Here is a 57671-nt window from a genome sequence, read left to right on the forward strand (position 1 = left end):
ACGGTATGAAAGCGAAGACTGCAGCGAGTGTCCGTTGAAACCCCAATGCACCACCGCCGAGGGCAACCGGCAGGTTCGCATCAACCCGGTATATGAAGAGGGCAAGGCGATCGCCCGCCGGGCGTTAACGAGCGACGAGGGAGCGTCCACCTATGCCCGGCGCAAGATCGAAGCCGAAAGTGTTTTTGGGCACTTGAAAGCGAATCGTCGCTTTCGCCGGTTTGCCCTGCGGGGCACCGCCAAGGTGACCACGGAATTTGGATTGTTGGCCGTCGCCCATAACTTACGGAAAAAAGCGGAAAATACGAAAAAAGAAGCCGGAGAAACATCTCCAGCTTCCGCTTAAAGAGCTATCATTCGAATTTTGGGACAGCCCCGATGATAAACTCCCCATTATAGCCGGAATAAATTTCCCCACGTACAATACAAACCATAGCCAAGAAAGGAGTGCTGTGGTTTGTGAAAACGAAAGGGGAATTTTTTATGATTAAGGAAATGAAAGAACGGGGGATGTCGATCTCCGATATTGCCCGCGAGCTTCGCATGGACCGAAAAACCGTACGAAAATATCTCACGGCTCCGTCAGCACCGGTACCATCCAAACGGAAACAGAAAGCCAGTAAACTCGATCCCTACAAGCCGTATCTGGACCAGCGCATGTTGGAAGATCAGGTATGGAATAGTGTGAAATTGTTCGAAGAGATTGAGGTGAAGGGCTACGACGGAGGTCTTACCATTCTGAAGGATTATATGAAGCCCTACCGGGCTGCCGCCAAGAAAAAGTATACAATGCGGTATGAAACCCGGCCGGGCGAACAAATGCAGGTGGATTGGAAAGACGTTGGCCTGGTGGAGATCGACGGCAGCCAGCATAAACTGTCCCTATTCGTGGTGATTTTGGGGTATTCACGCATGAAGTATGCCTGGTTAACCGACAAACAGGACCTGGAGCATGTGATGGAAGGGCTCATTCGAGCATTTGAGTATTTTGGCGGAGTCCCGCAGCGCCTTTTGTTCGACAACATGAAGACAGTGGTCCATGGCAGAGATCAGGGACGGGTGTTGTGGAATGAACGATTCGCGGCCTTTGCCGATTATTACGGATTTATTCCCAAGGCCTGCCGACCCTACCGGGCCCAAACGAAAGGCAAGGTGGAGCGATCGATTCAATACCTGCAGAATCATTTTCTTCAGGGCCGACCGATTACCTCCCTGGATCAGACGAATCTGGAGCTTTTACGATGGCTGGACCAGACCGGCAATCGAAAGATTCATCAAACGACAGGCATCTCCCCTCAGGAACGTTGGGCCGACGAACAGCTGCGGCCGATACATACCGTGAAACGGTACGATACCAGTTATCATACGTACCGAAAATCGCACTGGGATGGCTCGCTGTCCTACCGGGGAGAGAAATGGATGCTTGCCTCCGCCTTTGCGGGCAAAGATATATTGATTAAAGAAACGCTTCATGGCGACCTATCGATGTTTTGTCAGGGCTCGCCGGTTTCGTTTCAGCGATTCGGCCCGTCAGCTTCTCGATGGGGAGACTACAACAAAAAGAAACAGATGGCCCCGGCTGACCACCGGCCATCTGCTTCCCTATCTTCGTTGGATGTCGACACGCGTTCGTTGACGTTTTATGATCGGTTCTCGCTGGGAGAACAATCATGAACAAGCGCCTTGAAGCCATGTGCCGCACCTTGAACCTGCCAGTCACCGCGGACCGATGGTCCGCCATGGCCCAACAGGCTTCCACCGATAATATAGCCTATTCGACGTTTTTATACAACCTTCTGGAAGAAGAAGTGGCAGCCAAGCATGCCCGGTCGGTGCAGACACTCCTCAAGTTTGCCCGCCTCCCGTTTCGAAAGACCCTGGATGATTTCGATTTCCCGGCCCAGCCCTCCGTGGATCACCGGCGTATGCAGGAATGTGCCACTTTATCCTTTATCGAGGCGAACGAAAACCTGATTTTCCTTGGCCCTCCGGGCATTGGAAAAACACATCTCGCTGTTTCGCTGGGGCTGGAAGCCATCGCTCATGGCTACAAAACGTATTTTGTGACAGCGCACGAGCTCGTGCTTCAGTGCCAAAAGGCGGACGCCGAAGGCCGGCTGGAGAAAAAGATCCGCAGCCTGGTCAAACCATCGGTGCTCATTATTGATGAAATGGGCTATATGAAGCTGGATCCAGGCAGCGCTCATTATCTGTTTCAGGTGATCGCCCGTCGGTACGAACGCGGACCGATTCTCCTCATGTCGAATAAAGCCTTTGGCGAATGGGGAGAAATCATGGGCGATTCCATCATCGCGACAGCGATGCTTGACCGGCTGCTCCACCACTCCCATATTTTCAACATGAAAGGAGAAAGCTACCGAATGAAAGAAAAACAGAAGGAAGACTAAGCTTCCTTCTGGGGAATTTTATTCCGTCGTTTTTGGGGAAAGATCGACCGGCCTTGACAATAAGACCCAATTCCATTTTGCACTAAACAATTAGCCACGCAAAAAGACAGCCTCCTGCACGGCTGCCTTTTTGCTAGATAGAATGCACATGTATTCTACTGTCCCTACAGGACATATTTAGATTATCTTATTATTCGCTTTATGTCTACAGTTCAAAGCGTATTAGTTCGATTTGTTAAAGCCGATGATAAACAGGAACATTTAAGCGGCTTGACCCCGATAAAACACCGGATTCAAGCCGCTTAAGAGTTTCACTTATTTTCATTGTCTACTTGACGGGGGTCATGAACTGACCCCCGGCTATCTGTTTCTATGCGTTCCCTGGATGTCGACACACGTTCGTTGACGTTTTATGACCAGTTCTCGTTGAGAGAACAGCCATGATTAAGCGCCTTGAAGAAATGTGCCGCACCTTGAACCTGACGGCAAAATCGAACAAAAGTTCGGTTTTGATATTATTTATTTTTCCTCTCAGTAATATTTTCATTTGGAAATTTACTCAAATCTTTATCTGACATAATCGGCACGATACCTAGAATAGGCAAACCGATTTCTTTTTCTACGTCTTGTTCAGTTTTGACTGTTTTGTCCAGAAAATCTAATAAAAATGCTAGCCCAATACCGACCATTAAACCAATCACAAAACCTAATACCAAGTTTAATGTTGGTTGAGGAGAAATAGGACTGTTACTATTTTCCATTTGTGCTTCAGATAGTATACTTACATTATCAACATCCATAATTTCAGGAATTTGCTGTTCAAATATTGTCGCTAATGTATTAGCAATTGTAACAGCAGTTTCAGGATTTGAATCTTCTACTGTTATATTAGCTACTTGTGATTCCTCTTCTGCTGAAATTGTAATTTTTTCTCTTAGTTCTCCCACAGAATCATTAAGTCCAATTTCTTGAATTACCGGTTCTAGAATAGTAGGGCTTGCCATTATGACACTGTATGTATTTATAAACTCTCTATTCGACTGTAGTTCTTGCGAAGTAATAGGTTCTTCTCCTACTTGAGACTGGTTCACTAAAACTTGTGTTGAAGCCTGGTACTGGGGAGTCATAATAAAATACGTAACTATAGCACTAATTATAATTCCTAAAAGTGTAATAGCAATAATTAAGCCTATACGCTTCTTTAGCGTTTGAAATAATTCCTGGAGACTAATTGTTTCTTCCATACAATCCTCCGATAATTTTAAATTTTTTCCCATGCTAAAATGCTAATTAATAAACTAATTTATTTTTGACTTAAAATTTCATTGATAATCTTTATCCTGTGTAAATAATAAAATTTGCCTCCAACACTGAAACACATACTTCTAAATTTACTCTTTATTATTCAAGATACCTTAATAAAGCATTTTTCCAATGTGGCATTGCTTCAAAATTATTTAGTTTTAATGATAAATTTTCTAGCACTGAATATTTAGGTCTTCTCGCTTTAGTTGGAAATTCTTGAGAAGTCACCGGTATTATATTTATTTCGATATTCTTAATTCTAAAGATTTCTTTTGCAAACTCATACCATGAGCATTCCCCGCTATTAGTTACATGATAAGTTCCATACAAATTTGAGGAACTGAATTGTTTTATACTATTAGCTAAATCAATTGCATATGTTGGAGAGCCAATTTGATCATTTACAATTCTTAATTCGTCTTTTGATTTAGATAAATTTAACATAGTATTAACAAAATTTTTCCCACCATGTCCAAAAACCCATGATGTTCTCACAATAAAAAATTTTGAATGAAAATTTTTGACAAAGTTTTCCCCTTCTAATTTTGATAGTCCATAAGAATTTAATGGATTGGTTGAAGTAAATTCATTAATTTTTTTTATGTGTTCGCCATCAAATACATAATCAGTGCTTATATAAATCAATTTAGCATTGGCGTATTCAGCTTCAATAGCTACGTTTCTAGTTCCAAAAGAATTGACTAGATATGCTAACTCTTTTTTATTTAAATCTTCTGCCCCCTCTACATCTGTATAGGCAGCAGTGTGTATAATTATATTTGGTAAATTCAATCTTATGGCTTTTTTTACTTCATTATAGTTTGAAACGTCTAACTCATCTTTACCATAACTAATTACTTCATAATCTTCTTCAAACAATTGTTTTAAAGCCCTACCCAGTTGGCCGTTTCCTCCTGTTATTAAAACTTTATTTCCCATTAATTATTCTCCTAACAACGATTCTTCTCAACATCTTCCACCCAAGAAGCATTATTTAAATACCAATTTAATGTATGATTTATACCCTTTTCAAAAGTTTGTTCAGGTTCCCATCCAAGTTCATTTTTGAGCTTTGAAGAATCGATAGCATATCTTCTATCATGACCTTTTCTATCTTTTACATATTCTATTAAATCGTAAGACTTGTTCAAATATCTAAGGATGTTTTTTATTACTTCTATATTAGCAATTTCATTATTTCCGCCTATATTATAAACTTCACCTTCATTACCATATTTTAATACTGTAAATATAGCCTTACAATGATCATCTACATGTAACCAATCGCGTATTTGCTTTCCATCTCCATATACTGGCAATTTTTCGTCACGCAAGGCTTTTTTTATTACCATAGGTATTAACTTTTCTGGGTGCTGGTAAGGTCCATAATTATTTGAACATCTAGTAATTATACCTGGAAAATCATAAGTTTTATAATAGGACCTAACCAATAAATCTGCTCCAGCTTTACTAGATGAATAAGGGCTATTAGGTTTTAAAGGAGAACTTTCGCTAAAATGATTTCCGTTCTCTATGGACCCATAAACTTCGTCAGTAGATATTTGAATAAATCTATCTATAGAGTTCTTTTTAGCTTGGTTTAACAAACTCTGTGTTCCCATTAAATTTGTTTCAAAAAAAAGTTTAGGACCTTCTATACTTCTATCCACATGTGACTCTGCAGCAAAATTTAAAATAACATTTATATTAAATTTATTAATGATCAAGTTTATTAAATCTTCATTATTTATATCTCCATATATAAACTCATATTTATGACTATTTACATCCAATAAATTATTTCTATTTCCAGCATAGGTTAATAAATCTAAATTCACTACGTTATAATCAGAATTTTTTAGCACATAACGTATAAAGTTACTTCCAATAAATCCATTTCCACCTGTAACTAAAATATTCATTTTAAGCTCCTTAATTTATATTAGTTATATTTGGATTAATTTTATCTTTTTCAGATAATATGGGAGAATCTGTTGGCCAATTTATTGCTAATTTTTCATCGTTCCAAATAATTCCATTATCATGTTCTTTTGAATAATACTCATCAACTTTATATATTACGTGGGTATTTTTAACTAATGTACAAAAACCATGTGCAAATCCTTTGGGGACTAGCATCTGGCGTTTGTTATTCTCACTTAATATAGAAGTAGCATATTTTCCATAGTTTAAAGAATCTTTTCTTAAATCTACTGCTACATCAAATACGGCTCCTTTTATAACTTTCACAAGCTTCGTTTGAGCCTTAGGATTAGCTTGGTAATGAAGTCCTCTAATTGTGTGAGGCTCAACTGAGAACGAATGATTATCTTGAATAAAATCATGATTAAATCCTAACTCTTGAAAGGTTTTTTTGTTGTAACTTTCCGTAAAAAACCCCCTGTTATCTGCAAAATATTTAGTTTCTAAAATAAAAACTTCTGGATGTTCTGTTCGTAATATTTTAATTTTAAAACCTCCACTTATTTTCTTTTAAAGGTGCGCATTATATATTAATCTAAGAATTTTGTATTGTCTCCCAATTAAATGATAACCTACTTATATCTTCACTATTTATATGAACGCCGTATTGGACTTCAATTATTTCTAAATCTGTAGTAGCTTTAACAGCATGTTTTGTATTTAAAGGAATTTTTATTATATCTCCTCTTTCAATTAGTCCAATTTTCCCATCGATAATTACTTCACCTTCACCCTTAACTACAGTCCAACTTTCCTCTCGAAAATTATGATAATGATAACTAGAATTTTTTCCCTTATTAATAGCAATTTTTTTTGTTACCATCTCATTGTTTTCATCATATTTTGAGTATTCTAATGTTTTAGACCATCCCCACCTTCTTTCTTCATACATTATAGGTTGATTAAAGTTTTTGATTAATTCTTTTATATTTTTATTACTATTTTTATCACTGACTAATATACCGTCAGGACTAATAGCTACAATAGCATTGTGGATATTGGATACTACTGCCGGTATATCTAGTTCATTAATTAAATGGGTATTAGTGCATGATTCATCTATATGACCTTGGCCAACTTGATTAGTAGCCATTTCTTCAGTAACAGTATTCCAAGTACCTAAGTCTTTCCAAAAACCATTATAATTTCTGACTATAAAATTAGAACCCCTTTCTAAAACTTCATAATCAAAACTATTTTGTGGTAAAGAATTGAAATTTCTCGATAACCATGAATAATCAAAATTCAATCCAATTTTTTCAACGATTTTTCTTAAAAATTTAATTTGGAAAGTAAATATCCCACAATTCCAAACCGCTTGTTTTTCTAAGAGTATCGCGGCTTCTTTTTCAGTTGGCTTTTCAACAAATTTTTTAACTTTTGAGACTTCCACTCCGACTCTTTCCGGTATTATATATCCATATTTTTCCGAAGCATAAGTAGGCGGCGTTCCTACCAAACCTAAGTCAAATTCACTATTGGTTAAATCCTTTTCTAAATTTTTAATGACATCAAAAAAATGATCTTCAACGTAAGAATCCACGGGTAAAACGGTGACTATTTCATCGTCTGATAGATTTTTTTCATTTTGTAAGTAAGATAGAGCAAGTACAATGGCTGGAAAAGTGTCTCTTCTTTCTGGTTCTATAACTATAGGTACTTTGGAACCCAACTGATTTTTTAAAATATCTTCTTGAGACTTTGAAGTTGCTATTATAGTACTATCCGCCATCGAATTAGCTTCAATTTGACTCCAAGTTTTTTGCACCATAGAAATATTTTCGCCTTTGAAATTATTTAACAACTTCAAAAATTGTTTAGATCTTGTTTCATTTGAGAGTGGCCATAATCTTTTTCCAGATCCGCCTGAAAGCAAAATACAGTGCATACTTACCACCTTAGGTTTTTATCATAGTGTAAAGCTCTTGTTCAAAAGTTTTTAAAATAGTATTTTGGTTAACGTATTTTTTTGAATACTCTAAAGCGCAGTCTTCCATACTTCTTTTTAAATCAGTTTCTTTAGCTAGTTTAAGCATTTCTTCAAGTAGCCGTTGAGAATTCTCCGAAGGCGTAGCTATTCCAAAACCAAATTCTTTTACAATATTATGCAATGTTGTATTTTCATCCGCAGTTATAATACTTGCTTTCCCTGAAGCAACAATATTTGTCAATTTAGAAGGCATTACCAAATCTCCAGCTTCTCTTTTTTGAATGATCAAATGAATATCGGCTGCGGCTAACAATTCTGGCAATTTTTCTACAGGTTGTACATTTAAAAAATGAATATTTTTTAAATTAAGCTCTTCTGCTTTATCTATTAATTGTTTTTTTCCTGAACCTTCTCCAACTATGGCTATTTTAATATTTTTTTCTGTAATATTTTTTCCTACATCTAGCAATATGTCTAATCCTTGCTTTTCTCCAATGTTTCCAGCATACATAAACAATACATCATCAGAGTCTAGCTTCCATAAATTTCTGTAATAATTTTTCATTCGATCATCACTAAACCTACCAACATTAGACCAATTTGGAAACAAGCTAAGTTTATTTTCTTTCAAGCCTTTTTTTGCAATTTTCTTTTTCATTGCTTCTGTAATAGTGGTAATTTTATTTGCTTCACTAAGAATTCTTTTTTCAATTAGGTATAAAAAGCGAATTAACGATTTTGATTTAAGCATATTTAGTTTTTCCGCCGCATCCACTTGCAAATCTTGTATATGAAAAACCCAAGGGACTTTCCTGAATTTCTTATAAAGAGTTGGAAAAATTCCTGTTAATAATGGGGGGGATACTGCTATAACTACATCATATTTTTTTTTATTCAATAAAATTGGCATCCAATACTTTATAGAATAAACTAAAAAAGACATTTCCATAAGTATCCTGCCTTTTGCATTTATCGTTGATTCTTTTTGAATTACAAGAGGTGTTCTATAAATTTTCACCCCATCAATTTCTTCATAATAAAATTTTTTTTCATTGTATTTATCATGAATTTTCCATTGGGGATAATGCGGTAATGAAGTAATAACTTCTACCTCATGTCCTTGATTTGTTAACCAATTAGCTAATTCTCCGTTGTATTTCCCTGTTCCCGTAGGTTCTGGAGCATAATTGATACTATAAAGCAGTATTTTCATGACTCATATACCTCCAGGTTTTTCTTTTTTATATCAAAAGCTACCATTTTTTTGATTAATTCATCAAATGAAGTTTTTTTTGAGTCCCATTTCAATAAATCTTCTGCTTTAGAAGGGTCTCCCATTAATTGCTCTACTTCAGCTGGTCTAAAATATTTTTCTTCAACTTTGATAATAGTTTTTCCGGTTTTCAAATCAATTCCTATTTCGTTAACGCCCTCCCCTTCCCATTTTATATTAATTCCTACTTCTAAAAAGGTTTTTTCTACAAACTCTCTTACTGTATGCATTTCTCCAGTAGCTATTACAAAGTCTTCCGGTGTATCGTGTTGAAGCATCAACCACATACACTCTACATAATCTTTTGCGTAACCCCAGTCACGCTTTGCATCTAAATTGCCCAAGTAGAGCTTTTCTTGCTTACCATATGCTATACGAGCGGCTGCCAAGGTAATCTTTCTAGTAACGAACTCTTCTCCGCGACGCTCGGATTCATGATTGAATAGAATACCGTTTACTGCAAACATATTATACGATTCACGGTAGTTTTTGGTAATCCAAAAACCATACATTTTTGCTACGCCATAAGGAGAACGTGGATAAAAAGGAGTTGTTTCACTTTGAGGAACTTCCTGCACTTTACCATAAAGCTCAGACGTGGAAGCTTGGTAAATTCTAGTTTTTTCACTCAACTTTAAAATACGCACTGCTTCTAAAATACGGAGAGTACCAACGCCATCTACATCCGCTGTGTATTCCGGCATATCAAAAGAAACTTTTACATGAGACTGAGCAGCAAGGTTATAAATTTCATCCGGCTGCGTTTCGCTGATTAAACGAATAACATTCATTGAATCAGTCATATCTCCGTAATGGAGATGGAAATTTTCGTTTTTCTTTACTCCTTCAATATGTATTTCGTCCAATCTATCTAGATTATAGGACGAACTCCTGCGAATGATGCCGTGGACCTGATAATCTTTTTCCAATAATAATTCGGCTAAATAAGATCCGTCTTGGCCTGTTACTCCAGTGATTAAGGCTATTTTCATTTTCTTCCTCCAATAGCTTTTTCATGATTTTCTAAAAACCAGCGATATGTTTTTTCCAAACCTTCTTTTAAATCTGTTTTAGCGCTCCAACCAAGGTCATTAATCTTAGTAGTATCTACTAGTTTCCTTGGTGTACCGTCCGGCTTAGAAGTGTCAAAGTTTAAGTCTCCTTCGAAACCAACTACTTCTTTCATTAATAACGCTGCTTCTTTAATCGAAATATCTTTCCCTACCCCAATGTTAATGATTTCACTGTCGTTATAATGTTCCATTAAAAACAGACAGCCATCAGCTAAATCATCGGAATAAAGAAATTCTCTTAATGGTGTACCGCTTCCCCACACTTCCACACTTCCTTCATTATTTTCTTTAGCTTCATGAAATTTACGCATCAAGGCCGGCAATACATGTGATTTTTCTAAATCGAAGTTATCTCCAATACCATACAAATTCGTTGGCATTACTGGAATAAAGTTCGTTCCATATTGCCTATTATAAGATTCACACATCTTCACGCCAGCGATTTTTGCTATAGCATAAGGCTCATTTGTAGGTTCTAGTTCACCTGTAAGCAAAGCCTTTTCATTTAAGGGCTGTTCCGCATGTTTTGGGTAGATACATGTACTTCCTAAAAACATCAGTTTTTTAACATCGTTTTGATAGGCAGCATCGATAACATTTGTTTGAATCAATAAATTATCTCTAATAAAGTCAGCAGGGTATTCATTATTTGCTACTATGCCTCCTACTTTAGCAGCTGCCAGGAATACATAATCAACTTCTTCTTCAGCAAAAAATTGTTCTACCTCATGCTTTTCCCGTAGATCAAGCTCTTTGCTATTTCGGGTTATCACATTCGAATACCCTTCTTCTTCTAGTTTACGATAAATAGCAGAGCCAACTAATCCCCTATGGCCGGCTACATATATCTTCGAATTTTTTTTCATTTAGCCACCTCTTAATCAATCTATAATTGAAGTTAATTTTTTTAAATACATATCATACTGGTTTTTAGGATTATTTACACTCAAAGAAAACAAGTCTTGTTTACTTATAAAACCTTCACTGTAGGCTATTTCTTCAATACAAGCTATCATTAAACTTTGTCTTTTTTCTATGGTTTCAATAAACTGAGAAGCTTCTAATAAGGTTTCATGTGTACCTGTATCTAACCATGCATAACCTCTTCCAAGTAATTCAACATTAAGCTTTCCTTGCTGTAAATATTCTTGGTTTATATCTGTAATTTCTAACTCGCCTCGATGCGAAGGTATGACATTTTTTGCTATTCTAACAACATCATTATCATAAAAGTATAAGCCTGTGACAGCGTAATTCGATTTAGGTACTTTTGGCTTTTCTTCCAAAGATACAGCTTTTAAATTTTTGTCGAAATTTACTACACCAAAACTAGTAGGGTTATTTACATAGTAACCAAAAATAGTAGCTCCATACTCAATTCCACTTGCTTTCTTTATTAAGTTAGTCAATCCATGACCATAAAATATATTATCACCTAATATTAAGGCAACGCTGCTCTTTCCAATAAATTCTTCGCCTATTATAAAAGCTTCAGCTAAACCCCTAGGTTCTTCTTGTACTTTATATTTAATATCTAAACCTAGCCAATCTCCATTTCCTAGAAGACTTCTAAATGACTCGATATCTCTTGGCAAACATATAATTAAAATTTCTTTTATGCCAGCTAGCATCAATACGGATAGTGGATAATATATCATCGGCTTATTATATACAGGTAATAACTGTTTTGAAACTACCTTTGTTATCGGTGCAAGCCTCGTCCCATTACCACCGGCTAAAATGATCCCTTTCAATTTTCTCCCTCCTCCTTATATTTAAGTTGCAGTTACTACCATTTTAAGTCTTTCTCCATTTTCAATTCTATCAATAACTCACCGGCCTGTTTTTTCATGTCTCTTTTATTTCTTTCTGAGAAATTGTTTTTCCAACTATTTTTTTCTCCTTTTCTAAATGTATGTGACTTTGCAGGATTAATATTTTCTAAAGCCTTTGTTACGTAATTTGAATCAAAATTTATATTATTCTTTTCACAGTAATAAATTAACATTTTCTCAATAGTATCATGTTTATTGCTTGATATTAAATCTTCATACCTTAAAGAAAAAGTGTTACTTCTATTAATCCATTCTTTGTACCTTTCAAATCTTGTACCAATGTCAGGATAGTAAATTCCTTTCTCATCTAGACCATTTATAGCTAAAGAAATTGCTTCATCCATTGATAAATTTTTAAAATATTTATTTAATTTATGCCATTTATTCATTTTTGATAAATAGTAAGCTTCAGAAATAACTACATCTCTTAAATCTCTATAGATAAAAAAATGAACAATATTCTTTTTTTTAATAATCTCTTCAAAACCACTATTAAACATTAAATGCGCAGGAACTACTTCATGATCAGTAATATTTTCTATTTTCTTATTAATTTTCCAGTTGTTTAGTTCTTTAAATGTTAATGATGGTTGAGAGGCTATGAAGTCATGTTGATAATTTACATTTGGGAATTTTTGGATAACTTGAAGTAATAAATGTGTTCCACTTTTGGGAAAAGAATTTACTATAACTGAACCTTCACCTTTTTTATTACCAATTATAATATTTTTTTTAAATTTCATAATTACTTTATTTGTTTTTCTAAAAAAAACTGATTTTTTAATTTTCATTTTTATCTTTTCCTTTAGACCAATTTTTTAACTCTCTATCTAATAATTTTTCTAAGGTTTGATTATATTTATAATAATGCTTTTCTAATTTTGTTTTTGTCTCTTCGTCTATATTTACAGTTTTGCTTTTTCCTCTTAAAAAAATAATTAATACTTTCTTTAATTTACTTGGCAAAACCTTGGCTATTTTTTGCACGTTCTTAGTACCAACTAATCTATATATAGGAAAAGCAGATCTAGATAACGATTCATTTTTTTTATTTACATCTATTTTCTCATTTTTATCCACGCCTAAAAATTCAAATATTTCCCTTAATTCTTTTTCAGGATCTGAAATTAAATCTTCTAATAAAATGATGTGCATTTGATTTTTTTCAAAATAATGCATGTAGTTTAGCAATTGCTCTGAATAATATCCCATATCTATATAAGTTCTATATAAAATCTTGTTTTGTTTTAAAGCCTCAAAATTATTTTTCCAATTTTCTTTTCCTTTTTCACCCACAAAAGTATTCTCTTTATTAATTCTATTAAAATTATTTTCTATCGCAGATTTAAAACTTAGATTTTCTCTGCCTTTTTGACGATGCATCCACCATGCTGAAAAAGCTCTTTGTGTTGGATTTCTTAAAATAATAATGAGTTTCATTTCAGGGTTAAATTGATGTATTTTTTTAGGTACAAATGGAACATATAAATATGATGGAGTTGCTTCCCCAACCGCTTTTTCACCATTCCAATTTTTAAAATATTTTTTTATATAGTAATCATAAGATTTTTCATCTGATTCTACCTCAAAAAAATGAGTTTCTTTTGGGTTACTCATTAATATATCTGAATGTTGACTTAAATAATGGTGTAATGAAGTTGTACCAGCTTTAGATGCTCCAACAATAATGAAATTTGGCTTCAAATAAACTCTCTCCCTCTACAATTCTATATTTGAATAATTATAATCAGTTACTATTTTATTATTACGTATTTCTTTATAATAATTCACTAACTCTTCGTCTTTCTTGAATGCAAAAGCCCTATTTTGATCTAAATTTTGACTTATAAAATTTAATTCTTTATCTTCAAAGTCAACTTTTAAAAACTGAGAAATATTTTTTAAATACATTTTAGGATTTCTTAAATATTCTTCGTAAGAGAAAGAATACACAGAACCTTTATATTTTTTTTCTACTAATTTAGCTTTTGTCATATATTTTTCCCACAAATCAATTCCTCCGTCTAAGTTCAAAACTTTGAATGAATTAATATAATCAATATCTTTATTTAAAATGTTTTTCTTTATTCTGTTTTTAAGACTACTCTCGAAATTTTTTATATTATTAATTTCTCTATTTTGTAGGCTTTTAGCTACATCTATGGGATTCCTATAAATATGAATGATTTTTGCTTTCGGGAAAATTTCTTTCCATAAGTCAACAGTAAAAGTGTTTTGAGGGTCTTTCCAACCAAATTCACCTAAGTTGGTGAACTTCAGATTTTTATGTAGATACCTTAATTTCTTATAAAATTTTATATCAAAACTCATTTTATTTATTATTTCTTTTTTTAATGAAGGGTGCTTTTCTAACTCATAATATCTTTCTACTTCATCCCATCGTGCATAGCATTGTCTTAGGATCCATTTATTCAATTCTAGAAAAAAAAGTGATTCATTATTTTTTTCTTTTTTTTCACCCATAAATATACCTGCTTTTTCTAAATGTTTGCTTAACATAGTTGTTCCAGATCGGTGCATACCAATTACTATAACTGGTGATAATTCTTCTAATCTTTTTTGTTGTTTCATGAAATACCCCTTTAAAATATTTTTTTGATTTTATTTTTTAGTACATCTAATTCATTATTGTCTAAAGCAGTAAAATATATTAACGCAGAATAAACGAAATAAATCAATAAAAATTTGAGAAGCATACTAAGTGAATTCGGTTCTATAATTACATTCACAAAAATTAAATTCACAACTCCAACTGTAATCAATATAGAAATAAATACACCAAAATAGCTTCTTGTAAAAGGATGCATTTCACTAATTTTCCATAGAGAAATTACTAACATAATATTCAAAATTGTAACACTTAAAGTTATAGACAGAGCAGCTCCAAAGAGCCCAAAATAAGGTATAGTTGAAATAGCAATAATCAATGTTAACAATACTTGGATAGAGGTATTTATTAACATTTTTTTTTGTTCCCCCATTATTAGAAGTAAATTCCCACAAGAACCGGTAGATATTTTAATCAATTGACCTATTACTAAAATTTGAAGCACATAACCATATTGGCTGAATTCTTCACCAAACAATAATAGTAATTCTCCAGGAGCTATTAACATTGGTAAACAAATAAAACCTCCTAATATCAATGTCCACTTTGTGCTTATTTTATACATTTTCTCTAATTCATTATTTCTTTCATTAGCATAGTAATTAGACATTATAGGAAAAAAAACCATACTCATTGACATAATAACCATATTAATAAGGCTTGAAGTTTGTTGGGGAGCTCTAAAAAAACCTACCTCCTCGCCTGAAACTAAAATACCTAATAGTAATACTATTGCCACGGGCCCAAATTGGTTCAATAATCTAATTGAAGTAAATGATGGGGCTAGTTTAATTATCTCGGAATCAAATTTAAAATTCACTGTTTTTTTGATTAATGTTTTTCTATTAAATAAAATTGAAAACAAGGCACCTATAGCATAACTAAGGAAAAAACCAAAAAATATATAACCGATATTATTTAAATTTAAATAATTAAAAATTAATAGTATAATAAAAAAAGCAATTGGCCTGATTATTTTTTCAGGTATTACTGATCTTATGTAAGCAAATTCACTTCTATTAAATGTTTTAAAATACAATATGATAGTCTGCGCTGGTATTATGAGAGTTAAAGGTAAAATATACATATAAACATTATCAAATTGTGTATAATTTTCCACAAAAGGAAATATCGATACTAATACTAATACAGTGAAAATAGAAGTTATAGTTAAAAAAAACTGAGTAGATTTTAATAAACTATAGTAAGAATCTAAGCCTCTTTTAATTTTTAAAGGAATTAACTTCAAAAGAGTTTGTTCTGTTCCGCCCATTGCTAATATAAATAAATATAACAAAATACTTTGAAAAAAAGTAAACATACCAAAATCATGCGAAGTAATTGCTCTTGCTATTAAAGCTAAGTTCAAAAAAGAAAAGAAAGAACTTATCAATAAAGCTGCAAAAGTTATTCCTGTATTTAAAGATATTTTTTCAGTATTCATTTTTCTCACTTCTGCTTTTTTCTCGACTTATTTCATCATAACTCACTTTAATATCTCCAGTGTTTTTCTTTATCACAAATTTCACAGAAAACAATTTAAGGAAAATCATTAATAATATAATTTTTTGTAATATTAATGGAGAGATTATAAAATTAGACCATCCGCCCATTAGTATGCTTGAAGCTAATAAAGCATATAATAGATTCTTAAACAAATCATCTTGTTTTTTATAATACAAATATAAAAAAGGGATAATTGTTAATAGTAAAGGGAGCGCTATAAACAAAGATCCAAAATCTACATAGTAATAACCAAATAAAGTAGCTATTACTTCAGCTTTATATGCCGGATTAGTTAATGAAGCAAAATAATCAGTTTGAGGATAACTTTCTATAATATTATTCAGTTGAAATATTCCTAAAGTTATTGGTCTCAGAGTGTATAAACCATATGTTAAAAAAGAATCTCCCATGTTAGTTGTATTTCTAACTAATAAATCAAAATTCTCAAAGCTTAATGGAAAATAACCGTAATAATAAGCTATTAAATTGAATGGGTCATTGGGACCTGTATACATTATACTTTCACTGTAGTCTATATTATATGAATAACCTGCTGTCGAACGATAGTTGGCAATAAAAACCAAAGAAAATAGTAAAGAAAAAACACCGCCAACCAACATCAATATCTTTTTTAAATTAAATTTAACTAAGTATGTAAATAAAACAATAACCAGTAAAGCAGTTAAAATAAAATCTATCCGACTTAATTTAAGTAAAGGCAAACTTATTAATAAAAAACTTAAAAGTAAGTCGAATTTATTTTTTTCTTTAAAATAATAAACAACTAAAAATATTCCTATGATTCCACTTGCCGTGCTTGTAAAAAAATCTAATCCAGGCACACTATCTTTGTGTAAGCTTGCAGTTGCATTCAAAAAAGGTAAAAAACTACCACTTATAATAAAATTTTCTATCAAACCAATTCCTAATACTATTAATGAAATAATACGTATAATTCCTACATACTTTAGTACATCATAGTTTATTTTCTTTTTGGGGGGAGCTTTTATTAGCAACAAAATAACTGGAAAAATAAACAAAATAACAAAAGCTTGTATAAAAATAAATATAGTATCCGTAACCCAGTAATCGTTTTGTAAACTAGAGAATCTAAAAGTAGCAATAATAAGATGGAAGAAAATACCTAAAAAAACTATATTAACAGGATTAAAAATATCCTTAGTTCTAAATGTAATAAAACCGCAAATTATAGAGAGAATTAATAAGCATAGTAATTGAGTCATTCCTACCTCCTTTGGATTTTTAATAGTAATATTTAAGAATTGCTTTTGTAGTTCCCTTCTCTAACTTATGAAAAATAATTTCCTTTAAAAAAGCATCAAAAATTCTGATTATTTTCCAAACATTAACTGTTAAATTTGAATGTGCTGTATACTCATTTAGATAATATAATTCACTTTTAATGTATTCAATATAAGAAAAAGAACCAATTTTTTGAGTCGACTGACCATGAAGATGAATAACTTCACAATCAAAAGCGATTGCACTAACTAAATTAAATTTTTCTATTCTTTTACTCAAAATATATTCTTCTTGATACAAAAAAGTATTTTCGTCAAACCCATTGATTAACCTAAAAGATTTTTCGCTAAAGAACAAAGCACTTCCTGAAATCACATCTACCAAGATTAAATTTATGTTATTGGGTTTATCTAAAAAATAATTATAATAAATTTTTCTAAATTCTTTATTAAATAAAGGAGCCTTCCTTAATAAAACTCCAAATAAGGTATTTGTCAAAAACCTGTCTTTCAACCTCCACTTTCTGCGTGCAGAAATCTTATCATATGTTCTATCTTTTAATTTTATATTTGCTCCAAGAACTCCAAAAGAATTCTCCAATCTTAGAGCATGTTTTAAAAACTTATTTAATATATGTTTATCTTCAACAATTATGTCGTTATTTATAGCCCAAATATAATCTGCACCGTTATCTATAGCTTTTCCTACACCATAATTTAATCCTTTAGCAAATCCAAGATTCTTTTCACTAGTAATTAAATAGATATCTTCAAGCTTTCTTAGAAATTCCAAAGAATTATCAGTAGAACCATTATCTAAAACCCAGATTTCTTTGTTTTCATATTTAATTTCTTTAAGATAACTTACACACTTATTAGTTAATTCACCATTGTTCCAATTTAAAATTACTATTGCTATTTTGGGATGCTTTTTATTTTCTTTCACTTTAATCTCCTTTATTTAAAAGTGTTTTTTTGTATAGATCAATGTGTTTACTTACCGAATTATCAATTGAATATTTCATAGCAAAGTTTCTCACTGTCATTGGATCTTTATTGTAGTCTCTCATGAAATTTTCTATTTTTTTTGCGATATCTTTTGCATTGGAATTTACATTTATGTAAACCCCAAAATCACCTAACACTTCTTTCATTACAGGTATGTCGTAAGCCAAAACTCTAGTTCCGCAAAGCATTGATTCTACTGAAGTTCTTCCAAATGTTTCCGCTGAGCTAAGGTTCACAAATAGATCTACCGAAGCATATATTTCACTCAATTGAACAGGGTCTTTTACATAACCATATTCTATCACTTTATAATTATTAATGATTGTTCGTAATTCATTACTTAAACCCTCTCCAACGATATGAATTTCATAATCTTCATTATTAGGGATTTCTTGTAAACTTTCTAATAGCGGTTTTATTCCTTTCCTTTCAGCTTTTAATACATTAGCCATTAATAAAATTTTATAATTGCTATTTGTGCTTTTTTTTGAATTAGTGTTATAGATAGTTGGATCAAATCCATTATTAATTGTATATATATTTGAATTCTTGAGATGTGACTTTTCTAAAGTATCTTTTACCCAATCGGTTAATGTAACAAATGTAATATTGTTTAATTCTCCTATAGACATTTCTTTTTTTCTAAACATGAAATTTGTGAAATCAAAAAAACTACTTTTAGGATACCTTTCTAAATGAGGACAATTTCCACAACCAATTTTCCACCTTTCGCAATCCAGGAAAAAAGCACATCCACCAGTAATAATCCAAAAATCTCTAACACTCCAAATCACTGGTTTGTCTTTAAATAAGTTTAAGTAGTCCATCTTCATAAAATAACCATGGAAATTATGAATATGTATTAAATCATACTGCGCAATTATTTTTTTTAATTTGTTTTTCTTACTGAAAGGATACCAAACTGAATCTAGACCCGTAAATCTAGTGATTAAAACATTAATGTTTTTCATAAATCTCTTGTATAGAAAAAACTTTTCTCCGGAATCTTCTTGGAATCCAATTAAAATATCAGAAGTTACACCAAATTCATTTAACTTTTCGCTTAACTGTTTCACACTTTTAGCCGCTCCACCGCTATCGAGACTGGTATTGATATGAAGAACCTTCATATATTTCTACCCCTATCTATATTAAAATGATTTGAATCAAACTGCTCCCTTTTTCTTTAATACAGTTATTACTGTCATAAATAAAATTTTCATATCAAATAAAAAAGATTGTTTTTTGATATATTTCAACTCAAGATTTGTTCTTTCAGGATAAGCTATCTCACTCCGCCCACTAACTTGCCATAACCCTGTCATACCAGGTTTAACAGATAAAAATTCATTTCTTCTATGTTGATATTCTTTTAATTCTTCTTCAATTATTGGCCTGGGCCCAACTAAACTCATCTCTCCCTTAATAACATTAAACAATTGAGGTAGTTCATCTAAACTAGTTTTTCTTAAGAAAAAGCCAATTTTTGTTATTCTTGGATCTCTATCTTGTTCTAATTTGTATCCGTTGCTTATGAATTCTTTATATAGATCAGTGTTTTCTTTTAATTTTTTTTCAGCATCTATTATCATAGATCGAAATTTATAAATATAAAACTCTTTCCCATTTTCCCCCACACGTTTTTGCCTAAAGAGTATCGCCCCTTTTTTCTCTTCAAATAAATACGTTAATGAAATAAGTATAAAAAAAGGCAAAAGTAAAATTAAAATTATAGTGGATAAAAAAAGATCCATAGTGCGTTTTATCGTTTGGTTATAGCGAATTTGTTTATTAGTTCTAAATTCCGACTTAGTTTCTACATTATTTTCTTGCATAAACAAAGACCCCCTATATAGTTGGTTCGAATTTTATTAACTTTTGTTTAAATTTTTCTTCAATTTTTTAAATATTTTTCTTTAAAAACGCTGTTGACTATCACTATAAATTCAAAAGCAATTTCTCAACAATTTCATTATTCCTCCTTCAAGTCCGTATCCATAAACCTATTCGTCTTCATTTAAACGTGTGATACGTTTAAATGAACTTCAATAGTCAAAATCACACAATTTTATTTTCTGAATGAGTAAATAACTTGGCAATTATATATAAAAACTGCAGAAAAATTCAGCGTTATCTTTTTTCAATAACTTTTTATAATACATTATAGTTCTAAATTTTGTCAATTTTCTTTTATATTTCACTTAACCGTTTTAACGCTAAAATTAGAGCCCAGATCAAATTCTTGAAATCACGAATGGTTCTTCATATATATGTTTCTTAATCACAAAAAAATTTCGCAATTAATAGCAATTTTGCTTATGATGTTAATAATCGTACAATAACTATTTTCTCTCTAGCTGGCAATTATTTCAACCTTTAAATTCTAATTTTTGGGAAACTACTGAGCTTCTTTTTTGCTTCTACTTAATTATTTTTCACCTGGAATTTTAATATTAAGCGGATTCTTACTTTCTTTATGGGGGAGATATGTATCCTATCATTGATTCAATTTATATTATTATTTTAAAATAGACTTTGTCAGTCCCAGATTGTAGACAAAGGCCTCCGAAAATGAATTTCGGAGGCCTTTGTCTGTGCCATCGAGGGGAAAAGAAGCCTCCAACGGCCGGTGCACGTCTGTCGCCACCGCCAGGTGGCGAGTTTTTTGAGATTCATCACCGCATAAACAAGCATCGGCTGCGCGTTGTTTTTTGCCCTCCGGCCAGGAGTGTCCAGCGCAAGCCATGCTTTTGTTTGAGATCCGCGAAAATCCGTTCGAGGGTTTCTTTTCGTTTCGCATAGGTCCTCCGGTTCCACAGGGCATGCCGAAGGTGTTCGGCTTCGTCCAGATAGGTATCATACACAAAGTCCTTTTTGCGCAAGCGTTCCGGTGGGCCCTTGGAACGGGTATAAGGCATGACCGGACGAATGGCCTGCTCGCGAAGCAGATGAGCAATGGCCGGGTTTTATAGCAGTCACCGACGGCTATAGGGAGGAAGGGATTTTTTCCCTTGGGTTTCGTAGCCCCGATGGATTTCGGTTTCCAACTTCACGTAATAGGTACCGCAGATGAAACTGTTCAAATTTTTCTTGTTGGTATTTGCTTTCACCTAGGGGGCTCGATATAAAATATGGACAGATTAAAAAACTGGTGGCTGTAACTACCATCAGCACACGCTCAAAAATGACTTCGAACAATCTCTTTCCCGAAACCGATGCGTGAAATTTTTGTTGAAGCATGAAAAAATTATTTATCGGCCGTCTCCTTTTTATATTCTATATATGTCTTCAGCAGAAAAATCTATGATAACTGCGGCTTAACGTTAGCTGTTCCTAGATCAAAACGTTGGACCATAATCAGCGTCTGATCCATCGTTTGTACAGTATTTGGAGTCACGAAGGTGACTTTTATACTCTCCTCGAGCATCACCTGCTTGCCTGCGTCCTGGGAATCTTCTTTTACCTCGACGATATATTCCAGCCCATACGGTGGCTTTTCTTCTGATGCCATGTACATGTTCTGCCATTCTGTTTCTTCAAGCAGCTGCTGCATTGGATTCCACTGCACGTAATTGCGGATCAATCGGTTCATGTCTTCGTACATGTAATGGCCTTTGTTCACCTGGTAATAGCGACGATTCTGCACTGGGCGGCCGATAATAAGCTCCATCTCGCTTAGCCGGTTTAGTTCCACGCGTATTGCGTTGGCCGAGTCGTTGAACTCGCGAACAATTCTTCGTAAATACGTTTCTTCCTCGTATAAAAAAAACTTCACAATCAAACGTAATCTTGTTTTCGATGTTACTAATTGATGTAGCAATGATTTTCCTCCTCCAAGGGCTATAATAATAAAATGAATCTTCAAATGAGCGGAAAAATACTTGAATTCGTTTTTTAATTCCTGTTTATTGCATCGGCTGCTTTTATGGGTTTCTAAAGGTGTATCTTGAAATTTATGAAGTTTATTTACCTTTTAGAAATTTTCTACCTCTTATGTTGCAGATTTACTAACAAGTATTCCTATTATCAATAAAAAAGAGACAGAACCCCGCAGCTGCCGCACTTAAATCGGAGGCATTGAACCTCTCCTCACTCAGCGCTGTTGACGATCAACGTCTAAGGCCTCCAAAGAAGCCCTTAGCACTGCCGAGTACCTCCGCGTGACACCGGGGCAGGAGACATAACCGCAAATTTTTCAGGAAAGCTATTTAATGAACTTGGCGGCGGAGCCGTTGTGGGCGCGGAGCACATCCTCCCACGTGTCATGGATCCGGACGGTATCTTCGTCGCTGATGTCCACGCCGGTCTGCACCTCCACAATTTCCAGGTCGATGGTGGCCCGGAGTGCGTGCTTTGTGCCAGCCGGCAGGTGCACAACGTCGCCTGCTTTGATGCGGTACATATGGTTGTCGACCGCAACCTCGCCTTCCCCGCGCACGACCGTCCATACTTCATCACGGTTATGGTGGTAGTGCAGCGTCGAGTTTTTTCCTCTTTCCAGCAGGATGCGCTTTGTGATCATCATCTGGCCGTCCGGGTACTTGGCGTAGTCGAGCACCCGCGACCAACCCCACAGCCGCTCCTCGTACATTTGCGGATATCGGAAGTCCTTGATCAGCTCTTTAATCTGCGAGCTTGATTCTTTATTTGCGACGATGATGCCATCAGGACTCGACACAATCACCATATTGCTGGCATCGATGACCGCAACCGGGATGTCGAGCTCGTTCACGAGGTGTGTGTTGACCGAGCTTTCGGAAATAATACCTTTCCCGGTCTGGTTTGCGGCCATCTCCTCGGTGAGCGTGTTCCACGTGCCTAGATCCTTCCAGTCGCCTTCGTATTGTAAAACGGTGACTTTTTCCGCCTTCTCCACGACCCGGTAGTCAAAGCTGATCTCGGGGATGGTGTGGTACTGGCTTTTAAGCAGCTCGTACTCAAACGGCAGCTGCTCCTCCTTGAGAATCCGAAGCAGATAATCCATCGTAAAGCCGAACACGCCGCAGTTCCAGAGCGCCTGTTTATCGATGAGCCGCTTTGCGGTTGCTTCGTCCGGCTTTTCCGTGAAGGCTCTGACGGTAAAAGCTCCGGTCTGCTCATTCAGGCTGCCTGGAACGATATAGCCGTATTTAGTGGACGGATATACAGGCCGCACTCCCATCAGTACCATATCACTCGTGCCCTCCTGAATCAGCTGCTCCAAAAGTTCAAAATTTTCAAAAAAATTAGTATCTACGAAGGCGTCTACCGGCAGCATCACAATCACTTCCTCCGGGGACGCTTTTTCGACAGAAAACAGGTAGCTCGCTGCAAGGGCCACAGCCGCAAACGTATCGCGGCGCGATGGCTCCATCACCAGAGGCACCTCTTCCCCGAGCTGACGCCTGATCAGATCCTTCTGTGATTCCGAGGTGGCGATCACCGCCGATGAGGCAAGGCCGCATGCTTCAAGCTGTCTCCACACCCGCTGGACCATCGACTCCTTCTGGCCGTCCGGCCCGTCGAGCACTTTGAGAAACTGTTTGGCTCTCGTATCGTTGGACAATGGCCACAATCGTTTTCCCGACCCTCCGGATAATAGGACTAATCGCATCTGCCTTCCTCCTTTTTTTCTGCAATTTTGGGTATAATCCCCTTATGCTCGTTTAAGAAAAGCACGTTTTCTTCGCATGGGTTCGGGCTGGTCGACAAACGCCGGCAAACCACCCAGCAGGCGCTTGGTGTTTTCCTGCAGATCCAGAGCCTTGTTCAGGCCGAGCACTGCAGCAGTCTGCTCGTAGGCAGGTTTTAGGCGAAAAGGCACGCTGTCAGCCTGTGAGGCGATAAAATGAGCCAGGTTTTTTCGCAGAAGCTTCAGGGCGAACCGCTGCTTTTTGCGGCCGTGTTTCCCGGCAACTGCCTCAGCACTCACCTGCGACAGCGCCCCATGGGAAATGAAATAATACAAAGAATCGTCTGTCTCTGTGGATCCGAACAGCCGCTCCGGATGTGTCATGATTGGAATATACCCTTCAAGCTGCATGGAATAAAACAGCCTTTTAATCTGTCCGAAGGTATCGCCGGTCTGCATTTCCACGAGGACGTAATTGGTGTCTTCAAGCGGCAGCAGCTGCCCGGATAAAAGGTCACCTACCATCTCCTGATGCAGCGTAATTTCATGGCCGCTTTTTACATGAAGCGGAATGCTTTCGGCACGGAGCTGCGTATTAAAATCGAGCACGGCTTCCTTCACGGTCAGGCCTTCATTTTCATAGACGCCGGGCCGGTAATGCGGCGTGGCAAAAACCGTCTGGATGTTGTTTGCGACGGCTTCCTTCGCGATGGCAATGCTTTCGTGTACCGCCTCCGGCCCGTGATCGAGCTTTGGCAGAATGTGTGTGTGTATATCGATCATGCGGCGTTCCCCCAGGTATTTGTTTCGGTGCATTCCTTGCGGGGATCGCCTCTACGCCCGGCCGGCGCGGTCCCTTTCTGTCTCCCATTGATGCAGGGCCTGCAGCCCTTTGGCAAGCGATACTTCCGGGTACCAGCCGTACCGGTTGATTTTTGACGTGTCGAGCGTTTTTCTCCGCATCCCACCGGATCCCGAGCCTGTAAAAAATACGGCGCCCCTGTAGCCGGTAATCCGCTTGATCAGCATGACAAGCTCCTTCGCGCTGACTTCCCGCTCGTTTCCGATATTGATCGGCCCCTTTTCATTGTAATGGTCCATCACAAACACGCAGCCGGACGCCAGATCATCGCCGTAGATAAGCTCCTGGAAGGCAGGTTCTTTTTCCGGAATTTCCACCTTCGCCTGCCACTGATCCCGGGCCTGCATGCACCGCTGCATCGCATCGGCCACCATGCCGGTCCGTTTGTTCATATCCTCCACGGCGTACATCCGCGGCGCCACCGCAATATGGAAATTCGTGTTGGAGGTCCGGTTGTAGGCCCGGCAGAGAGCGATGCCCTCCCGGGTCACCTGCGTCTGCTCCGCATATACTTCGTCAATGATGCCCCTTTGCAGAAATGTCTCCTTCAGCGGCTGCGGGGTGTATTTCGGATACACGTGAATATCACCGATGTACAGCAGCTTTTTTACGTTGTAGCGGGCGGAGGCTTCAAGCACATTCGCCTGCTGCCAGCGCCTCGCCTGCAGCTCTGCTTTTGCTTCCGCATACTCATAGCCGTCGGTCATGAACACATACTCGATATTTTCCTTCGCAAAAAAGGTGTTCATGGCCTGAATGCTTTCCTTCCCTGTATCGATGCCGCAGCGCACGACCACGTTTTCGTATCCCTGCTTTAATAGGTAGTGATAAATGGCGCTGCCTGCCCGCTCCTGATGATTGGTTACGTAAATTTTCGCCTGTTTATCCAACCCGTCGGCCTCCTTTTATGATACTTTTTCTTTCTGCCTGCCTACGCTGATCAGCACCTGCTCAATATGATTCAGCATGGAAGTAGTTGCGAATGTTACCGTCGTTCCCTCTCCGAGATAAAACTGCTTGCCCCAGTGCGGAGAATTTTCCTCCACTTCGATCACGTATTCCACCGGCGAGCTCCGTTTCGGATCGGGCGTAATGTAGATGGTCCTCCAGTCGATGCCCTTCAGCTGCTCGTGCAGCTCGTCCCAGTATAAGTACTGTTTAATGAGCGACTCCATCTGCCCGTGCAGATAGTAATTTTTATTGATTTTATAATAGCGGCGGTTTTTGACCCAGCGGTCGGTAATTAAATTCATGTCATACAGCCGGCGCAGCTCGAGGCGGATCGCGTTCGTTGATTCCTTGCATTCGCGCACGAGCTCACGCAGGTACGTTTCTTCCTCTGTCAGATAAAACTTCATTACGAGCCGCAGTCTTGTTTTGGATGTTACTAGTTGATGCAAAACCATCTCCCCCTTCAGTCCCCTCGTCAATACGGATTATGTTCTTTGCCGGCACGATTACAGCGTCAGTGCCGGCGGTGTGACCCTTCCCCCTTCCAGCAGCAGATGCGTATTTTTCTGCATCCGCTCCCATTCATCGAGCCGGTTCATCCTGACAAACTGCCGGTGCATCTGGTCCAGGCAGAATGGCTGGTCATATGCACTGCAGGCGTTCGATGCGATAAAATGCACGAGCCGCTTTTTCAGAAAGTATTTCGCCCAGCGCCTGTCGCTTCTTCCATCGCGGCCAAGCAGCGCTCCGGCACTGACCTGTACGGCTGCTCCTTCATTCACAAGCGTCTCAATCCCCCCGTGCTTTTTCTGAAAGATCTGCAGCCGCTCCGGCGATGAAAGAATGGGAATGAACCCGTGGTTGTACAGTTTTCTGAGCATCTGCCGGACGTACAATAAGCTGTGGCTTTCATTCATATGAATGAGTACATAATTGGTATGCTCAAGCGGCAGAATCCTTTTTCTTTCCAAATCGATTTCCATTCCACCGTACAGGGTGATTTCCTGACCCGAGCGGACGCGGACCGGAATCCGGGCTTTCAGGAGCTGAAAATTCAGAAACTTTACTGCCTCTGTCACAAAAACGGCCCCAAAATCATACGACGGATACCGGTATCTAGGCGTTGCGTAAATAATGCTGACGCCGGCGGCCGCTGCCTGCCTGGCCATTTCCAGACTTTCCTTCATCGTGTTTGGTCCGTGATCAAAGCCGGGAAGAATGTGGGCGTGCATCTCAATCATGTACTCACCTCTTTTACTTTGAGTAAGGCAAATGTCCTACGTGATATTTTTTAGAATATTTTGCCTGTTGCCGTTTCTTTTATATTAATAGTCCAGTATAATTATTAATAGTAATTACCTAGTCATTAATAATCACACAAATGTTAATAGTCATATGACCTTTTCTAGGAAGATGGGACCCCGCGCGGTATTACCCCGGCGAAAGGGAGTGAACCTGAATGAACCGCCGCCAGCGAATCTTCATGTATACGATCCAATTCATAGCCATCATCGCAGCCGGACTGTTCGTATACATAGAATCGCCGGACGAGCGGTGGCTTGCTGCAGGCCTCTGCTGGGTATTTGGTATTATCCAGGTGACCCGTCTCGTGCTATTAACCATACCGCTTGCCCGCTTTTCCTCGGTGATGGTCATCAGCCTTCAGTTCCTGATTGCCTGGGCGGTCCAGGCGATTGCCGGCGGGTTTGTGCCCCAGACGCTCTTTTTCGTTTTAATTGCCGAGCTCGGGTACCGGGCACCGAGGCGCTTCAGCTTTCCGTTTATGCTTCTCTGCTTCGGTGGATTTGCAAGCGCTTCGGCGTTTCACGAAGGGGCTCTGACTGCTTCGGCACTCCTCTTTGTGCTTCCGCGTTCCATTGAATACGTACTGTTCTGGGGGTTCAGCTATCTGGCCAAGCGCTCCACCGAGCAGCGCAATGAGCTGCAGCGGGCCTATGACCGGCTCCGCCTGTATCACCGGGAGATGGAGGACAAATCCATCATGCAGGAGCGGCTGAAGCTCTCCCGGGACATTCATGACAGCGCCGGCCATTACTTAACCACCTCCATGATGGCGCTTGAAACAGCCAAACGGCTGCTTGAAAAAGGCGAAGTCGAAAAGGCCCGCACCCAGCTGCAGACGTCCAAGCACCAGGTGCAGGAGACCATGAAGGAAATCCGGAAAACGGCGCATTCCATGGCGCATACCGACGGCTTCATTGACCTTTCGGCTGCGCTCGAGGGGCTGCTTGTCTCCACCCGTGACACGTCGGATGTGCGGATTGAGTGGCAGTTTGATGAACCGCTGCCCCTGCTCCGGGCGGAGCAGGAGATGCTTTTGTACCGGATGCTTCAGGAGGGGCTCACCAACGGCCTCCGCCACGGCGGGTGCACGTATTTTTCCTATACATTGTCCACGAAGGTTCCCGGCCAGCTGATTGCCCGGCTCGAGGACAACGGACGCACAGCCGCGAAAAACGTCAGCTACGGCTTCGGCCTGCGCGGGCTGTCGGCGAGGGCCGAAGAGCTCGGAGGCCTGCTTCGTTTCGAAGCAATTGCAGAAGACAGAAACGGCATGGCACTTGAACTGCGCCTGCCGGTGAAGGACCGGAGTCCTTACACCCCGTCATAATATGAAACTGACTATTTGTACGCGTAAATCTCAGGATACGTATAAGAAGGAGGATCTGCAGATGGAAACCGTTCGGATAGGGATTGTTGATGACCACGCCATTGTCCGGGACGGACTGGCGATGATCATGGAGCTTGAAGAGGATTTGGAAGTCGTCGGTATTGCGAAAAACGGGGCAGAAGCAGAAATGATGCTTACAAACGAGCTTCCGGACGTGGTGATGCTTGATGTGTACTTAGAGGGCAATAACGGCATCGAATGGCTGCCGGACTTTCAGCTGACGTCGCCGCAGACGAAGTTTATTATGCTCAGCTCCTATGTGGATGCCGAAAACGTCATTCAGGCACTGGCCAACGGCGCGAAGGGGTTTCTCCTGAAGGACTGGGAAAGCGATGAGCTCGTCCGCTGCGTGCGCCAGGTGGCCCGCGGCCAGATGGTGCTTCCGACATCCGTCTCAGAGACGCTGAGCGACCAGCTCGCCGCCCGCAACCGCAAGGACGGCGCCCCGCATTTTCAGGAAACCGAGGACACCACCGGTCTTTCCCTGCAGGACCGGCGGATTATGGATCTGCTGCTCGCAGGCTACTCCAACCAGGAGATCGCAGATACGCTGTTTTTAACGCTCGGCACCGTCAAAAATTACCTAACCGCCATCTACCGGAAAATCGGCGTCCACAACCGTCGCGAGGCAATTGCCTATTTTCAGCGGCGGCATAAAGAAACCGGCTCCTAGAGTTTAGGAGCCGGTTCGTTTTGCAGTTAGGCGGGGCTGCTGGTCAGCCCCACACTTTAATGTAGTTTTCTCCCTTTTGCAGGTCATTCACCGGACCTACGGCCGCTTTTTCCCCTTTCATATTGCCGTAGTAGTCCTTGTCCAATATTAATTCGCTTCCGTCCGGATTCTCGAAATCGGCGTCAACGATACGGGTTCTGTGCAATGTTTCCGTTGATTGCACCTCTGTGCGCAGCTGTTCGAAATCCTCTGGCAGCTCACAGTAGAGATACACTTCGTTTTCTTTTTCAATAATTTCCAGCTTGGGATCGAACTCCTCTGCCGTTAATTTCTGTGCCTCTCTTTCAAAGGGCTCTGCTCCGTTTAAATACGCATTGTTATTAATATACACCGGCTGCTCGACGTTATTGAACGCTTTATGGTCGGCAGAAAAGTCGTTTACTGTATCAATGTACTCCTCGAGCGATGCCGTATATCCGTTATAATGAGCCGTTCCTACGCCTGTCAGGCCTTTATCCCCTATAAATAGATTATTAAAATAGCGGTCATCCCCGCCATAGGTAACAGCAAACCCAGCCATTTCCGTGCTGTGCGGCACATGATACGGCGTAGCGCGGTCCAGCATTTTCTTATGGACCATCTCCCCCCGGATCAAATTATTAACGTAAGCTCCGCCCTGGGCATGATTATCCAGCGCATAATCCGCGGTTAAGATATTATGGTCGACCACGTAAGGCCCACTGCTTACTTCCACAAACAGGTCCCGGTTGTTCCGGTAAAATAAATTACTGCTCACTCTTGTGCCCTGCGTCTGCCAGTCGAGCCATATACCAAGGGAGCAGTCGTGAATACGATTGTGATAAATTTGCACATCAATGGCAGCATGCAGCTTAATCCCTGCAATTTCATGACCGAAAAATTCGCGCTTCACGCCTATATTGTAAATGTGATTGTCGTATATTTCACTGAACACACACCCGAGGTGCCCGACGACAGCGTTTTGGCCGCAGTCATATATTTTATTATGCCGGATCGTATGTGAGCCGACTTTTTCTTTCGTCCAGCCGGCCTGCTGGGCCTGAAAGATTGATTCCACCTGGTACTGATATCCGGACTTGTCCTTTCGTGTTGTGCTGTGATTCTGTCCGGTCGATGCCTCTTTCCCTATGCTGATGGCGCTGCATTTGGAATCATGAATAATATTATTTTCAATGATCCAGCCCTTACTCCAGTGCGGTCCCACAAGCCCCGGCTGGTCAGCCGTCGGCGGCGTCCACGGAGTCGCTGCCTGCGCCATTTCAAAGCCGCTGACAGTAATGTAGTCAATACCTGTCTGTTCAGGGTAAAAGCAGCATTTGCGCACGTTTATTTCCACCAGCTCCTGCGTGGGATCCGTCCCGTGGCAATTCATATAAATCGTCGTTGTATTTTGGTCCACCTCTGCAAACCATACGTGCTTCGTCTGCTCCGGATCTTCAACGGAGACTGTTTGTTCCGTCCAATGATCCACGATCTCCGTCTCTACCGTCGGATTGTACAATTCCTCCATATGCTCCGCCTCGTAGAGCGACCTTCCGTTCACATACACATCCCCCAGGTGCCTGCCGGGATTGTATTTCACCCAGTCCCCGAAGATTTCTTCTTTGTAGGGATTATACTCTCCAAAGAAATCGTTTGGCAGCGTTGTTTTCCAGACGGTTCCTTCCACCTGCTCCCAATCTGTTATCTGCTCCGATCCCTTGATGACGACCCTTTCTCCGTCCGCCGCCTGGTACGTAATTCTTCTCGTGCTGCTCAGTCCTGCATGCTTGGGCTTTACCCATTCCCGGTACTCGCCTTCATGCACAATCACAGTATCCCCTGCTGCTGCTACAGTGGCTGCCTGGTTGATGGTCAGGAAGGGGCTCTGCCTTGTTCCCTCCTGATTATCTGATCCATCTTTTGCCACATGATATTCATTAGCCATTGTATCTGCTCCTTTTGCATCGTATCTATTATTACTTATACTACGGTGACCCTGCTTTCCGAGAAAAACTGTTCAATTGAAAATGCAGCACAGCCGAGTGCGCATGACAGCATACCGTGCTCGGAGAATTTCAGTTCAAACGAATCATGATAATAAGGAAGCAGGCGCTGCTGCAGAACACGCTGAATCGGTTTGCGAAGCCACGGCTCTAATACCGCAAACCGGTTGCCGATAATAATTTGCTCCGGATTAAAAGTGTTTACTATATTAGTCAAGACAATGCCAATATATTCACCAATCTGATCGAGGGCATTCAGCACCCCGTGGTGATTTTCCATAGCCATTTTAATAAGCATCTCCAGGCTGATTCTGGTGCCGGGCGGGAAAAGGGGTCTTACTTTATCCATTAACGCTGCCTCGGAGCTGTACATTTCCCAGCATCCCCTGTTCCCGCAGAGGCATTTCTTCCCCTGGGAGTCAATCGACACATGCCCGATTTCCCCGGAAATACCCGTCGATCCTTTGTGAAGCCTGTCGTTAATAATGATGCCTGCTCCGATACCAATGCCTATGCTTACATAAATCAAATCAGATATATTCTGCCCAGCGCCGTATATTTTTTCCCCGTGAGCTCCAGCCTTTGCTTCATTTTCAATCGTCACAGGCAGCCGGAATTCCTTTTCCAGGTAATCCTTTAAATCAACCCTGTGCCAGTTAAGGTTGGGGGCAAATAATATCAGGCCGTTGTTATCGATCATGCCGGGCACCCCGAGGCCGATACCGACGAGGCCGTATGGGCTTCCGGAAGCTTCCTTCTGCAGCAGCCTGATCAAATTTTTTACTTTCAGAAAAATAATTTCAGGCTCGGTCTCCTCCGTTTCAATTTTTTGTTTATTGATAATATTGCCCTGCAGATCTGTTATGACAGCAAGGATGTAATTAACACCAAGATCCACCCCAATGGAATAGCCTGCATTCTTATTAAAGAACAGCATTGTCGGCCTGCGCCCCCCGCTTGAAAGGCCCACTCCTATTTCCCCGACAAAATGCTCCTCCATCAGCTCACTGACCAGACTCGAAACTGTAGCCTTGTTTAATCCGGTAATTTTTGAAATTTGAGCCCGGGACACCGGACTTTCTGTCTGAATTTTATTTAATACGATCGACTTATTAATTTTTCTTACAAGACCTTGATCACCAGTTTTCATATGTGAGTCTCCATGGTTATTTATTTTTTCATAAAGTTATCCCTTCACAGAGCCTGCTGCGAGTCCTTTGATGATTTTTTCCTGGGCGACAAAGTATACGAGCAACAGCGGCACACTCGCCAGCGTCAGGGCAGCCATCAGTCCTGGAATGTTTATGGAGAATTCCCCGTAAAATTCCCGCAGCCCGATGGGGAGCGTCGCTGCGTCATCGGAGTTCGTTAATACGAGAGCGAAAATAAACTCATTCCATATATGAATAAAGTTATAAATGGCTACGGTGGCGGTCGCTGGAATTAATAGAGGGAATAAAATTCTCCAAAATAACTGCAGATGCCCGCAGCCATCGATTTTTGCCGATTCGATTAATTCCTTTGGCAGATCAGACATAAATTGAGTGTAGATCACTACTGATATTGGGAGAGCAAAGGCCACGTAAGGACCAATCAGGCCCCAAAGGGTGTTGTACAATCCCATATTCTGGGTAAGAAGGAAAATAGGAATCAGTGTTGTGTGGATAGGAATCATCATCCCTACCATAAACAGCAGCAGGATTGGTCTGTTTAATTTAAATTTCATGCGCGATAGCGGATAGCTTGCCATCGCAGAAAATATGATCGTTAAGATAACCGAGATTACTGTTACAAATAAGCTGTTGCCAAAGTATTGAAAGAAGTTTGTTTCAAACAAAAAGGTGTAGTTCTCAAAGGATAAAGCCTCCGGCAGCGCCCAGGGAGCCGTGGCGAATTCCGCCTGCCCTTTAAAGGACGTATTGATCATTACAAAGAAAGGAAGACCGGTAAATAAAAGAAGAGCAATGGCTACGATATACAATGGGGTTTGTCTTAATTTATTTATCATTTAAAAATCCGCCTTTCTTTTGTTATCCACTGTAATGATGCCGAGTGTCACTATAAATGCAATAATAAACATCATGGAGGATATGGTACTGCCGTAGCCCATGCTAAAGTTTGTAAAAGTCTGGTCATACATATACGTAGCCATTAATTCCGTTGAGTTGTTCGGCCCGCCGCCAGTCATTACATAAATTAAATCGAAATACTTTAAAGCACCAATGACGGAAAGAATGGCAGAGGTGATAATGATCGGTCGCAGTAATGGCAGGGTGATGCCTGAAAACTTCCTCCAGGCTGAAGCTCCGTCAATATCAGCGGCTTCATATAAATCCTCCGAGATTCCGACAATAGCGGCCCGGAATAAAATCATATAAAACGGGGCGAACTGCCAGCAAATGGTGATAATAACTGCCCAAATGGCGGTATCTTCATTGCCGAGCCATCCGCGCTGTAATGATTCGAGACCAACCGCGCCAAGAAACTGGTTCACGAGGCCGTAATTGGCGTCAAAGATATAGATAAATAAAATACCGATAGCCACTGTCGACATTAAGAAGGGCATAAAATAAACGGTACGGAACAGCCGCATCCCTTTGATCGGGCTGAACAGCAGCAGGGCCATAATTAAGCCGAGAGGAAGCTGCGTCAGCAGTGAAGCAGCAATCAGCAGCGCATTGTTTCCGGAGGCCTGCCAGAACACACCATCCCGGATGACTTCAAAGTAATTCTGCAGTCCAATAAACACCATATTGGAATCGATGCCGTTCCAGTCAAACAGACTGTAGTAAAATGTCATCCCAATCGCATAAACCACGTACACTCCGTAGAAGAGGAGCGCCGGAGCCATAAATCCTAATATGACAAGCCAGTTCTTGCGATTTTTTTTCTTGAAAGCTTCCCGGGATTTTGCGTTCACTTTATTTTGGACGTTGGTAGCCAACAACATTCACCTCAATTTTTAACTACATCAAGCCGGCAGCACCGGCTTGATATAGAAGTTAATTATTCCAGCTCTTCCTCGGCAGCCTGTTCCATCTCTTCTGCCGCTTCTTCTGGTGTAATGGATCCGCCAAACAATGCCTGCGTCGTGTCTAAGTGAACTTCTGCAAGCGCTGGAGGCAGGGTCTGGTCATAGTACGTTTGTACAAAATCAGCTTCGTTCAAGGTTTCGCTCAAACGCTTAATGTATTCGTCTTCGTACTCCGCCCCTTCTACTGGAGACACAGCGCCGCTTTCATTAGCAAAGTTGGTTGCCGTTTCCTGCTCGGAGATGAAGTTCAGGAAGTCAATAGCAGCTTCTTTGTTATCGCTTTGCTCTGACACGGAAAATGCCGGGCTTACTCCGCCCACAAGGTGATTTTGTGCGCCTTCTCCGCCTTCGATTTCAGGGAACATGAAGTAATCCAGATTTTCTTTAAATTCAGGCATTTCATCATCCACGTTTTTAAGCATCGCGCCGCTGGTCATAATTTCCATCGCAGCGTCCCCGGAATACATTAATTGACGGGACTGGCCTGTGTCATAGTCGCTGCCGTTGATGCCATCCGGAAATGCATTTTCGTCCACCAGCTCCTGGATTTTTTCCCCTGCTTCGATATATGCTTCATCATCAAAGCTTCCTTCGCGGCTAAAGGCATCAGCGAATAAATCTTCTCCGCCTTCTCTTTCAGCAAGGTACATCAGATAGAAAGCACCCGGCCATTGGGTCTGGTTTGCGAGAGCAAATGGAATGACGTCGTTTTCATTTAATGTATCGACAATGTCTAAAAGTTCATCATATGTTTCTGGTTCTTCAAGACCGTATTCATCGAAGATTTCTTTGTTATACCATACAGGCACTAAATCAAGGCCCATAGGCACACCGTAAATCTCTTCATCAAAGGTAACCGTACCTAAGCCTGCTTCCAGAAATCTATCTGACTCAACGTCGTCAGTGATATTTACAACCTGATCAGCATCCACGAAATTCTCCAGCCATCCGCCGCCCCAGGAATGAAAAACATCAGGAGCTGCATTACCGCCCATAGAAGTACTGATCTGTTGTTTGTAAGGATCGTTTTGATACTGCTTTAAATTTACCGCAACTCCTTCTTGCTCCTCAAAACGCTCTGCCGCATCCTGAAGTACTTCTTCTCCTGCTCCGGTTTCAATGTGCCATACTTCAATTGAATTTTCTCCTCCGCTGCCGCTGTTTTCACCCGAAGAAGCCTCTTCCCCGTCCGGACTTTCCGGGTTTGCAGGCTGACACCCTGCCGCAAAGATAAGAAATGCCGGTAAAATTGCTGCCATCGAAAATTTGTAATTCACGTTCAATCAACTCCTCTTTTTAATTGATAACGCTTACATTAAATGGATAATAAAAACTGAATATTAAGAAAAACGATGATGAATATTTAGTATATGAATCAGCTCCTTTCATGTTTATTTTCATCCAGCCGCCTGTCTATGTTTGTCGGCTGGATAAACTAATAACGGTCTGAGCCTTTAGAAAATCTTGATGTAGAGGCAGTTCACCCTCCCTTCGGAGTCTGGCAGTTCCCCATCCTCTCAAAAAAATTAATAATGTGGGAATGGTCTTTTTTCCCGTTTCCGTTAGCAATTTCGGAGTGGAAAATTTCTTTCACCAGGTTGGTGACCGGAAGCGGCACCCCGATCGCATTCGCTGAGGACTGGATGTTCTTTAAATCTTTATAATTCGTTTCAATGCGGCCACCCGGCTCAAAATTCCGTTCGATGATCTGCGGCATTTTGGCTTCCATGACAGCGCTGCCTGCCAGGCCGCCGTGAATAGCTTCAAACAGTTTGTTTAAGTCAATGCCTGCCTGGCTTGCATACACACAGGCTTCCGATAATGCGGCGAGGTTTCCGCTGACGATGATTTGATTGGCCAGCTTTGCTGCCGAACCGGTTCCATTCGCTCCGCAATGAACGATATTCTCTCCCATGGCTTCAAATACGGGCAGCACTTTATGAAAGTGGTCTTCGTCCCCGCCTGCCATGATGGAGAGTCTGCCTTCAACAGCCATCGGCTCTCCGCCGCTGACAGGAGCGTCAATAAAGTGAAGATTCAGTGCTTCCAGTTTACTGGCAAACAGTCTCGATTCTTCCGTTGATACCGAGCTCATATCAACAATAATGGTTCCCGGTTTACTGACCGCAGCGAGCCCCGGCTCTGCAAATAACACCTGGGAGACGTGTTTTCCTTCCGGGAGCATCGTGATGATGACCTCGCTCTTTTCTGCTGCCTCCTGGCCTGTTTTACACGCATGACCGCCTAAAGCTGCCAGTTCGTTGACCGCCTCCGTGTTTAAATCAAAAAGGTACGTCTCAAACCCCTGCTTGATAAGATGCCTGGCCATTGGTTTGCCCATGATCCCTAAGCCAATAAATCCAACCTTCATACGACACGCCTCCATACAACAGTATTTAAATAGATTCTGGTAACGCTAAATGCTTTCAGCTTCCCTGAATGACAGGCTGGAGGTGTTTATTGACGTAGCTGCCAAGCTCTCGAATGACTTTACCTGTATCCGGTTCTGCTGCCCCGGTTTCCTCTTCTAGCATCACCCAGCCGTCGTAGCCGCCGTCTCTCAGGACCTGCATACACCCTACAAAGTCAATATCGCCTTCGCCCATTTTCTTCCACTCGTGATTTTTTGAAGCTTCTTTAAAATGCACATGCTTAATCAACGGCAGGGCTTCCCTGAAAATGTCCACCGGATCCATGTCCCCGAACATAATATGACCGGCATCCGGGGTATATCCCATGTATCGTTCATCAAGGCCGTCGAAAAGGACTTCATAGTCCTCCCGGGATTTCCAGTAGGAGGTTTTGTAGGAAATCGGATGAAGCGAGGTCACAATGCCGTGCTCTTCGCGTGCTCGTTTGCCCAGTTCATTGGCCCCCTTAATAATCTCCTGCTGCCGCTGCCGTACATTGTCCCTGCTGGCCCCGACTCTTGAAGGCACGTTCATCACTGCCTCCGGGAAGTGCTTCAGGTAGTCAAAATAGTAATTTTCCAGCTCCCTTTCCTGATCGGAGGGCTTTCCGCCCTCAAAAGCATGCGGGATCGTCAGTGCAGCTAATTGAAGGCCTCTTCGATCCAGCTCTTCCTTGAAGCGCTCCGGCTGGTCCTTATACTTTCCAAGCAGCGAGATCTGCATATCCAGGCCGGTCAGCCCGCCGTTTTTCACATCATCCATAATCTGGTCCATCATGTCTGCCTCTACATCGTAGTCCAGCACCCATGTGGAACCCTGGCATCCGAATTTCATGACCATTTTTAATACTCCTCTTTAACAGTTTTTAAATTTAATGCTTCCGTGACAAAGGTGGAGAACAGGAGCTGCATCGATGTAGCTCCCGGGTCCTGATGACCTATGGAGCGCTCGCCCAGCCGGCTCGATCTGCCTTTTTTGGAGCTCATCTCTTTGGTGGCCTCCATTCCATTTTTCGCCGCCTCTGAGGCCTGCTGAAATTTTTCCTCCACCGTGCCCTCCTCACTCTGCAGAGCTGCCTGAACAGGGTATAAAACATCCATCATCGTTTTATCTCCCGGCTCCGCCTGGCTTCTATCCTGCACGCCATTGATAAATTCAATCCAGAACTGTCTCATATCTTCCATGGAAAGCTCTGTTTTGTTTTTAACGGCCTTTGCCCCGGCCATAAAGCCAGAAGCATAGAGCGGTCCTACCGATGAGCCCACAGCGCTTAAAAAGGAGCGTCCCACTGTCATGGCGATTTTCCCGCAATCTGTTTCGTCCGCCAGCTTTGAATGAAGGGCTTCCTGCACGGCCTTCCAGCCGATACTCATTGTTATGCCGTGATCGCCGTCTCCGAGCGCCCGGTCCAGTTCGCATAAATAGGTTTTGTTTTCTTCAAGTACAATGTGAGCGCTCTCAAAATAATTTTTCCATTCCTCTGCCTGCATGCAATATTCCCCTCCTGCTTAACTCTGTGTATACATCGGGCACTGGGCCGGAGCATCAATAAATGGCTTTAATTCCTCATCCATTTTTAACAGTGTAATCGAGCACCCGCCCATTTCGAGCGACGTACAATAATCTCCCACATAAGATGTATATATGTTTATTCCTTTTTCATTCAGGAGGCTTTCCACCTTGTCATACATGATGTAAAGCTCCATTCTGGTTGTGGAGCCGAGGCCGTTAATCAGCACCGATACCTCATTCCCTGATTCAATGTCCATTTCATCAATAATATTGTTTAAAATACGCTCAGTGACCACGTTTGATGTAGCCAGCTTGATTTTTTCCACGCCCGGCTCCCCGTGGTGGCCGAGGCCAATTTCCATTTCATCCTCCTCCAGATTAAAACTAGGCTGCCCGGTTTGCGGAAGGGAGCACGGGGAGAGACCGACGCCCATGGAGCCTACATTCTGGTTGGCCTTCTCGGTTATACGGTACACCTCGTCGAGCGAAAGACCCTCCTCCGCTGCGGCCCCGGCTACCTTCGTCACAAAGAATTCTCCGGCGATTCCTCTCCGTTTTTCCGCTTCCTCCCTTGGGGCGGACGCAATGTCATCCTTTACGATGACCTGCTTTACTTCTATGTTTTCTTCCATGTCTGCAATATCGGCTGCCATCCCGAAATTCATAATGTCTCCCTGGTAGTTGCCGTACAAGAGGAGAGCGCCCTGGTCGGTATGTGTTGCTTTTATTGCCTCCACGATTGGATCCGGGGGAGGAGAAGAAAAGATATTGCCCACCGCGACACCGTCAGCCATTCCTTTGCCTACATAACCCATGAAGGCTGGCTCGTGGCCGGATCCTCCTCCAATAATTAAACTGACCTTCTGCTTTAAGCCAGCGTCTGTGCGAACGATCGTTCTCGAATGAGCCTCTACGCCCCTTACAAGATGAGAATGCGCTTTCAAATAACCATTCAGCATTTCCTCGACAACCACATCCGGGTTATTAATTAACTTTTTCACCGTTACGCCTCCTGAAATTTATTTTTTCATAAATTCTTTTTCTTTTTCCGAAATCTTATTAACCTTCCGCTCCGAGTTGCCTCCCTGAAATTCTACACTTAAATACGTCTGCACAATTTTTTTGGCATGCTCCGGACCGATGACCTGGGCGCCCATCGTAATAATCTGGGCATTGTTGCTTAATTGGGCCCGTTCAGCAGAGTAGGCGTCATGGCACTGAGCAGCCCGAATGCCCGGGACTTTGTTAGCCGAGATGGCTACCCCAATACCGGTGCCGCAGATCAAAATCCCCCGGTCAGCTTTATTATCGTTAATATCCTCCGCCACTTCAAATGCAACATCCGGGTAATCCACTTCTGTGCAGTTATAGCAGCCGTAATCAATGACTTCATGATTCAGCTCTTCCACGTGTTTTTTTATCGTTTCTTTCAAGTCGTAGGCGACGTGATCACTTCCAATAGCTATTTTCAATATTTTCAGTCCCCGTTTCTGTTATTATTTGATTAAATTTTCGCACTTTTACTTTTGATTGTCAATTTTTATTTTTATTTACTTTCGAAATTAATCATTTATAATAAAATTAATAACAAATGTGCGACATAACAAAACTAAACGAAATACTATGAAGGAATTTAAGTTAAATATTTTGCTAAAAGTGAATTTTTCTTCTACTATGAGGAAGAGAATATGAGTCGAAGGGTGAAACGATGACTAAATTATTTGTAGCGGAACGCCGGCAGAAAATCCTCGAACACTTAAATGTTGACCGCCGCGTTACTGTTCGCGGCCTGGCTGAGAAAATGAAGGTATCAGAAGTGACGCTTCGCTCTGACTTGAAGGATATGGAAAATGAAGGACTCCTTCGCAGAACTCATGGCGGGGCTGTTCTACCAGACGCAGAAGAAAACGAAATTAATTTTTCATCAAGGGAAAAGAAAAATAAAGCCGAAAAAATAACGATTGCCCATATGGCGATAACGTTGATTGAAGACGGCCACTGTATACTTTTGGATGCCAGTTCCACGGCGCTTGAATTCGGCCGTCTGCTGAAGGAAAGCCAGATGCGTCTTACCGTAGTCACCAGCGGTATTTATACCGCGCTGGAATTAAGAGAAAATCCTAATTTAACAGTCATTCTTTTAGGAGGGGTCGTCCGGAACGGCTCCAGTTCTTTGGAGGGGATACTCGGAATTGATATGTTAGATAAAATTCATGTCGATTTCATGCTTACTTCTGCCAGTGGTTTTACAGTTAATACAGGGCTCACCGACTTTAATGTGTACGAAGTCGATTTAAAAAAACATATGGTAGCCAAGGCCAGTAAAGTCGTCGCCCTTATCGACCATTCGAAAATTAACAAAAGCTCTATTTCTTCCTTTGCCTCTTTAAATGAAATTGATTATTTTATTTCAGACGAGCCTGTCTCCGGGGATATACTTACAGAGATGGAGAAATATAATGTTCAAACGCTTTTTCCCCTTGCGGACTACAGCTGATTCATTTCGACCCAAAAACTAATCCCCTGAAGCGCAAACGAACCGGCTCCTGCAATGCAGGAGCCGGTTCGTTTTGTTTATCCGTAATAATAGTAATAGCTTTGATCCATGCCTTTTTTCTGGTTCAGGATGCAGCCGAGAATTGGCACACCGCTTACTTCCAGCAGGTCCTTCGCCTTCCGGGCAGCGTCATTTTCGGTTTCTCCGGCTTTGACGACGAGAATGCTTCCGTCGCAGTGGCGGGAGATGACCTGAACGTCCGTCACCGCAAGCACCGGCGGCGCATCAAACAAAATCACGTCGTACTGCTCGCGGGCGAGCTCCACCAGGTGCGCCATCGAACGGCTGCCGAGAATCTCGGACGGGTTCGGCGGAATCGGGCCACTCGGCAGAATATCGAGGTACGGCACTTCCGTTTCCTGCACGTACGAAGCGTACTCCCCGTGATTTGTCAGGGCGTTGATCAGCCCGTGGGTATTCATGCGGCGGAATGTGTAGTGCACGGTCGGCTTACGCAGGTCGGCGTCCACGAGGAGCACCTTTTTTTCCTGCTGGGCCATCGTTACCGCGAGGTTCGCCACCGTCGTGGACTTTCCTTCCCCCGGCCCTGGAGATGTCACCACCATCGTCTGCATGTCTTTATCCACGGAGGAATATTGAATATTAGTACGAACCGTACGATACTGCTCAGAAACCGGGGATTTACTGTTTAGCCAGGTAATGAGCTTCCGCTGATTCGTGTTCGTCTCTTGCTTCTTTTTTCGTGCCAAACGCGCACACTCCTTTTGATTTCTGTCCATTACTCCTTGTATCGGCCGGGGGCTTCATTCATTATAGACGTAGTATAGCATATTCAAACGGGCCCTGGTCCGTTTTTCCAAAAAGCAGGACCTTTTTATGACCCGTTTTCCGTCCACTGCTGCCAGATGCCATCTGCCCAGGCTGTGTGTCCCTGTTCCGTCGGCACCGGCGTGTCCTCCCCGACGTAGTCAATCAGTTCTTCATCATCCACTGCCGGCCAGGCGCTCCAGTGGTTCAAATAGGTGACCCCGGCCTCGTCGGCATACTCCTCCACAGCGTCGAGCTGTTCTAAGTAATACTGCGCTTCGTACCACGGCTGCGGCGCACTGATATAGTACGCGCTGTCGTTTTCCTGCACCGCTTCCGTAATTTCACGGGTGGCGTAAATGGTATCGTCGCTGCTGACCGTTCCGTTATCACTCACCGCAAACGGCACAAGGATAAACAAATCAGCCTCGGCTCCGGCCATTTCCTCCGGCCCGCCTTCACTCAGCACCTCAAGGGACGTGCTGTCATCATATGTAATCGTTTCTACTTCCGTGTCAATCCCGTTCCAGTTCTCCTCGATCCGATCGGCCAGCTGCTGGGGAAAGCTGTTGTCGCCCTCCGAGGTCACTGCGCTCGAGCCGGCTACAACGATCCGCAGCGCATCCCCGGACTGCTCCGCTTCCTCGAGCTGATTCTGCAGCCCGGCATTAAGCCCTTCAGCATTGACGCCGCTCTCCGAGCCGTTTCCGGAAGAATCATTGCTGCCGCCGTTCTGCTGCCCGCTGCCGCTGTCTGCTCCCCCGGCGTTATCGATGCGGTCCTGGTAGTACATCCAGCCCGCAACCAGCACCACAGCGGTGATCAGGACGAGGATAAATAACCCAATTGATCGTTTCATGAGATGTCCCCCTGCTCATTATTCCATTTTTAAGTATTACGAAAACCTTCCAAATTGTAAAGACGAAATCCGGAAATTTCCATAAAAAAGAACTGGCTCTGCTCCCGTTTCCAGTTCTTTTCCGGTACCTTTTTCAGCTCCACTTGTTCGTATTTACCCCGTATTCCCGCTTCAGCTGTTCGTTCATCAGACGGAAATGCTCCTGCAGATAGCTCCGGTCTTCGTCGCTCATTTTTTCGACTGGCTCTTTGCTCACAATGAACGCTTTCATAAGTCGCCTGCGAAGCTTCTGCGGTATCCATTTAACATTGATGAAACGGTATTTACGCAGCAGCCCGTTTAGTTTCCCTCCCGCGGCTGTCGTATTATAGCTTTCATTCATTTTTACATCCATGCTAAGCTCTATGTCGCTGTCCAGTCTCAGAAATTCCAAACAATGCCAGGCGGTGGCTTCCGGTTCTTCTTTCAGGTCTTCAAACAATAACAGAAGCAGCGATTCCCTTGGGAAAACCTCCAACCAGCGGCTGACCTGTGTGTAGTAATCGCTCGTATAAATATGATGAAACTCCTTGTTGCGAATCAGATCGCTGAAGCTCTGGGTTGTTCTGCCGTACCGTTTGCTGTGCAGATACCCGGAATACGTCCGCTCCACCGGATCCCGCATAATATAGATCAGCTTTGCGTCCGGATTCAGCTCGTACAGCCGCTCCGGTATGCTTTTATCCTCATATTCATACTTGGGGCTTGCAAGCGTGTACGATGTCGAAGCATCGAGCAGCACCTCTGCCTCCGGGTCAATAAACCGCTCCTTATACCACTCCAGCCCCTGGCCGTACTGATTGGACAAATAATCCGGCTCCTTCGGCTCTGCGAGACTGACATCCGGATGCTGACCGAGCAGATTCGCAAGTGTCGTTGTTCCTGCCTTCTGCGCACCGATCAAAAATGCAGACGGGGGAAAACCCATAGTGTACGCCTCCCTGGGTGTATTACATACATGTGTCAGCTGAACGTTCTCAACCGGTCGAGCTCTTTCTTTTGTGAAAAAGCAACCTTTTCATCGTAGTTCGGATACCCGAAGGCGATAAACATAATGACCCGCTCGGAATCCTTCAAATTGAATTGTTTCTTGACCTCTTCTTCTTTTATGGCAATATCCGGCCAGTTTAATACGCACGAGCTTACCTGCTGGCTTTCAAGCGCGAAGAGAAAGGACATAACAGCAAGAGAGGAATCAATATAAATCAGGTGTCTGTCTCTTTCAAACGGATACGCGGACAGATCCCCGATGACGATGGCCAGGTTATTGATATTATGGCTGAATCCCTTCGTCCCCATCGGTATATCCACTGCTTTTCTTAGCAGCTCCTCATTCTGAATAATTTTAAAGTAGTAAGGTTGGCGGTTGCATGCAGTAGGAGCCTGGGCAGCCACCTGCATCGCCTTATCGATTTTTTCCTGCTCTACCTTGCCCGGCCGAAACCACCGGACCGAACGGCGGTGTTGGGCAAGCACCTGCAGGTCTTCAATCGATGTGCGGAGTTCAATGTCCCCGTTCCGCTGGTACGGCTTTTTATTGGTTTCCCTTTCTTCAAGCGGCTGAAAAAGCCGTTCCGCTTTGTCACGGTCCTTCTGCGAGACCGTTACTGCAAAATATTCTGTTAATACATCATTGGCCCAGGTGATCTGCTCGTCTTTTGGATACAGGTCCTTTAAATAATTAAAGCATTTGACGGTTTCGAGAATAAAAGAAGCGCCAAAAATGTCTCTCCGGGGACTCATCAGCAGTCCCTTTTCCAGACGGTGAATATTTCGCCGGAGCAGATAATAATTCGACGTTTCCGCCTGAAAGCTTTTAAGATGCTCGAGCTTTCCTTTCATCACGCTGTGCGTTTCGCGGCGGAATTCCGGATTGAATATGTAGTAGACACTGCTTAAAAACTTCGTGCGCGAAAACACTTCAACCACTTTAATGGACAAGCTTAATTTTGCCTGGGGAACCTTTCCCGTAATTATTCGAACGGCCTTTGCCGGCATTATTTTTTTAACTGTACTTTTCATACATCTTCTCCCTGTATTTGTAATAATTCTATCGTTATTATACAGTGTTTTTGCAAAGGCGTACAACTGTCTCCGTAAAATAAGCAGAGGCACGAATAATCAGCCGTAAAACAGCAAGGGAAGGCGGATTGATTTCTCCTTTCCTTTTGGTCTATACTTTTAATTTAAGCGGTTAAATCACTATTCATCACAGGAGATGAACTTACTTATGCCAAATATTATTATTACCGGGGCGCAGCTTTACAACAAAGGCTCAGAAGCAATGATCTATACGGTCACAAGCGAGCTGAAAAACAAGTATCCCGAACACCATATTCTTCTTTTGACCAATATTGAACACGACGAAAAGGACGTCCGCGAGTTTCCGTACGAGTTAATTACGCTATCGTTCTATGACCGCCTCGTGCTTTATTTTCATTTAACTCCGCTGTACGAGCTCATGTACCGTGTAACGAAAAAACGATCGATCCGAAAGCGCATGGACAAGCTGCGCAGGGCTTTTCTTGAAGCCGATCAGATTTATGACATCAGCGGATTCGGGCTTTCCAACCAGTTTACGCTCCGGCACCAGTGGAGCTATCTGCTGAACCTTTTACTTGCCAAAAAGTATAACGTGCGTTCAGCGCTTCTGCCGCAGTCGTTTGGTCCGTTCACCTATTCCAAAACGCTGAAGCCCTTCATGCATTATCTGCTTCGAAAAGCACTCTCCTACCCGGAAAAGGTGTTTGCGAGAGAAAGCGAAAGCCGTGGGCATATTTCCGCCTTTCGTCCGGACGACGTCACGCCGGCCATGGACCTGGTCCTCACCAATAAAGCGCCGGAGTCCAAACATGAGGTGAGCCGGAATGCGGTCGCGCTAGTTCCAAACAAGAAGCTGCTCAATTACCAGCCAAAAGAGAATGTCATTGCTTACTTTTCCAGCATTATCGGCTTTCTCGAAAGCAAGCAGGAAAACATTTTTCTTTTATACCATTCCCGGGAGGACAAAGAGCTGTGCGAGGAAATTCTCGAATCTCTTTCCGACCAGAGCAGAGCTGAACAGATCCCGGTCGTCGAGGTCACGTCCGAAAACGCCGAGGAAGAGCTGCACAACAAGAAATTTATTGTCGCCTCCCGGTACCACTCCATTATTCACGCCTACCGCTCCTCCACCCCGGCGCTTGTGATCGGCTGGGCAGCCAAATATAAGGAGCTGCTGGAATACTTTCACCAGGAACGCTACCACGTAGACATCTCCAGCCTGCAGACGGAAAAAGTGATGCAGCAGCTGGACGTTTTATACAATCAGTGGGAGCAGGAATCAGCCGCCATTGAGAAAAAACTAAAAACCCTCGACCAGCAGGATTACCTGCTATAGAACATAACAGGCTCCGGGGCCATCAGCTCCGGAGCCATTTCTCTGTTTAAAAATAAAACGTATGCACGATGCCGACGGTCATCACCATCGCAATGACCGTGAGCGGCAGGCCGACTTTAATATAGTCGGAGAATTTATAACCGCCGGGACCATACACAATCAGGTTCGTCTGATACCCAATCGGCGTAACAAAGCTTGCCGAAGCAGCGATCGCAATTGTAACGGCAAACCCCATCGGATTGGCATTCAGGCTTTCAGCAATACTGAGGCCGATCGGAATCATCAGCACCGCCGCCGCACTGTTTGTGATCAGTTCGGTGAACAGGTTCGTCAGAGCGTAAATGAAAAACAGAATAACGATGATTCCAAGCGGCTCCCCGAAGGCAAGCAACCCCTTCGCTATCCAGGCAGCGAGTCCGGTTTCAGTCATCGCCGACCCCACCCCGAAAGCACTCGCAATCAGCAGAAGCACCTGAAACTGTACGTAGCGCTTCGCTTCCTCGGGTGTAATAATACGTGCCACCAAGAAAATGAGCACTGCCAGTGCCATTGCCTGAAACATGCTGAGCCACCCAATCGTGACAATCGCAATCATCGCCAGCAGCACCCCGAGCGAGAACCAGCCCTTCGCGGGCCTCTCCCTGATCGATCCCGGGGTCTCCAGGGCAGAAACGACGTAAAAATCGTTCGAGCGCTTGTACTTCTGCAGAAAATCCGAGCCGGCGAGCAACAAAAGCGAATCCCCGGGACGCAGGCGGATGTCCCCGATTTTACTCTGGATCCGTTCGTTGTTACGGTGTACCGCAACTACGCCTGCATCGTAGGACGAACGAAACTGCGCCTGTTTAATCGTCTTGGACTGAAGCGAGGACTGGTGGGAGACAACTGCCTCCACCAGCTGGTTCGATCCGTTCTGCAAATCATCGAGCGTCAGCTCGGTGCCAGTTTTCAGCGTAAGCCCCGCTGTGCGCTGCAGGTCAGCCATTTTTTCGATTACACCGGTGAAAATTAAACGGTCCCCCGCCTGCACAATCGTATTGGAGCTTACCGGCGATATCCGCTCATCCCGGCGGATAATTTCGATCAAAAACATTCCCTGCAAATCCCGGAGCCCTGCTTCCTGAACGGTTTTCCGCACGTATGGAAACGTCGGCTCGACCTTCATTTCACACAGGTACTCCTTCGCCTCATCCTCCATCCGTTTCTGCGTTCCTTCATAGGATGGCAGTACCCGGTAGCCGACAGTAAACAGGTAAATCAATCCGACGACCGTAAGCGGCAGGCCGACAATCGCCAGCTGAAACATGCCAAACCCCGCCATATCGTAATCCAGAAGCATCCCATGCACGACCAGGTTGGTCGATGTGCCGATCAGCGTAATTGTTCCGCCCATAATCGTCGCATACGACAGAGGGATTAAAAATTTGGATGGTGCATAACCGCGGTCTTCGCACCATTTTTTAATAATTGGGGTGAACGCGACCACAATCGGAGTGTTATTTAAAAACGCCGACATGCCGGATATCGGCACAAAGGTCCGTACCATTGATGATACCGGTCCACGGCTCTTTTGCAGCCAGCCGGTCATAAACCGTTCCACGATCCCGCTCTTCTGCACTGCCCCGGCGACGATGAACAAAAGCGCAACCGTAAGCATCCCCTCGTTGGAAAACCCGACCAGGGCCTGTTCTGTCGTCAGGATACCGCTGATCAGCAGAATAACCAACACGGTAAACACGATCATATCCGGCCGTGCGATTTCAAAAAACAGCGCCAGGAGCATTCCTGCGATTAATATTAATACGACACCCATTTCGATAGTCATATGTACCCCTCTATTTCCTACCATTCTTATAGGAGTGATTATACAGCAAAAGAGACCCGCTGCGGGAGCCTCTTTTCAGTTCTAGCTTTTTAAATTTTTGATAATGGATCTTACCCGGAACGGCGCTGTAAATGATTTGGTCATGATAAACGCAATCGGCCGGGTTTTTTTTGTGAAAAAGCAGACAAGATAAGTAGAAATAAAAAACGCGCTGATCGTCGCGATGGCCGCTCCAATTCCTTCATACCTCGGAATAAGCATAAAATTCAGTGCCACATTAATGATCGCTCCGCCACCCTGGCTGTACAGGGAAAAACGAAGATAATCCTCGTTGATCAGCCATCTGCTGAGCCCCTGGCGCATAAAGGCGAAAATGCCCGCCCATATATGAATAGACAATATGGCAGCAGAGGCCCTGTATTCTTCTCCAAAGGCAATATTTACGAACGGTTCACTTATAAATGTCACTACGACTGCCAGCGAAAAGGCAAGCAGAAAGAGTATATCAAATACCGCCTGGAGACGTCGGTGATAGCGGGCGGTGTCTTTGCTCCGCAGCTTGATCATCGCCGGAAAAACCGAGGTAATCACTGCTATAGGGATAAAATACCATATTTCTGACATACGGGCCGCTACTGCATACACGCCGACAGCTGTCTCATCGACCATAAACCGGAGCATAATCTGATCGACCTTCATATAGATCGCTGCTGCCATACTCGAAAAAATGAGCGGCAGGGACCGGGTCAGCAGCGGTTTAACAAGATTGGACCTGTACTTCCAGTCGAGGAGGGACATTTCATTTTTACGCAGAAAGATCACTTTCGCCAGGCTGGTCATCGCTACTTCTGCGGCATAGATAATTACGAAATAAAGCAGCTCTGCCTGCAGGAGCACAAACACTACCTTCAAAACGGAAAATACGATAAGTACCAGGCTTTCTGACAGCGCCACGTACTTGGACTTTACAATCGATTCATAGTACAGCTTAACGTTTTCAAACGGCTTAAACAAAAGCGATAACGAAAATACGACCGTAAACCAGATAAGCATTGGATCTGTCTCATAAAAGAGCGCAAATATGACGAGCCCGATACTGCTGATGAGTGCTGCCAGAAACTTCAATACAAAGCTCGTGCCGAGCAGTTCATTCTGCTGATCCGGATTGCGTACCAGATCCCGGACAAGCACCCCGGCCATGCCAAGCGCAGTAATCGGCCCTAAAATATTAATCATTGCCATTAAGTAATTAATAATGCCGAACTGGTCAGGGCCTAGAAAACGGGCAACCATAATAACGACAAGAAAGTTTGCCGCCATTCGAAAGAACTTCTCAAACATAATCCATCCGGCGTTAAAAAACATATCTTTAAAACGCGCTAAACTACCAAGCACTATTACACCTTCATTCCCCGTTCATTTTTTATGCCGTAAATAAGAAAACGACTTAAAATGACTTCACTACAAACCAGCCATTAGTCTGGTCTTTTCTATTATAGAAGAATCTTTCATTGTCTTCGTATCTGGCGACAGTACCTCCGGCTGCTTCTACAATTGCCTGCCCGGCGCCGGTGTCCCACTCCATCGTTGGCGCGTAGCGCGGATAAAAATCGGCCTTTCCTTCTGCAATCAGGCAAAACTTCAGCGAGCTGCCGGCAGATACTACATCCACCCCGCTATATGTTTCCTTCAATTCGTTAATAAACGCTTCGGTCTCCGCTGACATATGTGAGCGGCTGGCGACAACATGCACTTCCCCTTCAGGCTCGGAAGCCGACAGCTTTTCGCCATGCTGCTGGAGCAGTTCTTCACTGAGCGGCAGCCTGGAGCTGACATCGGTGACCTTGTAGGCCCCAAAGGATTGACTGCCGATGTACAGCACGTCCTGGGCCGGTACATAGATGACGCCCATGACCGGATACTGTCCTTCAATTTTTGCGATGTTAACTGTAAACTCATCGTTTTTCTTCACAAATTCCTTCGTACCATCCAACGGGTCCACCAGCCAAAACGATTTCCAGTCTTTGCGCTGCTCGTAATTCACCGTATTTCCTTCTTCACTGATAACCGGTGTTTCCGGATCCGCTTCATGGAGGCCCTTGGCGATTACATTATGGGCACGCTTGTCCGCTTCTGTCAGCGGGGAGTCATCCTCTTTATGCTCGACTGTAAAATCCCGCTTGTACACTTCCATGATTTCCTGTCCTGCTTCCACTGCAATCGAAATGACTGCGCTTGTAATAATTGCCTGCATAAGTATGCTCCTTTATAGATGGTATAGTCACTTACTCCCCGTGCACGGCGCTAATGATATAATCAATTTTCTCCGCCCAGCCGTGCTGCCCAGCGACCTGCTTCCGCTGCTCGATAAGTTCAGGAGTCTCAGCCTGAGCAAGCATTGCTTCTATCTGTTCAAAAAAAGCTTCATACGACTCGCAGTGAACGTACACGCCCGGCTGTTGGTGCCCTTTTGTTGTAGGTACGCCGTGACCGACCGTACCAAGTCCGGCGGCCAGGTATTCAAACAGCTTTAACGGGCTCACCGCTTTGTTATAATCAATATCTTTGTACGGCATTAACCCGACGTCCATATACTGCAGATAATCCGGAATAGAGGCTGACGATTTTTCCCCGAGAAAGTGTACATTGTTCATCGCCTGAAGCGCCGCCACGTCGCTGTCCCGCTCATCTGCAACCGGCCCGATCATTACAACGCTTGCACCTGGAAAGCGTTCTGCCGTCCCCCGTACCAGCTTCAGATCAATCTTCTTTTTAATTCCCCCTGAAAATACCAGCCTTGGCTCCGGGATGTCTGCTGCTTCTTTGGCAGCCTGCCTTGGAGCATTGTAGCCTTCGAGGTCCACCCCATTTTCAATTACTTCTGCTGGCCGGCCGGCAAGCGCTGAAAGATGACTGCCAAGTGTCTCAGAGGTGGCAAATAGATGATCGCTGCGCTGGGCAATTTTCTGTTCAGCAAAACGGATCAGCTTTAGGTACGCGTTCTTTTTCCAGAGTGGCTCTTCTCCTTCTGCCGACCAGTTGGAGCTTCCCCATAAATCGCTGCAATCATACACTACTTCATCCTGTGACGGAGCTGCGAGTTTCCAAAAAGCCGGATACGTATACCATATGTAATTGTTGGTTCCTGTCGTGAAAAATCGTTGCATCAGCTTCCGGATAGGCAGAATACCGGCCTGTCCGATCATTCCTTTATATTCCGGCAGTTCTAATTGAATAATGCCGTTATCAAGCTTTCGGACATTGATGTGACGGTTAAAATTCAACGCTTTTTTCCAGGTTGTCTGATACGGGGCGATCCAGTACACCTGATTCGTTTCAGGAAGGTCCGCCAGACGTTCAGCAATGCGGTGCCTGCGGTATTTGATTGCCGCGTAGTCCCAACGCTCCTGACCAATAATAAAATAATTATTTTTTTTGCCTTTCAGCATTTTCAGCACCTGCTTTAATAGTTTTTAAGTTTCTCTCTGTGTCCCTCGTTCGTTATGTATGAATCACTCGCTCTATTGTACACTTCTTCCAATTAAGTGAAAAGATGATTTCCTCTTCTATAATACAGGCAGTAGTTTTTCCTTCCTATAAAGAAAAGAGAGCTGCCCAGACGGGCAACTCTTCACTCTTAATTTTTGCTGAAGTAAGAATTCGTACCTTGATAAATTCCTTCAGCGAGCTTTTCTCTGTAGGAGCTCTGCTTCAGATAGGAAGCTTCTGTGGAGTTATCGATGAAACCAAGCTCCACTAGTACAGAAGGAATTTTCGTTTCGCGGATGACGTGGAAGTTCCCTTCCTTCACCCCGCGGCTTCTTCCGGAGGTTTCCCGGATGATGCCTGATTGAATTTCTTCTGCGAGCTCTTTACTTTCAGCACCTTCATATTTACTGTACCAGTAAGTTTCAATGCCGTGTCCGCCGCCGGCGTTTGTATGGATACTAAGGAAAGCATCCGCGCCTGCATTGTTTGCGATCGAAGAACGCTGGGAGAGCGACAAATACTTGTCACTTTCACGCGTCATCACCACGTTAGCTCCGGCTGCACGTAATTTACTTGCCAGGTATTTAGATGTTTCGAGGTTAATATCTTTTTCTTTTAATCCATTTCCCTGTGCGCCTGGATCGTGGTCGCCGTGCCCGGCGTCTACCACAATTGTCTTGCCGGCTACAGCGGATTCAGATGGATATGTTTCATCTACGTTTAATGCTGCACGAAGAGCTTTCATTGTGTTCGGACCGGCTACACCGTCGACCGCAAGATTTTTAGAACGCTGAAAATCCTTTACTGCCTGATCGGTGGCGGAATCGAACTGATTGGATGGATTGCTTACACTCATGAAACCAAGCGCTTCAAGGTCGAGTTTCAGCTGTACCACGCCGTCATGAGTCGTGCCTACCTTCATGATCGAAATCGAACCGTAGTTTCCTGGATCTCCGACGTCGTTTGTATCGTCATCACCCGCTTCATCATCACTCTCTTTAGTGCTGAGAACTTCGCTGATTTTCGCGAGTGTCTTCGGACCGGCTACACCGTCGACATACAAATCATAATCGCGCTGAAATTCTTTAACAGCTGCTTCAGTCTGCGGACCGAATTTGCCATTCGGGCTCGAGATGTCCAGGTACCCAAGCGTATACAGGTCCTCTTTCATGGCCTTGGCCGCCGGGCTGTCCACGCCGTCCTTCAGAAGGTCGCTGTCATTCGAACTGCTGTCGTCGCTGCTCTCGTCATTTGAACTGTCACTCAGCACCTCCGCAAGCTTTGCGAGTGTTTTTGAACCAGCTACACCGTCAATGGTGAGTGTGTACTGCTCCTGAAAGTCGCGTACCGCCTGATCCGTTTTCGGACCGAAATAGGTCGTCGGGTTGTCGGTGACGTGGAAGCCTGCTTCGTTCAAATCCTTCTGAAGCTGCTGCACGTTCGACCCGCTCACGCCCTCCTTCATGACGCTGCTGCTCGGACTGCTGTCGTCGCTGCTGCTATCGTCAGCCGGGCTTTCACTCAGCACGTCCTTCAGCTTCGCGAGTGTGTTCGGGCCGGCGACACCGTCAACGTAAAGGTCGTTCGCCTTTTGGAAGGCACGGACGGCACTGTCCGTTTTCGGACCGAAATAGGTCGTCGGGTTGTCGGTGACGTGGAAGCCTGCTTCGTTCAAATCCTTCTGAAGCTGCTGCACGTTCGACCCGCTCACGCCCTCCTTCATCACGCCGCCTGAGCTTCCGCTATCCGAGCTGCTGTTTTTAGCACTAAGCACCTTTTCAAGCGCTGATAAGGTGTTTGGGCCGGCAATGCCGTCAACAACCAGATTCTGATCCTCTTGGAAAGCCCTTACGGCACTATCCGTTTTTGGACCGAAGTAAGTCGTCGGGTTGTCGGTAACGTGGAAGCCTGCTTCATTCAAATCTTTCTGAAGCTCTTGAACTGCACTTCCACTGTCCCCCTCTCTTAGAGATGAAGCAGCATCTGCCTGCTGGGTTGGGAATAGTAAGGACGTTATAAGTACGAACGCAGCTGCGAGTAGTATGTAGTTTTTGAGGTGGAAAATGATTTATTCTCTCCTTTCGTTATAATTACTGATAAATTTGTGGTACATGTACATTTTATATGCTAATACTTACGTCCTACAATGGGACTAACTTACATATTGCATATTATTACATTTTTTTACTTAAATAAACCCTTTTTAAACAACATTCATTCTAAAACATTACATTTTTGTTACAAATGTTACAGAATGAAATTACCTTTAAATCAGTATTTAATGACCATTAAAAATTTCATAAACGCTTTTTCACGGTAGTTATTTGTTACTTGTTTATGCATAATTATTTTCTTTGTTAAAATTTGCTTGTAATTTCATTAGCCATTTCATACACTTTCATTATAGATAAAAAGGACTATTTTTCACAAAATTGAAAGGGCGTCTGATGAATGAATAAATCGACAATGTTTCTCATTTTCGGGACTTTAGTTGGCACCACTTCCCTTAGCTATACACTAGCCCCGCCAATTGTAGCTGAAGCGAACTCCGATGAAGAAACACAGAAGGAAGAAGAAACATCCTTTATTCCCCTTGAAGAAGGAACAGCAAATGACACTGTTTTAGAAATCGAAGAATACCTCGAAACTCTGGATTACATAGCAGTCACTCCGGATCGTATTTATGATGAAGAAACAACTGAAGCGGTGGAAGCATTTCAGACGGAAAACAGCCTTGAAATTACCGGTGCAGTCGATGAAGAAACCTTCAATACATTGAAACAGCTGGCTGAAGATACGTTGCCTGTTGAAGAGGAGCCGGAAGCGGATTCATCAGAAGAAGCTTCAGATGACGAACAGAATACTGAAGAGGATACTGAAGAAGTTACTGAAGAAGATTCAGATACTTCGGCATCCACGGAGCAGTCCAACGATACCGAAGCAGAAGACGAAGCTACTGAGACAGAAGAAGCCGACCATTCAGTGGAAAAGCAGGACACCGAAGCTCCCGAGTCATCTGACGAAACAGAACCAGCTAATGAAGCTGAATCTGAATCTGAAGAAACGGAAGAAAACGTAGTAACAGAAGAGCCTGAAGAAGAACTTCAAAAAGAAACAGAAATACTATCAGAAGATGAAAAAAATACTGAGGAAGAAAACTCTCAGGACAAAGAGCAGGATACCGAAGAAAGCGATTCCTCCGATGTAACAGCACTTGCGGAAGAAGCTGAACCTGAGGATAAAGAAGATACTGAGGAAGAAAACTCTCAGGACGAAGAGCAGGCAGATGAGGAAATTACTGATGATAATCAGCGGTCAGCTGTTGCTTCTTTCAGCACCTTTTCCATGCAGCCGGCATCGCTTAGCACCAGTCTATTGAAAGTTGGTGTATCGGGTGGTGACGTCCAGCAGCTGCAAGAAAACCTAAACGCAGCAGGCTTTCACGTCACGGAAAATCCCACCACCTACTTCGGCCCGAAAACCGAAGCGGCCGTTAAAGACTTCCAGCGTGCCAATAACCTCGTTGTCGATGGCGTCGCCGGACCGAACACGCTCACAAAGCTTGCTGAGGTGCTGAATGAGAGCAACAACGACGACAGCAGCTCGAGCGACAACGGCCTTCTGCAGGACGGCGTGGACAGCCCGGCAGCCAAGGCCATGAAAGAAGACCTGTATACGCTCGGCTACCTGGACATCTCGAGTCCGAATGGCAAATTCGGGCCGCAGACTGAAGCAGCCGTTATTGCCTTTCAGAAGGATCACGGCTTAACGGCTGATGGTGTGGCTGACGATAAGACGCTCGCAAAGATCAAAGAAGCACTGAACAAAGATTCCGCTGATGAAAATACAGAAGAAACGGAAAGTCTCAGCAGCATCAGCAGTACCTTAAGAGAAGGTTCCCGCGGAGAAGAGGTACAATTGCTGCAGCAAAAGCTGAACAACGCTGGCTTTCAGGTGACCGATAACCCGACCACTTACTTCGGGCCAAAAACGGCAGCTGCCGTTAAAGACTTCCAGCGTGCCAACGACCTGGTTGTTGACGGGATTGCCGGGCCGAATACACTGGCTGCTTTAGAAAAAGCTCTCCAGCCGCAGAAAGAAGAGGAAAAGCAGGAAGACACCTCTTCAGATTTTTCCCGCGGTGATAGAGGTGAAGAAGTCCGAGAACTGCAGATTCTGTTGAATGACGCCGGCTTCCATGTCACAGACAATCCGACCACCTACTTCGGGCCAAAAACGGAAGAGGCTGTCCTGGCTTTTCAAAAAGCAAATAATTTATCTGTAACTGGAACGATGGATCAAAACACCATCAAACTGCTTAAAGGAATTAATGACACACCACCTGACACGTTGAAAAACGGCACAAGGCACGATTCCGTACAGAAGCTTCAGAAAAAGCTGAACCAGGCCGGTTTCCACGTGACTGACAGCACCACGAATTATTTCGGACCTAAAACCGAAGGTGCGGTCAAAGAATTGCAGCGCTTGTACGGCCTGCCCGTTACAGGCGAAGCTGATACAGCTACGGTAGAAGCTTTAGACGCAGTTCTTAACGGTTATTCCAACGGCACTCGCAGTGAAAAAGTCCGTTCGTACCAGAAGATGCTTAACGATGCCGGCTTCTTCGTAACAGATAATCCAACCGATTACTTTGGGCCAAAAACGGAAAGCGCAGTAAAGGAATTCCAGCAGGCGTATGACCTGCCAGTCACCGGTGTGCTGGATAAGCAATCTATTCAGAAGCTCGAAACTGCAAGTCAGCCACTCGACCGCCTTGAAAAAGGCGACCGTCACTCCAGTGTAAAAGAGCTGCACCAGCTGTTGAATGACGCTGGATTCCAGATAAACAAGGACGCCTCCAATTACTTTGGTGAAGAAACGGAAGCCGCTTTAATAGATTTTCAGCAGACGTACAAACTGAAAGCAGACGGCATTGCAACAGAGGATGTAATGGACGCTTTAAACGAAGCTGTTACCGAGCGGAACAATGCACTGAAACGCTATGATTCCAGCTCTGAGGTCAAAAACCTGCAGCAGACCCTGAACGCTCTCGGGTATACAGTGACAAGCAACCCAACCAACTACTTCGGGCCAAAAACGGAAGCCGCTTTAAAGGATTTCCAGCGTGCAGAAGGACTTCCGGTGACTGGGATGCTCGATAGCAGAACAGCAGAAGCTCTGGAGGCTGAAATGAACGAATCTATCCCATCACCATTTACCTCCGTGCTGAGCCAGGGTGATAGCGGAGACAGTGTCATCATGCTAAAGCAGTACCTTGAAGCTGCCGGCTACAACACCAACACCTCAAGCACGTATGACCAGGTGACCGCTGACCAGGTGAAAGCCTATCAGTCCGCCAACGGGCTTTCTGCAAGCGGATCAGCGAACGGCCAGACCTTGAGCTCCCTCGTTGAAAAGCGGGGCACCACGTACGTATTCTCCGGAAAGCAGCGCTTCGGCCACGGTGTCGGCATGACTCAGTGGGGTGCTTACGGCATGGCCCAGCAGGGATACAGCTACGATGAAATCTTAAAGCATTATTATACCGGCATCGACGTAGTGAGCAGCGACAGCTATAAAAATAAAACAATGCGTGTGCTTCTCGGAGACACCCAGAAAAACTCAGCTGATATCGAAAGCTCCTCCGCTTACAGCATTGTGACCACGAATGGAGACACGCTGTTCGATAACGTCTCCGGCTCCACCAGCGTCAAATACGGCTCAGGCGGGAACGGAACATATACCGTCACAAATAACGGAACGAAAAAAATGACCACTGATCCGATTTACGCAGCAAGTGCAAGCAACGGTACTATCGAATACGACGATGTTACCTACAAGGGAGAGATTCATTTCCCTAAGAGCCTCGTAGACGGTAAGTACACAAGCAGCTGGGTGATGGACGTTGTTAACCACGTGAATATCGATACGTATCTTGAAGGCGTCGTTCCATATGAAATGTACACCAGCTGGAATGAACCGGATGCATACAAAGCCCAGGCGATTGCCGCCCGCTCGTATGCGATGACTAAAATGAAAACAACCGGCAACTTTGATGTGTACAACGATACTCGTTCCCAGGTGTATCACGGCGTACCGACCGGCTCTCATAATAGCCCGACCATTCTAAACGCCATCCAGTCTACAGGCGGCCAGGCCATTCACTACAACGGCCGGCTGGTGGAAGGCGTCTACTCCGCTTCTGCGAGCGGTCACACCGTGGACGCAGCAGATGTATGGGGAAATAATGTCGGCTACCTGATCGGTGTCCCGGACCCTTACGACCCGTCAGTATATAACCAGGTGAGCTGGACCGAATCCTTTTCGTTAAAAGAGCTTTCGGCTGTTGATTATTTTAAAAATGAAAACAAAGGTGAGGTGCTTGCCCTGCAGCCAACGATGAAAAACGAACGGCTTCAAAGCATCGGTGTGATCATGGAAAAAGGAACAATCACTCTTACCGGTGACCAGTTCCGGAGCGCCGTTGACTCCAACGCCATGAAATCGAACATTTTAAGCATCAAGGAAATCAACTAAAGATATAAAAAGGGAGCTTCTCTAAATACGAGATGCTCCCTTTTTATTACTCTTCAAAAAACTGGTCCACCCCGCCGGTTAGTCCTTCAGAGGTGTCGTCCAGGTAGTCCTCTTCACTTAAATTAGCTGCATCCGTTGAACTGTCGATAAATCCAATTTCCGCCAAAATGGCTGGAATATCCGTATCACGGATCACCTGAAAGTTGCCTTCATGGACTCCGCGATCCACAGCGCCC

The 57671-nt window shown here is 42.9% G+C and carries 51 protein-coding genes and 1 pseudogene (1 of these 52 running past the window's edge); 8 read left to right on the forward strand and 44 right to left on the reverse strand.

Going from position 1 to position 57671, the window contains the following annotated elements; translation table 11 throughout:
- The 3 genes from G548_RS17540 to istB form a co-directional block, all read left to right on the forward strand.
- Positions 1-346 (forward strand): transposase (locus G548_RS17540; RefSeq protein WP_022793403.1); only part of this gene is annotated, 346 nt, incomplete at its 5' end.
- 113 nt (positions 347-459) lie between these two features.
- A complete protein-coding gene (gene istA, locus G548_RS0106790) occupies positions 460-1674 on the forward strand; it encodes an IS21 family transposase (RefSeq protein ID WP_022793404.1) in 1215 nt (404 codons plus the stop codon).
- Positions 1671-2408, forward strand: a complete 738-nt coding sequence (istB, locus tag G548_RS0106795) for an IS21-like element helper ATPase IstB (RefSeq protein ID WP_022793405.1) — start codon at positions 1671-1673, stop codon at positions 2406-2408. Before istA ends, istB begins: the two co-directional genes overlap by 4 nt.
- Before the next feature lie 515 nt (positions 2409-2923).
- Here istB and G548_RS0106800 read toward each other — a convergent pair.
- From G548_RS0106800 to G548_RS17570, 24 genes and pseudogenes are all read right to left on the reverse strand, one after another.
- Positions 2924-3652: a YveK family protein gene (locus tag G548_RS0106800; RefSeq protein WP_022793406.1), complete on the reverse strand. Its 729-nt coding sequence runs from the start codon at positions 3650-3652 to the stop codon at positions 2924-2926.
- A gap of 157 nt (positions 3653-3809) precedes the next feature.
- Positions 3810-4652, reverse strand: coding sequence for a dTDP-4-dehydrorhamnose reductase (gene rfbD, locus G548_RS0106805; protein ID WP_022793407.1), 843 nt, complete (start codon positions 4650-4652; stop codon positions 3810-3812).
- Positions 4653-4663: 11 nt separating this feature from the next.
- Positions 4664-5635: a dTDP-glucose 4,6-dehydratase gene (rfbB, locus tag G548_RS0106810; RefSeq protein WP_022793408.1), complete on the reverse strand. Its 972-nt coding sequence runs from the start codon at positions 5633-5635 to the stop codon at positions 4664-4666.
- A 10-nt stretch (positions 5636-5645) separates the two neighbouring features.
- Positions 5646-6182, reverse strand: coding sequence for a dTDP-4-dehydrorhamnose 3,5-epimerase (gene rfbC, locus G548_RS18985; protein ID WP_027847250.1), 537 nt, complete (start codon positions 6180-6182; stop codon positions 5646-5648).
- Between the two features lie 49 nt (positions 6183-6231).
- The gene (locus tag G548_RS0106820; protein ID WP_022793409.1) at positions 6232-7584 is read right to left on the reverse strand and encodes a sugar phosphate nucleotidyltransferase; all 1353 of its coding nucleotides are present in this window, start codon (positions 7582-7584) and stop codon (positions 6232-6234) included.
- Positions 7585-7594: 10 nt separating this feature from the next.
- Positions 7595-8839, reverse strand: coding sequence for a WcaI family glycosyltransferase (locus tag G548_RS0106825; protein ID WP_022793410.1), 1245 nt, complete (start codon positions 8837-8839; stop codon positions 7595-7597).
- Entirely contained in the window at positions 8836-9891 is a 1056-nt protein-coding gene (gmd, locus tag G548_RS0106830; protein WP_022793411.1) for a GDP-mannose 4,6-dehydratase, read from the reverse strand. The genes G548_RS0106825 and gmd overlap by 4 nt, the downstream gene beginning before the upstream one ends.
- Positions 9888-10838, reverse strand: a complete 951-nt coding sequence (fcl, locus tag G548_RS0106835; protein WP_022793412.1) for a GDP-L-fucose synthase — start codon at positions 10836-10838, stop codon at positions 9888-9890. The genes gmd and fcl overlap by 4 nt, the downstream gene beginning before the upstream one ends.
- Positions 10839-10853: 15 nt before the next feature.
- Positions 10854-11726: a glucose-1-phosphate thymidylyltransferase RfbA gene (rfbA, locus tag G548_RS0106840; protein ID WP_022793413.1), complete on the reverse strand. Its 873-nt coding sequence runs from the start codon at positions 11724-11726 to the stop codon at positions 10854-10856.
- Between the two features lie 35 nt (positions 11727-11761).
- The gene (locus tag G548_RS0106845) at positions 11762-12598 is read right to left on the reverse strand and encodes a sulfotransferase domain-containing protein (RefSeq protein WP_022793414.1); all 837 of its coding nucleotides are present in this window, start codon (positions 12596-12598) and stop codon (positions 11762-11764) included.
- Positions 12588-13511, reverse strand: a complete 924-nt coding sequence (locus tag G548_RS17545; RefSeq protein ID WP_022793415.1) for a sulfotransferase family protein — start codon at positions 13509-13511, stop codon at positions 12588-12590. Before G548_RS17545 ends, G548_RS0106845 begins: the two co-directional genes overlap by 11 nt.
- Positions 13512-13526: 15 nt before the next feature.
- Positions 13527-14399: a sulfotransferase family protein gene (locus G548_RS18705; RefSeq protein ID WP_022793416.1), complete on the reverse strand. Its 873-nt coding sequence runs from the start codon at positions 14397-14399 to the stop codon at positions 13527-13529.
- A gap of 11 nt (positions 14400-14410) precedes the next feature.
- Positions 14411-15880 carry a lipopolysaccharide biosynthesis protein gene (locus G548_RS0106860; protein ID WP_022793417.1) on the reverse strand — a complete coding sequence of 490 codons (1470 nt, stop codon included), beginning with the start codon at positions 15878-15880 and terminating at the stop codon, positions 14411-14413.
- Positions 15870-17186: an O-antigen polymerase gene (locus tag G548_RS0106865; RefSeq protein WP_022793418.1), complete on the reverse strand. Its 1317-nt coding sequence runs from the start codon at positions 17184-17186 to the stop codon at positions 15870-15872. Before G548_RS0106865 ends, G548_RS0106860 begins: the two co-directional genes overlap by 11 nt.
- A gap of 19 nt (positions 17187-17205) precedes the next feature.
- Complete coding sequence (locus G548_RS18710; RefSeq protein WP_022793419.1) at positions 17206-18150, reverse strand: glycosyltransferase; 945 nt, start codon at positions 18148-18150, stop codon at positions 17206-17208.
- Position 18151: 1 nt separating this feature from the next.
- Entirely contained in the window at positions 18152-19342 is a 1191-nt protein-coding gene (locus tag G548_RS0106875; protein WP_022793420.1) for a glycosyltransferase, read from the reverse strand.
- Positions 19343-19378: 36 nt separating this feature from the next.
- Entirely contained in the window at positions 19379-20047 is a 669-nt protein-coding gene (locus G548_RS0106880) for a sugar transferase (RefSeq protein ID WP_022793421.1), read from the reverse strand.
- Positions 20048-20849: 802 nt separating this feature from the next.
- A pseudogene (locus tag G548_RS18990) lies at positions 20850-21175 on the reverse strand (transposase); the annotation flags it as partial.
- Positions 21176-21513: 338 nt separating this feature from the next.
- Positions 21514-22032 (reverse strand): winged helix-turn-helix transcriptional regulator, encoded by a 519-nt coding sequence (locus G548_RS18715; protein ID WP_022793423.1) that lies wholly within the window; start codon positions 22030-22032, stop codon positions 21514-21516.
- Positions 22033-22416: 384 nt separating this feature from the next.
- Positions 22417-23805: a sugar phosphate nucleotidyltransferase gene (locus G548_RS0106895; RefSeq protein WP_022793424.1), complete on the reverse strand. Its 1389-nt coding sequence runs from the start codon at positions 23803-23805 to the stop codon at positions 22417-22419.
- Between the two features lie 42 nt (positions 23806-23847).
- Positions 23848-24606 carry a tyrosine-protein phosphatase gene (locus G548_RS0106900; protein WP_022793425.1) on the reverse strand — a complete coding sequence of 253 codons (759 nt, stop codon included), beginning with the start codon at positions 24604-24606 and terminating at the stop codon, positions 23848-23850.
- Between the two features lie 51 nt (positions 24607-24657).
- Positions 24658-25575: an NAD-dependent epimerase/dehydratase family protein gene (locus G548_RS0106905; RefSeq protein ID WP_022793426.1), complete on the reverse strand. Its 918-nt coding sequence runs from the start codon at positions 25573-25575 to the stop codon at positions 24658-24660.
- 15 nt (positions 25576-25590) lie between these two features.
- Positions 25591-26085 (reverse strand): winged helix-turn-helix domain-containing protein, encoded by a 495-nt coding sequence (locus tag G548_RS18720; RefSeq protein WP_027847251.1) that lies wholly within the window; start codon positions 26083-26085, stop codon positions 25591-25593.
- A 57-nt stretch (positions 26086-26142) separates the two neighbouring features.
- Entirely contained in the window at positions 26143-26877 is a 735-nt protein-coding gene (locus G548_RS17570) for a tyrosine-protein phosphatase (RefSeq protein WP_022793428.1), read from the reverse strand.
- Positions 26878-27095: 218 nt separating this feature from the next.
- On the opposite strand from G548_RS17570, the gene G548_RS0106920 reads away from it, so the two are divergent.
- On the forward strand, positions 27096-28268 hold the full coding sequence (locus G548_RS0106920; RefSeq protein ID WP_022793429.1) for a sensor histidine kinase: 1173 nt from the start codon (positions 27096-27098) through the stop codon (positions 28266-28268).
- Positions 28269-28329: 61 nt separating this feature from the next.
- The gene (locus G548_RS0106925) at positions 28330-29001 is read left to right on the forward strand and encodes a response regulator (RefSeq protein ID WP_022793430.1); all 672 of its coding nucleotides are present in this window, start codon (positions 28330-28332) and stop codon (positions 28999-29001) included.
- 43 nt (positions 29002-29044) lie between these two features.
- On the opposite strand, the gene G548_RS0106930 is transcribed toward G548_RS0106925, so the two are convergent.
- The 10 genes from G548_RS0106930 to rpiB all read right to left on the reverse strand — a co-directional run bounded on the left by G548_RS0106930 (position 29045) and on the right by rpiB (position 39454).
- Positions 29045-30967 carry a right-handed parallel beta-helix repeat-containing protein gene (locus G548_RS0106930; RefSeq protein ID WP_022793431.1) on the reverse strand — a complete coding sequence of 641 codons (1923 nt, stop codon included), beginning with the start codon at positions 30965-30967 and terminating at the stop codon, positions 29045-29047.
- A gap of 35 nt (positions 30968-31002) precedes the next feature.
- Positions 31003-32175, reverse strand: coding sequence for an ROK family protein (locus G548_RS0106935; RefSeq protein WP_022793432.1), 1173 nt, complete (start codon positions 32173-32175; stop codon positions 31003-31005).
- 36 nt (positions 32176-32211) lie between these two features.
- Entirely contained in the window at positions 32212-33033 is an 822-nt protein-coding gene (locus tag G548_RS0106940; RefSeq protein ID WP_022793433.1) for a carbohydrate ABC transporter permease, read from the reverse strand.
- Positions 33034-33969 carry a carbohydrate ABC transporter permease gene (locus G548_RS0106945; protein WP_022793434.1) on the reverse strand — a complete coding sequence of 312 codons (936 nt, stop codon included), beginning with the start codon at positions 33967-33969 and terminating at the stop codon, positions 33034-33036. It abuts the gene before it with no gap.
- 62 nt (positions 33970-34031) lie between these two features.
- Complete coding sequence (locus G548_RS0106950) at positions 34032-35336, reverse strand: extracellular solute-binding protein (protein ID WP_245558592.1); 1305 nt, start codon at positions 35334-35336, stop codon at positions 34032-34034.
- A gap of 203 nt (positions 35337-35539) precedes the next feature.
- Entirely contained in the window at positions 35540-36430 is an 891-nt protein-coding gene (locus G548_RS0106955) for an NAD(P)-binding domain-containing protein (RefSeq protein ID WP_022793436.1), read from the reverse strand.
- Positions 36431-36485: 55 nt separating this feature from the next.
- Positions 36486-37310, reverse strand: a complete 825-nt coding sequence (locus G548_RS0106960) for a sugar phosphate isomerase/epimerase family protein (RefSeq protein WP_022793437.1) — start codon at positions 37308-37310, stop codon at positions 36486-36488.
- A gap of 2 nt (positions 37311-37312) precedes the next feature.
- Positions 37313-37960, reverse strand: coding sequence for a dihydroxyacetone kinase subunit DhaL (gene dhaL / locus G548_RS0106965; protein ID WP_022793438.1), 648 nt, complete (start codon positions 37958-37960; stop codon positions 37313-37315).
- 18 nt (positions 37961-37978) lie between these two features.
- Positions 37979-38983 carry a dihydroxyacetone kinase subunit DhaK gene (locus G548_RS0106970; RefSeq protein ID WP_022793439.1) on the reverse strand — a complete coding sequence of 335 codons (1005 nt, stop codon included), beginning with the start codon at positions 38981-38983 and terminating at the stop codon, positions 37979-37981.
- A gap of 18 nt (positions 38984-39001) precedes the next feature.
- Entirely contained in the window at positions 39002-39454 is a 453-nt protein-coding gene (gene rpiB / locus G548_RS0106975) for a ribose 5-phosphate isomerase B (protein WP_022793440.1), read from the reverse strand.
- A gap of 236 nt (positions 39455-39690) precedes the next feature.
- On the opposite strand from rpiB, the gene G548_RS0106980 reads away from it, so the two are divergent.
- The gene (locus tag G548_RS0106980) at positions 39691-40479 is read left to right on the forward strand and encodes a DeoR/GlpR family DNA-binding transcription regulator (RefSeq protein ID WP_022793441.1); all 789 of its coding nucleotides are present in this window, start codon (positions 39691-39693) and stop codon (positions 40477-40479) included.
- Positions 40480-40556: 77 nt separating this feature from the next.
- Here G548_RS0106980 and G548_RS0106985 read toward each other — a convergent pair whose 3' ends face one another.
- From G548_RS0106985 to G548_RS0107005, 4 genes are all read right to left on the reverse strand, one after another.
- A complete protein-coding gene (locus G548_RS0106985; RefSeq protein WP_022793442.1) occupies positions 40557-41249 on the reverse strand; it encodes a CpsD/CapB family tyrosine-protein kinase in 693 nt (230 codons plus the stop codon).
- Positions 41250-41374: 125 nt separating this feature from the next.
- Positions 41375-42166, reverse strand: coding sequence for an SGNH/GDSL hydrolase family protein (locus G548_RS0106990; RefSeq protein WP_022793443.1), 792 nt, complete (start codon positions 42164-42166; stop codon positions 41375-41377).
- Positions 42167-42299: 133 nt separating this feature from the next.
- Positions 42300-43133 (reverse strand): sulfotransferase family protein, encoded by an 834-nt coding sequence (locus tag G548_RS0107000; RefSeq protein WP_022793445.1) that lies wholly within the window; start codon positions 43131-43133, stop codon positions 42300-42302.
- Between the two features lie 35 nt (positions 43134-43168).
- Positions 43169-44227, reverse strand: a complete 1059-nt coding sequence (locus G548_RS0107005; RefSeq protein ID WP_022793446.1) for a nitroreductase family protein — start codon at positions 44225-44227, stop codon at positions 43169-43171.
- A 208-nt stretch (positions 44228-44435) separates the two neighbouring features.
- Between G548_RS0107005 and G548_RS0107010 the strand changes: the two genes are divergently transcribed.
- Complete coding sequence (locus G548_RS0107010; RefSeq protein WP_022793447.1) at positions 44436-45584, forward strand: polysaccharide pyruvyl transferase family protein; 1149 nt, start codon at positions 44436-44438, stop codon at positions 45582-45584.
- A 46-nt stretch (positions 45585-45630) separates the two neighbouring features.
- Here G548_RS0107010 and G548_RS0107015 read toward each other — a convergent pair whose 3' ends face one another.
- The 5 genes from G548_RS0107015 to G548_RS18725 form a co-directional block, all read right to left on the reverse strand.
- Positions 45631-47409 (reverse strand): SLC13 family permease, encoded by a 1779-nt coding sequence (locus tag G548_RS0107015; protein ID WP_022793448.1) that lies wholly within the window; start codon positions 47407-47409, stop codon positions 45631-45633.
- Positions 47410-47490: 81 nt separating this feature from the next.
- Positions 47491-48774, reverse strand: coding sequence for a flippase (locus G548_RS17575; protein WP_281163396.1), 1284 nt, complete (start codon positions 48772-48774; stop codon positions 47491-47493).
- Between the two features lie 82 nt (positions 48775-48856).
- A complete protein-coding gene (gene cysQ / locus G548_RS0107025; protein ID WP_022793450.1) occupies positions 48857-49663 on the reverse strand; it encodes a 3'(2'),5'-bisphosphate nucleotidase CysQ in 807 nt (268 codons plus the stop codon).
- Between the two features lie 31 nt (positions 49664-49694).
- A complete protein-coding gene (locus G548_RS0107030; RefSeq protein ID WP_022793451.1) occupies positions 49695-50858 on the reverse strand; it encodes a glycosyltransferase in 1164 nt (387 codons plus the stop codon).
- Between the two features lie 188 nt (positions 50859-51046).
- Entirely contained in the window at positions 51047-52966 is a 1920-nt protein-coding gene (locus tag G548_RS18725) for an N-acetylmuramoyl-L-alanine amidase (RefSeq protein WP_342664629.1), read from the reverse strand.
- A 383-nt stretch (positions 52967-53349) separates the two neighbouring features.
- On the opposite strand from G548_RS18725, the gene G548_RS0107040 reads away from it, so the two are divergent.
- The gene (locus tag G548_RS0107040) at positions 53350-57435 is read left to right on the forward strand and encodes a peptidoglycan-binding protein (protein WP_022793453.1); all 4086 of its coding nucleotides are present in this window, start codon (positions 53350-53352) and stop codon (positions 57433-57435) included.
- 46 nt (positions 57436-57481) lie between these two features.
- Here G548_RS0107040 and G548_RS18730 read toward each other — a convergent pair whose 3' ends face one another.
- Positions 57482-57671: the 3' portion of an N-acetylmuramoyl-L-alanine amidase gene (locus G548_RS18730; protein WP_022793454.1), read on the reverse strand. It continues 1874 nt past the right edge of the window; 190 of the gene's 2064 nt are visible here — the last part of the coding sequence; the start codon falls outside the window, past its right edge; its stop codon occupies positions 57482-57484.

It is taken from the genome of Marinococcus halotolerans DSM 16375 (assembly GCF_000420725.1).
Taxonomy (GTDB): Bacteria; Bacillota; Bacilli; order Bacillales; family Marinococcaceae; genus Marinococcus; species Marinococcus halotolerans.

Coding starts and splice junctions, on each gene's coding strand:
- rfbB (WP_022793408.1), bottom strand. CDS start 5,635: ATGAATATTTTAGTTACAGGTGGAAATGGATTTATTGGAAGTAACTTT.
- G548_RS0106820 (WP_022793409.1), bottom strand. CDS start 7,584: ATGCACTGTATTTTGCTTTCAGGCGGATCTGGAAAAAGATTATGGCCA.
- G548_RS0106865 (WP_022793418.1), bottom strand. CDS start 17,186: ATGACTCAATTACTATGCTTATTAATTCTCTCTATAATTTGCGGTTTT.
- G548_RS0106960 (WP_022793437.1), bottom strand. CDS start 37,310: ATGGTCATGAAATTCGGATGCCAGGGTTCCACATGGGTGCTGGACTAC.
- G548_RS0107005 (WP_022793446.1), bottom strand. CDS start 44,227: ATGAAAAGTACAGTTAAAAAAATAATGCCGGCAAAGGCCGTTCGAATA.
- G548_RS0106955 (WP_022793436.1), bottom strand. CDS start 36,430: ATGAAGGTTGGATTTATTGGCTTAGGGATCATGGGCAAACCAATGGCC.
- G548_RS0107010 (WP_022793447.1), top strand. CDS start 44,436: ATGCCAAATATTATTATTACCGGGGCGCAGCTTTACAACAAAGGCTCA.
- fcl (WP_022793412.1), bottom strand. CDS start 10,838: ATGAAAAAAAATTCGAAGATATATGTAGCCGGCCATAGGGGATTAGTT.
- cysQ (WP_022793450.1), bottom strand. CDS start 49,663: ATGCAGGCAATTATTACAAGCGCAGTCATTTCGATTGCAGTGGAAGCA.
- G548_RS17570 (WP_022793428.1), bottom strand. CDS start 26,877: ATGATTGAGATGCACGCCCACATTCTTCCCGGCTTTGATCACGGACCA.
- G548_RS0106845 (WP_022793414.1), bottom strand. CDS start 12,598: ATGAAAATTAAAAAATCAGTTTTTTTTAGAAAAACAAATAAAGTAATT.
- gmd (WP_022793411.1), bottom strand. CDS start 9,891: ATGAAAATAGCCTTAATCACTGGAGTAACAGGCCAAGACGGATCTTAT.
- dhaL (WP_022793438.1), bottom strand. CDS start 37,960: ATGCAGGCAGAGGAATGGAAAAATTATTTTGAGAGCGCTCACATTGTA.
- G548_RS0107000 (WP_022793445.1), bottom strand. CDS start 43,133: ATGGGTTTTCCCCCGTCTGCATTTTTGATCGGTGCGCAGAAGGCAGGA.
- rfbD (WP_022793407.1), bottom strand. CDS start 4,652: ATGGGAAATAAAGTTTTAATAACAGGAGGAAACGGCCAACTGGGTAGG.
- istB (WP_022793405.1), top strand. CDS start 1,671: ATGAACAAGCGCCTTGAAGCCATGTGCCGCACCTTGAACCTGCCAGTC.
- G548_RS0106930 (WP_022793431.1), bottom strand. CDS start 30,967: ATGGCTAATGAATATCATGTGGCAAAAGATGGATCAGATAATCAGGAG.
- G548_RS0107040 (WP_022793453.1), top strand. CDS start 53,350: ATGAATAAATCGACAATGTTTCTCATTTTCGGGACTTTAGTTGGCACC.
- G548_RS0107015 (WP_022793448.1), bottom strand. CDS start 47,409: ATGACTATCGAAATGGGTGTCGTATTAATATTAATCGCAGGAATGCTC.
- G548_RS0107030 (WP_022793451.1), bottom strand. CDS start 50,858: ATGCTGAAAGGCAAAAAAAATAATTATTTTATTATTGGTCAGGAGCGT.
- G548_RS0106825 (WP_022793410.1), bottom strand. CDS start 8,839: ATGAAAATACTGCTTTATAGTATCAATTATGCTCCAGAACCTACGGGA.
- G548_RS17575 (WP_281163396.1), bottom strand. CDS start 48,774: ATGTTTTTTAACGCCGGATGGATTATGTTTGAGAAGTTCTTTCGAATG.
- G548_RS0106925 (WP_022793430.1), top strand. CDS start 28,330: ATGGAAACCGTTCGGATAGGGATTGTTGATGACCACGCCATTGTCCGG.
- G548_RS0106880 (WP_022793421.1), bottom strand. CDS start 20,047: ATGCAAGAAAATAATGTAGAAACTAAGTCGGAATTTAGAACTAATAAA.
- G548_RS0106860 (WP_022793417.1), bottom strand. CDS start 15,880: ATGAATACTGAAAAAATATCTTTAAATACAGGAATAACTTTTGCAGCT.
- G548_RS0106895 (WP_022793424.1), bottom strand. CDS start 23,805: ATGCGATTAGTCCTATTATCCGGAGGGTCGGGAAAACGATTGTGGCCA.
- G548_RS0106875 (WP_022793420.1), bottom strand. CDS start 19,342: ATGAAGGTTCTTCATATCAATACCAGTCTCGATAGCGGTGGAGCGGCT.
- G548_RS0106800 (WP_022793406.1), bottom strand. CDS start 3,652: ATGGAAGAAACAATTAGTCTCCAGGAATTATTTCAAACGCTAAAGAAG.
- G548_RS0106980 (WP_022793441.1), top strand. CDS start 39,691: ATGACTAAATTATTTGTAGCGGAACGCCGGCAGAAAATCCTCGAACAC.
- G548_RS0106935 (WP_022793432.1), bottom strand. CDS start 32,175: ATGAAAACTGGTGATCAAGGTCTTGTAAGAAAAATTAATAAGTCGATC.
- G548_RS0106900 (WP_022793425.1), bottom strand. CDS start 24,606: ATGATCGATATACACACACACATTCTGCCAAAGCTCGATCACGGGCCG.
- G548_RS0106920 (WP_022793429.1), top strand. CDS start 27,096: ATGAACCGCCGCCAGCGAATCTTCATGTATACGATCCAATTCATAGCC.
- G548_RS0106990 (WP_022793443.1), bottom strand. CDS start 42,166: ATGAAACGATCAATTGGGTTATTTATCCTCGTCCTGATCACCGCTGTG.
- G548_RS18705 (WP_022793416.1), bottom strand. CDS start 14,399: ATGAAACAACAAAAAAGATTAGAAGAATTATCACCAGTTATAGTAATT.
- G548_RS0106940 (WP_022793433.1), bottom strand. CDS start 33,033: ATGATAAATAAATTAAGACAAACCCCATTGTATATCGTAGCCATTGCT.